Here is a 57,671-nt window from a genome sequence, read left to right on the forward strand (position 1 = left end):
ATGTCGCTATCGCTGCTCAGCAGAAGGGCATGATGACGCAGACAAAGTGCGACAAGCTGATCGGTATTCATCATCCGCTCCTCAGTGGGTGTCGAAGCGGAAAACGTCTTCACAGGCCTGCTTGAGCGCGCTGTCGGTACCGATGTTGCAGTCACGCGTCCACCCCGTCATGCCGTTGCCATCACTCCATTGTGGCGTCATGACCACCTCCAGCCCGTTAAGGCTCTCCTGGCCGGTTAAGGTCACGACGCCTTTCGCCACGTTCATGCCTGAAACGTAGCGGGTAGTGGTGGGGGACGGGATGCCATTACTGCCTCCGTCACAGCTCTCCACGCCGCCGTGATCCAGGGCGCAAAGCTCAATGGCGGTACGGTAGGGAATGAAGGTTTGCAGCATATCGGTCAACGCTGCTTTTCGCAGGTAGTTCTGGTATGCGGGAACGCCGATGGCGCTCAGAATGGCAATAATGCCGATCACCACCATCAGCTCAATGAGTGTGAATCCTTGTTGTCTGTCCATGTCTGCTCCTTACGTTAAGTAGGGCTACTCTGGCAGTGAGACAGCGCAGAAACGAGGGGCAAAAAAAAGAACGTGAAGGGGCTTTCAGGGAATTCGTGGCGTGTTGCAGGGTAGGGCAATGGTTTTGCGAGCGGGAGTGAATTTCCCCTCTCCGCAACGAGAGGGGAGGGACATTATTTGAAGCGCATCGAGAGGTCGAGGGCGCGAACGTGCTTGGTCAGCGCCCCAACGGAGATGAAATCAACGCCGGTCTCGGCGAATTCACGGATCGTATCAAACGTCACGTTGCCGGATACTTCAAGCTGGGCTTTGCCGTTGGTCAGTTTTACCGCCTCGCGCATCTGCCCGGTTTCGAAGTTATCAAGCATGATGATATCGGCGCCGGCCTTGATAGCCTGCTCCAGCTCCTCCAGGTTTTCGACTTCCACTTCGACGGGCACATCCGGATGCAGCCAGAAGGCTTTTTCGACCGCCTGACGCACGGATCCTGAGGCAATGATATGATTCTCTTTAATCAGGAACGCGTCAGACAACCCCAGACGATGGTTTGCACCGCCGCCACAGAGCACCGCGTATTTCAACGCAGTGCGCAGACCCGGTAGCGTTTTGCGGGTATCCAGCAACTGCGTGCGGGTACCCGCCAGCAGGTCAACGTAGCGACGCACTTCGCTTGCCACACCGGACAACGTCTGCACGAAGTTCAGCGCGGTTCGTTCGCCGGTCAGCAGTACACGGGAAGGTCCATCAAGTTCGAACAGCGGCTGATTTGCCGTAATCGCATCACCGTCGTCGACATGCCAGGTGATCTGCACCTCATCGCCTGCCAGTTGGGTAAAGACCTCTTCAACCCAACGCTTACCGCAAAAAATACCCTCTTCGCGCGTAATAATGACCGCATGTGAGCGAGTCTCTTTTGGCAATAATTGTGCGGTAATATCCCTGTCGGCGCTGACGTCACCGCCCAGATCTTCTTTCAGGGCATGGGCAACGCTTGCCGGAATATCCATACTAATACGTTCCAGAAGCGCTTCACGTCGGTTGTCGGGGTTGTAACGGCGAGGCGGCATGATAAAACTCCAAATTGGTAACGAATCATAATATTGAAACATGCTACTCTGAACCGAGTAACAGCACCATACATAAGGAGTTCCAGCATGTTGTTAGAAAACGGATGGCTGGTGGATGCGCGGCATGTGCCCTCGCCGCACCACGACTGCCGCCCGGAGGATGAAAAGCCCACACTGCTGGTTGTTCATAATATCAGTCTCCCGCCGGGTGAGTTTGGCGGCCCGTGGATCGACGCGTTATTCACGGGGACCCTGGATCCTGATGCCCATCCTTTCTTTGCTGAGATTGCGCATCTGCGCGTGTCGGCTCACTGTCTGAACCGTCGCGACGGCGAAGTGGTTCAGTACGTCCCTTTTGATAAGCGCGCCTGGCATGCCGGCGTGTCGATGTACCAGGGACGCGAACGCTGCAATGATTTTTCCATCGGGATTGAGCTGGAAGGCACTGACACCACCCCCTACACCGATTCACAGTATCAACAGTTGGTGGCTGTAACCCAAACGCTGATCGAGCTCTATCCCGCGATAGCCGGGAATATTACGGGACACAGCGATATTGCCCCGGCGAGAAAAACCGATCCCGGCCCGGCTTTTGACTGGCCCCGGTTTCGCGCCATGCTTACCGCGTCGTCAGAATAAGGAGATAACATGACGTTGTTTACCATGCTGCTGGTTATCATCGCTGAACGCCTGTTCAAACTCGGTGAGCACTGGCATCTGGATCACCGGCTGGAGGTGCTTTTCCGCCGGATTAAACATTTTTCCATGCTGCGCACGCTGCTGATGACCGCTGGCGTGATGGTTATAACGTTTTTACTGCTGCGTTCGCTTTACGGCCTCTTTTTCAACGTGCCGCTGCTGGTGGTGTGGATCCTGCTCGGCGTGCTCTGTATTGGCGCGGGCAAGGTGCGTATGCACTACCACGCCTATCTGAAAGCCGCATCCCGTGACGATGCCCATGCGCGGGGCGCCATGGCGAGCGAGCTGACGATGATCCACGGCGTGCCGCCGGATTGCGATGAGCGTGAATTTTTGCGCGAACTGCAAAATGCGCTGCTGTGGATCAACTTCCGTTACTACCTGGCACCGCTGTTCTGGTTTGTAGTGGGCGGTCCGTGGGGGCCGGTACTGCTGATGGGCTATGCGTTTCTGCGCGCCTGGCAGACCTGGCTTGCCCGTTACCTTACCCCGCATGAACGTTTATTGTCGGGAATCGATGCCATTCTGCATGTGCTGGACTGGCTCCCGGTACGTCTGGTGGGCGTCGTTTATGCGTTAATTGGCCACGGTGAAAAAGCGCTGCCAGCATGGTTTGCTTCGCTTGCCGACCGCCACACGTCTCAGTATCAGGTATTAACACGTCTGGCGCAGTTCTCGCTGGCGCGTGAGCCGCATACCGACAAGATTGAAACGCCGAAAGCGGCTGTCTCCATGGCGAAGAAAACGTCGTTTGTGGTGGTCGTGGTCGTGGCGTTGCTGACCATTTACGGCACGCTGGTCTAAGCCAGCGCGCCGTACCGGTCAGAGCGTATCAGCAGGCGGGATGCCAAAGTCAGGCATCCCGTTTTCGTCCCAGCGCACGCATTTAAGACGCGTGTGACGATTCGGGTCATAGAGCGGGTCGCCTTCAATCTCGGTGTAGTTTCGCGCGTGGTAGACCAGCACGTCCTCTCCCTCCGGCGTTTGTGTGAAGCTGTTATGCCCGGGCCCAAACTGACGATTCTCGACGCTGGTTCGGAAAACCGGACGCGACGCTTTATGCCAGTTCGCCGGATTTTGCGGATCGGCGTTCATGTCTATCCACAGTAACCCCATGCAATAGTTCTCATCCGTAGCGCTGGCGGAGTAGCTGATAAACAGCTTATCTTCGTGAAACAGCACTGCCGGACCTTCGTTGACCCAAAATCCGCGGCATTCCCAGTCATACTCCGGTTTACTGAGCATCACCGGCTCGCCTTTGAGCGTCCACGGATTCGCCATTTCGCACAGATAGAGGTTGGAGTTTCCGGAGATATCCGGGGCTTTTTGTGCCCACAAATACCAGCGTTTTCCCTGATGGACGAACGTGGTGGCGTCCAGTGCGAAGGTGTCGAACGGGGTGGTAATCTGGCCTTTCTCGATCCACGTCCCGGTGAGGGGATCGTGGTCCGCACACTCCAGCGCAAACATGCGGTGCTGGAACATACCGAGGCTGTCCAGCGCCTGGGTATGGGTGGCGGCAAAATAGATATACCACTTACCGTCAATGTGGTGCAGTTCCGGTGCCCAGATCAGCTGGCTCATCGGCCCGGTCTCCGGTTTACGCCAGACCACGACCTCTTCGGCATCGCGTAGTCCTTCCAGCGAGTCGGCGCGGCGGATCTCGAGCCTGTCGTACTGCGGCACGGAGGCGATAAAGTAGTACAGCCCCTCGTGGTGCAGAATATAGGGGTCGGCACGTTGTTCAATAAACGGGTTTGGCCAGGTGTGCATTCGGCTTTCCTTATTTCGTCTCAGCGGCTTTGAGTTCCTGATAATTATTCAGCTCGCGATAATTGTTGCGGCGCTTCTCGAGGTCTTCCTGGATCTGCTTCATCGTTTCGCGGTCAACCTTCAGCAGACGTACCACGCCTGCGGTAATGAGATACCCGACGCCCGGAATCACGGTAAACAGCAATACAATGCCGTTGATGGCATCCGGACTTTGCGCTTTCGCCCCCGCGTCATAACCGTACCAGGAGAGCAGGAAACCAACCATCGCACCGGCAATCGCCAGCCCCAGTTTGAGGAAGAAGATGTTACCGGAGAAGCTGATTCCGGTGATGCGCTTACCGGTTTTCCACTCACCGTAGTCATCGACGTCGGCCATCAGCGACCAGTGCAGCGGAGACGGGATCTGGTGCAGGATGTTCAGCAGGAAGTAGAGCACCACAATGGTGACCGTGGCTTTCGGATCGAAGAAATAGAAGGCGCAGGAGAAAATCGCCAGCACGATGTTGGTCCAGAAGAACACTTTCAGCTTACACCAGCGGTCGGTGAGGACTTTCGCCAGCATACTGCCGAGCATCATGCCAACCACGCCCAGGCTGATAAACAGCGTGGCGAAATGGGTACTCTGGCCCATAACCCAGGTCACGTAGTACATCGTGGCCGCCATGCGGATAAAGCCCGGGCACACGTTGCACAGGGTCAGCAGCAGAATGCGCACCCACTGGTCGTTCTTCCACACGTCTTTCAGGTCGTTTTTCAGTTCGTCATGAGTCTGTACCGCCGGGCGTACACGCTCGCGAACGGTATAGAAGCAGAACAGGAACATACCGGTACCTATCAGCGCCAGCACGGTCATTGCCATCTGGTAGCCTTTGGCTTTGTTGTCGCCACCAAACCAGTCGGCCATCGGTAACAGCGTCAGCGACAGCAGCAGCGTGGCGATACCTACCAGCACAAAGCGATAGGACTGGCAGGCAACACGTTCCTGCGGATCGTTGGTAATCACGCCGCCTAACGAGCAGTAAGGAATGTTGATTGCCGTATAGGTTAAAGAGAGCAGGAAATAGGTGACGAAGGCATAGATAACTTTGCTGTTGTAGCTCCACTCTGGTGTGGTGAACATCAGGATGCTGAACAGCGCATAGGGAAAGGCAATCCACAGCAGCCATGGACGAAACCGGCCATATTTACTGCGGGTACGGTCGGCGATGGCCCCCATAATCGGATCCGTTACGGCATCAATTACGCGGACAGACAGCAGCAGTACGCCGACCAGTGCAGGCGCCAGACCAAAAATATCGGTATAAAAATAATTAACAAACAACATGATGGCGCCAAAGATGATGTTGCAACCTGCATCGCCCATCCCATAGCCGATCTTTTCTTTTACTGACAGTTTAGCGTTATCCATAGACTGCTCTCCGGGTTACGGTATGGAGAGAATTATTTGCTGGCAAACGAATATATGCGTTGCAGTATCAGGGCGGTGATATGGATAAATGCGCTGTTGGCGTGAAACTGTGAGGGAGGTAACAACACGCGGTACCTGCAAAACGCAGATACCGCGGGGGAGACTTAGTGAGCTTTCAGGGCGTTGCGGCTTTTCTGGCTAAACAGATAGCCGATACCAAGAACGGCAACCCAGACTGGGATCAGGTACACCGAGATTGCCATACCCGGGGTCAGCAGCATGATGACCAGCACTCCCGCCATAAACAGCAGGCAGATCCAGTTGCCCAGCGGATAGAGCAGGGCAGGGAAGCGAGTCTTCACGCCCTGCTGATGCTTCGCACGGCGAAACTTGATGTGTGCCAGGCTGATCATCGCCCAGTTGATAACCAGGGCAGAGACCACCAGCGCCATCAGCAGGCCAAACGCCGATTCCGGTGCCAGATAGTTAATCAGGACACACAGCGCCGTTACGATCGCCGAAACGATGATGGTGTTCACCGGAACGCCACGCTTATCGACGTTGAGCAGCATCTTCGGCGCGTTACCCTGCTGGGCCAGGCCGAACAGCATGCGGCTGTTGCAGTATACGCAGCTGTTATAGACCGACAGCGCCGCCGTCAGCACCACGATGTTGAGCGCATTCGCCACGACGGTATCGCCCAGCTCGTGGAAAATCAGGACAAACGGGCTGGTGTCTGCAGTAACGCGCGTCCACGGCAGCAGAGAGAGCAGAACGGCCAGTGAGCCCACATAGAAAATCAGAATACGGTAGATAACCTGGTTGGTCGCTTTCGGGATGCTCTGTTCCGGGTTGTCGGCTTCAGCTGCGGTGATGCCGACCAGCTCCAGACCACCAAAGGAGAACATAATGATTGCCATCATCATCACGAGGCCCGTCATGCCGTGAGGCAGGAAGCCGCCCTGTTCCCAGAGGTTGCGTACCGTGGCCTGCGGGCCACCGTTGCCGCTAAACAGCAGCCAGCCGCCAAAGATGATCATCGCCACGACGGCAACCACTTTGATGATGGCAAACCAGAACTCCATCTCACCGAAGACTTTAACGTTGGTGAGGTTGATGGCGTTAATAATGACGAAGAAGGCCGCAGCAGAAGCCCAGGTGGGGATCTCCGGGTACCAGAACTGAATGTATTTCCCGACGGCGGTCAGTTCAGCCATGGCAACCAGAACGTACAACACCCAGTAGTTCCAGCCTGACGCGAAACCGGCGAAACTGCCCCAGTACTTATAGGCAAAGTGGCTGAAAGAGCCCGCAACCGGCTCTTCAACGACCATTTCACCTAACTGGCGCATAATCAGAAAAGCGATAAAACCGGCAATGGCGTAACCCAAAATAATGCCGGGACCGGCAGACTGGATAACGGATGCACTTCCCAGAAACAGTCCAGTGCCAATAGCACCGCCCAGTGCGATTAGCTGTATATGGCGGTTCTTCAGACCGCGCTTTAGCTGATCGCCGTGCTGTTGAGCTTCCATTTGAAACCTCGTGTGTGGTTGTTATGTTCACGCGACGCGTGTGTAATTATGAATATCCGTTTTTTGTATTTATTTCTTTACAGTCAATGAGACCGAAAAAAGCGGAGATGTCTTCCGTAAGCGCCAGAATAGTGGTAAGCGCCACCGATTGCACCTGCTTTATGCCGGGGCGATGACGAGTTGAATAAAAAGAAAGCATTTGTAAATCACCCCGCTAACCCTTCATACCCCAACCTATAGAATAGAAATGCTCCGTAAGTGGGCAAAATTTCATATTTTGCGTTGTTGAATCGCTTCAGATTGCAAAAACCCTCGTTTCATTAAGGTTAAAACTCCCACTAAGGGAGTAACTAACTCATTTGTGCGAAGTTACATTTCTGAAACGTTATTTCTGTAAGGTTGTTAAAATGTGCAGGGTTTACTGATTTCAATCAAAACCAATATGGACAGAAGGTGAATACTTTGTTACTTTAGCGATACGAACTTGAAATTGGTAAGACCAATTGACTCCGGGCAAAAAGGCGTAAGACAGGGAATATGGCCTACAGCAAAATTCGCCAACCAAAACTATCTGATGTGATTGAGCAGCAGCTGGAGTTTTTAATCCTCGAAGGGACACTGCGCCCGGGTGAGAAACTTCCGCCAGAACGCGAGCTGGCAAAACAGTTCGACGTTTCACGTCCCTCTCTGCGTGAGGCGATTCAACGTCTCGAAGCAAAGGGCTTGCTGCTTCGTCGCCAGGGCGGCGGAACCTTTGTGCAAAACAGCCTGTGGCAGAGCTTCAGCGATCCGCTGGTAGAACTTCTCTCTGACCACCCAGAATCCCAGTTTGATCTGCTTGAGACCCGTCACGCGCTAGAAGGTATCGCGGCCTATTACGCCGCACTTCGTAGCACTGATGAAGATCGCGTGCGTATCCGCGAACTTCATCAGGCCATTGAACGGGCACAGCAATCCGGCGATTTAGACGCCGAGTCCAATGCCGTTGTCCAGTATCAAATCGCCGTCACCGAAGCTGCACACAATGTTGTGCTCCTCCATCTGCTACGCTGCATGGAGCCGATGCTGGCCCAGAACGTTCGTCAGAATTTTGAATTGTTGTATGCCCGTCGGGACATGCTCCCATTGGTAAGCAACCATCGCACCCGAGTATTCGAGGCGATAATGGCCGGGGAACCGGAGCAGGCGCGCGAAGCGTCGCACCGACATCTGGCTTTCATTGAGGAAATCTTGCTGGACCGCAGCCGTGAACAATCGCGTCGCGAACGTTCATTACGCCGCATACAGCAACGAAAGGATTAAGCGCCAGGGTTTTTTAGAGCGCGGCAACTAAACGCAGAACCTGTCTTATTGTGTTCTTGCCCAAGAGCACAATGGGACAGGTTCCAGACAAATCAACGTATTAGATAGATAAGGAATACCCCCATGTCAGAACGTCTCCAAAATGACGTGGATCCGATCGAAACTCGCGACTGGCTACAGGCGATCGAATCGGTCATCCGTGAAGAAGGTGTTGAGCGTGCTCAGTATCTGATTGATCAGCTGCTTTCTGAAGCCCGCAAAGGCGGTGTGAAGGTTGCTTCAGGTGCAGGGGCTAGCAACTACGTAAACACGATTGCCGTTGAAGACGAACCGGAATACCCGGGCAATCTGGATCTGGAACGCCGTATCCGTTCTGCAATCCGCTGGAACGCCATCATGACCGTTCTGCGCGCGTCCAAGAAAGACCTGGAGCTGGGTGGCCACATGGCGTCCTTCCAGTCTTCTGCGACCGTTTACGAAGTGTGTTTCAACCACTTCTTCCGTGCAGCTAACGAGAAAGACGGCGGCGATCTGGTGTACTTCCAGGGCCACATCTCTCCGGGCATCTATGCACGTGCATTCCTGGAAGGTCGTCTGACTGAAGAGCAGATGAACAACTTCCGTCAGGAAGTTCACGGTAAAGGTCTGTCTTCTTACCCGCACCCTAAACTGATGCCAGAATTCTGGCAGTTCCCGACAGTATCCATGGGTCTGGGCCCAATCGGTGCTATCTATCAGGCTAAATTCCTGAAATATCTGGAACACCGTGGTCTGAAAGACACCTCTGAACAGACCGTCTACGCCTTCCTGGGCGATGGCGAGATGGATGAGCCAGAATCGAAAGGCGCAATCACCATTGCGACCCGTGAGAAACTGGACAACCTGTGCTTCATCATCAACTGTAACCTGCAGCGTCTGGATGGTCCGGTAACCGGTAACGGCAAGATCATCAACGAACTGGAAGGCATCTTCGCAGGTGCTGGCTGGAACGTGATCAAAGTGATGTGGGGTTCCCGTTGGGACGAACTGCTGCGTAAAGACACCAGCGGTAAACTGATCCAGCTGATGAACGAAACCGTTGACGGTGACTACCAGACCTTCAAATCCAAAGACGGTGCCTACGTTCGTGAGCACTTCTTCGGTAAATATCCTGAAACCGCAGCACTGGTTGCAGACTGGACTGACGAACAGATCTGGGCTCTGAACCGTGGCGGCCACGATCCGAAGAAAATTTACGCTGCACTGAAAAAAGCGCGTGAAACCAAAGGTAAAGCGACTGTAATCCTGGCCCATACCATCAAAGGTTACGGCATGGGTGATACCGCAGAAGGTAAAAACATCGCTCACCAGGTTAAGAAAATGAACATGGACGGCGTGCGTTATATCCGCGACCGTTTCAACGTTCCAGTGACCGATGAGCAGGTAGAAAACCTGTCTTACATCACCTTCCCTGAAGGTTCTGAAGAGCATAAGTACCTGCACGAACGTCGTCAGGCGCTGAAAGGCTACCTGCCAGCTCGTCAGCCTAACTTCACCGAGAAGCTGGAACTGCCAGCGCTGGAAGATTTCTCTCAGCTGCTGGAAGAGCAGAACAAAGAGATCTCTACCACTATCGCTTTCGTTCGTGCCCTGAACGTGATGCTGAAGAACAAGTCGATCAAAGATCGTCTGGTTCCAATCATTGCCGACGAAGCGCGTACTTTCGGTATGGAAGGTCTGTTCCGTCAGATCGGTATTTACAGCCCGAACGGCCAGCAGTACACCCCGCAGGACCGTGAGCAGGTTGCTTACTACAAAGAAGACGAGAAAGGTCAGATCCTGCAGGAAGGTATCAACGAGCTGGGCGCAGGCGCATCCTGGCTGGCTGCTGCGACCTCTTACAGCACCAACAACCTGCCGATGATCCCGTTCTACATTTACTACTCCATGTTCGGGTTCCAGCGTATCGGTGACCTGTGCTGGCAGGCAGGCGACCAGCAGGCTCGTGGCTTCCTGATCGGTGGTACTTCTGGTCGTACGACCCTGAACGGTGAAGGTCTGCAGCACGAAGATGGTCACAGCCATATTCAGTCTCTGACTATCCCTAACTGTATCTCTTACGACCCGTCTTACGCGTACGAAGTGGCAGTCATCATGCATGACGGTCTGCATCGCATGTACGGTGAAGCGCAAGAGAACATTTACTACTACATCACCACGCTGAACGAAAACTACCACATGCCGGCCATGCCAGCAGGTGCCGAGGAAGGTATCCGTAAAGGTATCTACAAACTCGAAACCGTTGCAGGTAGCAAAGGTAAAGTTCAGCTGCTGGGCTCCGGTTCTATCCTGCGTCACGTACGTGAAGCGGCACAGATCCTGGCGAACGACTACGGCGTTGGCTCTGACGTGTACAGCGTAACGTCCTTCACTGAACTGGCGCGTGATGGCCAGGATTGTGAGCGCTGGAACATGCTGCACCCAATGGAAACGCCACGCGTTCCATACATCGCTCAGGTGATGAACGACGCGCCTGCGGTTGCGTCTACTGACTATATGAAACTGTTCGCTGAGCAGGTTCGTACTTACGTACCGGCTGATGATTACCGCGTACTGGGTACTGACGGCTTCGGTCGTTCTGACAGCCGCGAAAACCTGCGTCACCACTTCGAAGTGGATGCATCTTACGTGGTTGTAGCAGCACTGGGCGAACTGGCTAAACGTGGCGAAATCGATAAGAAAGTGGTTGCGGACGCAATCACCAAATTCAACATCGATGCAGATAAAGTTAACCCGCGTCTGGCGTAAGAGGTAAAAGAAGAATGGCTATCGAAATCAAAGTACCGGACATCGGGGCTGATGAAGTTGAAATCACCGAGATCCTGGTCAAAGTGGGCGACAAAGTTGAAGCTGAACAGTCGCTGATCACTGTAGAAGGCGATAAAGCCTCTATGGAAGTTCCGTCTCCTCAGGCTGGCATCGTTAAAGAGATCAAAGTCTCTGTTGGCGATAAAACCGAGACTGGCAAACTGATCATGATTTTCGATTCCGCCGACGGTGCAGCAGCAGCTGCACCTGCGCAGGAAGAGAAGAAAGAAGCTGCTCCTGCGGCTGCTGCACCAGCAGCTGCTGCGGCAAAAGAAGTCAACGTGCCTGACATCGGCGGTGACGAAGTTGAAGTCACTGAAATCCTGGTGAAAGTGGGCGATAGCGTTACGGCTGAGCAGTCCCTGATCACCGTAGAAGGCGACAAAGCCTCTATGGAAGTGCCGGCGCCATTCGCGGGTACGGTTAAAGAGATCAAGATCAACACCGGTGACAAAGTTTCTACCGGCTCTCTGATCATGATCTTCGAAGTGGCAGGTGCTGCACCTGCTGCCGCGCCTGCTCAGGCTGCTGCGCCAGCGCCGGCCGCTGCACCTGCTGCTGGCGGTGCAAAAGATGTCAACGTACCTGACATCGGTGGTGACGAAGTTGAAGTCACCGAAGTGATGGTAAAAGTGGGCGACAAAGTTGCTGCTGAACAGTCACTGATCACCGTTGAAGGCGACAAAGCATCTATGGAAGTACCCGCGCCATTCGCGGGTACCGTTAAAGAGATCAAAATCAGCACCGGCGACAAAGTGTCTACGGGCTCTCTGATCATGGTCTTCGAAGTGGAAGGCGCTGCGCCAGCTGCTGCTCCGGCTGCCGCTGCTGCACCAGCACCTGCCGCTGCACCAGCACCTGCCGCTGCACCGGCTCAGGCGGCTAAACCTGCTGCTGCCCCTGCTGCAAAAGCAGAAGGTAAATCTGAGTTCGCTGAGAACGACGCTTACGTTCACGCTACGCCACTGATACGTCGCCTGGCGCGCGAATTCGGTGTAAACCTGGCGAAAGTGAAAGGGACTGGCCGTAAAGGTCGTATCCTGCGCGAAGACGTTCAGGCCTATGTGAAAGACGCGGTGAAACGCGCTGAAGCTGCCCCTGCGGCTGCCGCTGGCGGCGGTATCCCGGGCATGCTGCCATGGCCGAAAGTGGACTTCAGCAAGTTCGGTGAAATCGAAGAAGTGGAACTGGGTCGTATCCAGAAAATCTCTGGTGCCAACCTGAGCCGTAACTGGGTGATGATCCCGCACGTTACGCACTTCGACAAAACGGATATCACCGATCTGGAAGCGTTCCGTAAACAGCAGAATGCTGAAGCTGAGAAGCGTAAACTGGACGTGAAATTCACCCCAGTCGTCTTCATCATGAAAGCCGTTGCTGCGGCGCTTGAGCAGATGCCACGCTTCAACAGCTCCCTGTCCGAAGATGGCCAGAAGCTGACGCTGAAGAAATATATCAACATCGGTGTTGCGGTTGATACGCCAAATGGTCTGGTTGTTCCGGTCTTCAAAGACGTGAACAAGAAGAGCATCACTGAGCTGTCCCGTGAACTGACCACCATCTCCAAAAAAGCGCGTGATGGTAAGCTGACTGCCGGCGAAATGCAGGGCGGCTGCTTCACTATCTCCAGCATCGGCGGCCTGGGTACTACCCACTTCGCACCGATTGTTAACGCGCCGGAAGTGGCTATCCTCGGTGTGTCCAAGTCCGCGATGGAACCGGTATGGAATGGCAAAGAGTTCGTGCCGCGTCTGATGATGCCAATCTCTCTGTCCTTCGACCACCGCGTGATCGACGGTGCTGATGGTGCGCGTTTCATCACCATCATCAACAACACCCTGAGCGACATTCGCCGCCTGGTGATGTAATCGAAAAGCCGGCCAGTCGGCCGGCTTTTTTCTGTTAATCTCATGTGGTCTGTGAGGTTATTGGCGAAAAGCGACAATTCGTGAGCCGTTTGTTGTTTCAAAATTGTTAACAATTTTGTAAACTGCGGGCGGATAGAACGTCCCGGTGGATGAAGGGCGACAAGTACCTGGACCGCCGGAAATCAATAAGAGGTCATGATGAGTACTGAAATCAAAACTCAGGTCGTGGTACTTGGGGCAGGCCCGGCGGGTTACTCTGCTGCCTTCCGTTGCGCTGATTTAGGTCTGGAAACCGTAATCGTAGAACGCTACAACACCCTCGGTGGTGTTTGCCTGAACGTAGGCTGTATCCCTTCTAAAGCTCTGCTGCACGTTGCGAAAGTTATCGAAGAAGCCAAAGCACTGGCTGAACACGGTATCGTCTTCGGCGAGCCGAAAACCGATATCGACAAGATTCGTACCTGGAAAGAGAAAGTTATCACTCAGCTGACCGGTGGTCTGGCAGGTATGGCCAAAGGCCGTAAAGTGAAAGTGGTAAACGGTCTGGGTAAATTCACCGGCGCGAACACCCTGGAAGTGGAAGGCGAAAACGGCAAAACCGTTATTAACTTCGACAACGCGATCATCGCTGCGGGCTCCCGTCCAATTCAGCTGCCATTCATTCCACATGAAGATCCACGCGTGTGGGATTCCACCGATGCGCTGGAGCTGAAATCCGTACCTAAGCGTATGCTGGTTATGGGTGGCGGTATCATCGGTCTGGAAATGGGTACCGTGTACCATGCGCTGGGTTCAGAGATCGACGTGGTTGAAATGTTCGACCAGGTTATCCCGGCTGCCGATAAAGACATCGTTAAAGTCTTCACCAAACGTATCAGCAAGAAATTCAACCTGATGCTGGAAACCAAAGTGACTGCCGTTGAAGCAAAAGAAGACGGTATTTACGTTTCCATGGAAGGCAAAAAAGCCCCTGCCGAACCACAGCGTTACGACGCCGTGCTGGTGGCTATCGGCCGTGTACCGAACGGTAAAAACCTCGACGCGGGCAAAGCAGGCGTGGAAGTGGACGACCGTGGCTTCATCCGCGTTGACAAACAGCTGCGCACCAACGTGCCGCACATCTTTGCTATCGGCGATATCGTCGGTCAGCCAATGCTGGCGCACAAAGGTGTTCACGAAGGTCACGTTGCCGCTGAAGTTATCGCCGGCATGAAACACTACTTCGATCCGAAAGTGATCCCATCTATCGCTTACACCGAGCCAGAAGTGGCATGGGTGGGTCTGACTGAGAAAGAAGCGAAAGAGAAAGGCATCAGCTACGAAACCGCCACCTTCCCGTGGGCTGCTTCTGGCCGTGCTATCGCTTCCGACTGCGCAGACGGTATGACCAAACTGATCTTCGACAAAGAGACTCACCGTGTGATCGGTGGTGCGATTGTCGGTACCAACGGCGGCGAGCTGCTGGGTGAAATCGGTCTGGCTATCGAAATGGGTTGTGACGCTGAAGACATCGCGCTGACTATCCACGCTCACCCGACTCTGCACGAGTCTGTTGGCCTGGCGGCAGAAGTGTTCGAAGGTAGCATCACCGACCTGCCTAACGCGAAAGCGAAGAAGAAATAAGTTTCTTCATGATTGCGAAACGCCTCCTCCGGAGGCGTTTTTTTTTGCCTGCGTTATGGGGCGACTGGTTGCCAGGTGTGATCCAGGTGGTAAGCAGGTAACGCCTGCGCTTTCTTCTCTGACTCGCTGCCGAGGTCCGACTGGTACACCTTGTCGGTCTGGTTTATTACAAAGCTCATCACGCCCGTCTGACCGTAGCTGACTGGCCAGGCCACCATGGCAAAACCGTTTTTATCCGGCAGGATGCGAAAACGGTAGCCGTGATAGCCAGTGCCGGGTTCTTTCGGGCTGAAGGCCGGACCGAGTGGGCTGGGGGCTTCGCCGGGCGAAGCCGGCCAGTATAAGCCGTCTTTTTTGCCGGCTGAGCTGACAATCTTCTGTGCATATTTCTGGTTCAGCGCAAAATAGCTTTGCTGTGCATCCACATACGCGTGTAGCGCCTCGATGGCGGCGAGCTCGTTGCGGCCAATCTCGCGGGTCAGGATCTCTTCCGCCCCTTCTTTGATATCAAATTGCCAGCCAGAGGCGGTTTTGATCACCGGAATCGGTAGCTGCCAGTCGCTGTCACCGACCACAAGATGTGCCTTATTCCCGTCAACGACCGTATTGTGCCGCACTTTCCAGTCGCGCAGGAAGCGATCCACGGCATCAGGATCCACCCCTTCCGGCGGCAGGAAATCACGCCAGTTCTCACCGAGCAGGGTGTTCATCGCGCTTTCATTTTGCTCACTGATGGCGCTGGCCAGCGCATCGGTTGCCTGGTCTGGCGTGCTGAAAGATTGCTGCGCCATTGCGGCGGCCGACAGCATGAATAACGCGATCCCACTGAGTAATTTGCTTTTCATGTCGGCTTCCTTAACGGTGACGGAATTCACGGTGTTCAGCACGCCCGGTAGACGTCTGGCGCGGTTGCTGATGGCGGGCAGCCTGTTGCCGGCTCTGGGCGCCTCGCTGCTGCTGGGCTTGCCAGTTGGCGGAACGACTGTCGTTACCGCTGAGCGCATTGGCGCGCGGCTGGCTACTCCGCGCAGGCTGCGAAACCCGTTTCTCTTGCCTTTGGGTGGTGGTCGGGCGGCTGTCTCGCGTCTTAGCGGCTGTCCGCTGTGCCGTTTGCGGTTTGGTGTCGTAGCCCCGGTAGTTGTTGCGCTGAGAAATTTGCTTCAGCTGGGCGGTTGACGCCTGACGCTGTGCATCTTTGGTGCCCGGACGCGCGGTCTGCGGGAAGGTTTTTCCCGTTGATTTCTCCATCTGGCTCAGTGCAGCCTGTCGTTGGCTGTCCCGGTTGACCGGTTTTTGCTGCGTCGCGCTTAGCCCCGTTGCCGTGTTCGTTGAGTGGAAACGATTGTTGAGCGTGTTAGTGGGATAGGGCACTCCTTCACGATAGGCCGGGTTATGCTGCCAGGTGCGGTTGGCGTCCGTCAGGCGCTGGCCGCTGATTTTATTAAAGTTCTCGACGTTGATATTGATGTTGTTATCACCGTTGCGGTTATAGCCGCCGTGGTGATCCCAGTCGTCATCATGGTGGTGATCCCAGTCATCGTCATCATCCCAGTCGATGTTGCTGAAAATAGCGTAGGTGGTCGCCACGCCCAGGCTGAACCCTAAGCCTTTGACCAGACTGTCCGTAAACTGCTCTCCCGGAGAGGGCGGTAAATAGACGGGCGGATAAGCGGTGTTCGGCCAGGTGCCATACACGGTATTCGGGTTGTAGGTGGGAACGTAAACCACCTGCGGGTCGGCAGACTCAATTTTAATGACCGTCGGGGCTGACGTCGTGGCGGTGTTTGTTGTCTGGCCGGTGGCCGTTTTCGCCGGGGCCGGTTTTGTCTCGGTGGTGACCGTTTGCTGCGGTGTTGATTGCAATGCACCGGTTTGCTGCGCCAGCAAACGCAGACGTTGCACGGAATCCATCACATCTTTCGGCTGCGCGAGAAACGCGTCGCCCAGGCTCTGCACCCAGGGTGGATTTTCGCCCATCAGGGACATCAGCTGAGGAAACGCCACCAGTGATTTTACGCTCGGATCCCAGGGTTGATTCGCCACGGCCTGAATGGCGGCATCGCCCTGCAGTTTAGGGTTGTCTTTTGACCACTGTGCCGCCTGGATGACGTTGGCCGGGTAAGTCGAAGCCATCAAAATTTGCGATAGCAGGGCATCCGGGTAGAGCGCGATGGGGGCAACCCACTGATCAATTTGCGCGGCCGTGTAGGCTGGCGCGACGACCGGTGCTGGCTGAGCGGCAGGCGGCGCAGCCGGTTGTTGTGCGACGGGGGCAGGGGCAGGAGCCACAGGCTCCGTTGCGCGGCTTTTAACGAACATGACGCCTGAGGCGGCAAACAGCCCGGCACTGCACAGAAGGACAAGCAGTTGTGGCTTAAAGGGCAACTTCATAAAATGACTCCAACGAGACAAGCGCTGTGCCGTGAGGCGTTACGGTTGGCGTGAGTATCAATCACCCGTCTTTTACTGTTTTGACTTTTGTGGGGAATCATCCGGTACGTCCGGATAAAGAGTGTGAGTATTTATTACACAATTATATCGGATGGCTGAAATGCCGCCGGAATATTCAGAAGGTCGCACTCACGGTTTTTTGCAGTCAGAATTCGTTGCACCTGCCCGCTACACCATGCTTAACGATTCAGCAAATTTTTTAATGTTGCTTTTTTGTAAACGGATTAACACTGTGCAGAAATCCTGCTATGCTGCCCGACGCGGTATCGGGCATTTACCCTACAAACTGCTGTCTCACAGGAGCGTGAAGAGAACGCCCGCCGCATATGACAATGAGAGCGAGGAGAACCGTCGTGCTAGAAGAATACCGTAAGCACGTAGCAGAACGTGCCGCCGAGGGAATTGTACCCAAACCTTTAGATGCAACCCAAATGGCCGCGCTCGTCGAGCTGCTGAAGAACCCGCCTAAGGGCGAAGAAGAATTCCTGTTAGATCTGTTGATCAACCGTGTACCGCCTGGCGTAGATGAAGCTGCCTACGTAAAAGCCGGATTCCTTGCCGCCGTCGCCAAAGGCGAAGCAACCTCCCCACTGGTTACTCCTGAAAAAGCTATTGAACTGCTCGGTACCATGCAGGGTGGCTACAACATTCATCCGCTGATTGACGCACTGGATAACGACACGCTGGCACCGATTGCCGCCAAAGCGCTCTCCTCAACGCTGCTGATGTTCGATAACTTCTACGATGTGGAAGAAAAAGCCAAAGCCGGCAACGCCTACGCGAAACAGGTTATGCAATCCTGGGCCGATGCCGAATGGTTCCTGAACCGTCCTGCACTGGCTGAAAAAATCACCGTTACCGTCTTCAAAGTGACCGGTGAAACTAACACCGATGACCTCTCTCCGGCACCGGATGCGTGGTCTCGTCCTGATATTCCTCTGCACGCGCTGGCGATGCTGAAAAACGCCCGTGAAGGTATTGAGCCGGATCAGCCGGGCAGCGTTGGCCCGATCAAACAGATCGAAGCCCTGCAGGAAAAAGGTTTCCCGCTGGCATACGTCGGTGACGTAGTGGGTACCGGTTCGTCCCGTAAGTCCGCGACCAACTCCGTACTGTGGTTTATGGGCGATGACATCCCTCATGTGCCTAACAAACGTGGCGGCGGCCTGGTGCTGGGCGGCAAAATTGCGCCAATCTTCTTTAACACCATGGAAGATGCGGGCGCACTGCCGATCGAAGTGGATGTCTCTAACCTGAATATGGGCGACGTGATTGACGTTTACCCGTTCAAAGGTGAAGTGCGCAACCACGAAACCAACGAACTGCTGGCGAGTTTTGAGCTGAAAACCGACGTGCTGATTGACGAAGTGCGTGCCGGTGGCCGTATTCCGCTGATCATCGGTCGTGGCCTGACGACCAAAGCGCGTGAAGCGCTGGGTCTGCCGCACAGCGACGTGTTCCGTCATGCGAAAGATGTGGCGGAAAGCAATCGTGGTTACTCCCTGGCGCAGAAAATGGTGGGTCGCGCCTGCGGCGTCGCCGGTGTCCGTCCTGGCGCGTACTGCGAACCGAAGATGACCTCCGTGGGGTCTCAGGACACCACTGGCCCAATGACCCGTGATGAACTGAAAGACCTGGCGTGCCTGGGCTTCTCTTCTGACCTGGTGATGCAGAGCTTCTGTCACACTGCCGCGTATCCGAAGCCGGTTGACGTGACCACGCACCACACGCTGCCTGACTTCATCATGAACCGTGGCGGTGTGTCGCTGCGTCCGGGTGACGGTGTTATTCACTCCTGGCTGAACCGTATGCTGCTGCCTGATACCGTCGGTACCGGTGGTGATTCCCACACCCGTTTCCCAATCGGTATCTCGTTCCCGGCGGGCTCGGGGCTGGTGGCGTTTGCTGCTGCGACCGGCGTGATGCCGCTGGATATGCCAGAATCGGTTCTGGTGCGCTTCAAGGGCAAAATGCAGCCGGGTATCACCCTGCGTGACCTCGTGCATGCTATCCCTCTGTATGCCATCAAACAGGGTCTGCTGACCGTTGAGAAGAAAGGGAAGAAAAACATCTTCTCTGGCCGTATTCTGGAAATTGAAGGTCTGCCGGATCTGAAAGTCGAGCAGGCATTCGAACTGACCGATGCGTCCGCGGAGCGTTCTGCTGCTGGCTGTACCATCAAGCTGAACAAAGAGCCGATTATTGAGTATCTGACCTCTAACATCGTGCTGCTGAAGTGGATGATTGCAGAAGGCTACGGCGACCGTCGTACGCTGGAGCGCCGTATCCAGGGCATGGAAAAATGGCTGGCGGATCCACAGCTGCTGGAAGCCGATGCTGACGCAGAATACGCGGCAGTGATCGACATCGATCTGGCGGATATCAAAGAGCCGATCCTGTGTGCACCAAACGATCCGGACGACGCGCGTCTGCTTTCCGACGTTCAGGGCGACAAGATCGACGAAGTGTTCATCGGATCCTGTATGACCAACATCGGCCACTTCCGTGCTGCCGGTAAGCTGCTGGATACCCACAAAGGCCAGCTGCCAACGCGTCTGTGGGTGGCTCCGCCAACCCGTATGGATGCGGCTCAGCTGACCGAAGAGGGCTACTACAGCGTGTTCGGTAAGAGCGGTGCGCGTATCGAAATTCCTGGCTGTTCCCTGTGTATGGGTAACCAGGCACGCGTGGCTGACGGTGCGACGGTGGTTTCCACCTCTACCCGTAACTTCCCGAACCGTTTAGGTACCGGTGCTAACGTCTACCTGGCCTCTGCGGAGCTGGCGGCGGTTGCGGCACTGATTGGTAAACTGCCAACGCCGGAAGAGTACCAGACCTTTGTGGCTCAGGTGGATAAGACGGCGGTAGATACCTATCGCTATCTGAACTTCGACCAGCTCTCTCAGTACACCGAGAAGGCTGACGGGGTTATCTTCCAGACGGCAGTATAAACAGCTAAACCGTCTCCGCGGAGGCGGTTTTGTGTTTGCACCCTCTCCCCTGGAGAGGGACAGGGTGAGGGCATCAGACCGCAAGGTCTTGCCCTCACCTTTTTATTTTCATTCCTCCTGCCTCCCACGCTTTTTTTCTTCCTCTCTGCTGCGATAATTAGCGTAATGGCTTTGCAGAGGAAAATACTATGGATTACGAATTTCTGCGCGACATCACCGGAGTGGTGAAAGTGCGTATGTCGATGGGCCACGAAGCTGTTGGACACTGGTTCAACGAAGAGGTGAAAGAGAATCTCGCCCTTCTGGACGAAGTTGAACAGGCGGCAAATACGGTGAAAGGCAGTGAACGCTCCTGGCAACGTGCCGGGCACGAATACACGCTGTGGATGGATGGCGAAGAGGTGATGGTGCGTGCCAACCAGCTTGAATTCTCCGGTGATGAGATGGAAGAGGGGATGAGCTACTACGATGAAGAGAGTCTGTCGCTGTGCGGCGTAGAAGACTTTTTGCAAGTCGTGACGGCGTACCGGGCGTTCATGAAACAGAAATAGCACACCGGAGCGTCCTTGCTCCCAGCGCGGCTTACACGGTCGGAATATTGCGGCCGTAGTAGATTTCGCGCATCTCTTTCCAGAGCAGGTCAGTAATGGCCTTGCGCTCTTCTTCGCTTAAATCTTCTGGTCGGGTATGGAACATGTAGTGCTTAAGGTCGAACTCCTTAAGTAACATCTTGGTATGGAAGATATTTTCCTGATACACGTTCACATCCATCATGTCATAAAGCGACTTCATGTCGTCGGACATAAAGTTCTGAATGGAATTGATCTCGTGATCGATAAAGTGCTTCATGCCGTTAATGTCACGGGTAAAGCCTCGCACGCGATAATCAATCGTCACGATATCGGATTCCAGCTGGTGGATTAAATAGTTCAGCGCGTTCAGCGGGGAGATCACGCCGCAGGTCGACACTTCGATATCGGCACGGAAGGTACACAGCCCGCCTTCAGGATGGCTTTCCGGGTAGGTGTGCACGCAGATGTGGCTTTTATCAAGATGGGCGACGACCACTTCCGGCAGCGGGCCCGGATGTTCTGTTTTATCGATAAGTTGAGGGTCGACCGGCTCTTCGCTGACCAGAATCGTGACACTGGCACCCTGAGGTTCATAATCCTGACGGGCGATATTCAGGATATTCGCGCCGATAATCGAACAGGTTTCTGACAGGATCTCGGTCAGACGGTTGGCATTGTAGAGTTCATCGATATAGGCGATGTAACCATCGCGTTCTTCCGCTGTTTTGGCATAGCAGATATCGTAAATACAAAAACTCAGGCTTTTGGTCAGGTTGTTAAAGCCATGCAGTTTAAGCTTTTTCAATTAGCTCACCCCCTTAGTGGATAATGCGTCTTGCAGGTACTGCGGTAAGGCAAACGCTGCGGTATGAACTGCCGGATTGTAGTAACGGCACGTAAGACCGGCCTGGTGGAAGCGGGCCTGAATAATTTCGGTGGAAAGATGGCGCAGTACGTCGTTATCCGTTGCCCAGGCAAAGGTCATGATCCCGCCGTAGTACGTCGGAATAGCGGCCTGATAGAAGCTGACATCGCCAAAATAGGTGCTCAGCTTGCGGTGGCTGTCGAGGGCTTCATCCTGCTGCAGGAAGCAGACGCCGTTTTGTGCCACGAAAATCCCGCCCGGCTTCAGGCAGCGCTTGCAGCCTTCGTAGAAATCGGAGGTAAACAGCGATGCGCCGGGACCGATTGGGTCGGTACAGTCGGAGATAATAACGTCGAAGGTCTGGGTCGTCTGATTAACGAAGTTAACCCCATCATCAATGACCAGACTGAAGCGCGGATCGTCATAGCTACCGGCGTTATGGTTCGGCAGGTACTGACGACAGAAAGAGACCACGCCGGCATCAATTTCCACCATCGTAATGGTTTCGATGGATTGATGGCGGGAGACTTCACGCAGCATTGCGCCATCACCACCACCGATAATCAGAACATGCTTCGCATGCCCGTGTGCCAGCAGTGGGACGTGGGTCATCATCTCATGATAGATAAACTCGTCACGCTCGGTCGTTTGCACGACACCATCCAGCGCCATCACGCGGCCAAAGGCGGCATTCTCGAAGATGATCAGATCCTGGTGATCGGTTTTCTCATGATAGAGCACGTTATCAACGGCAAAGTACTGACCAAACTGGTCATGCAGTGTTTCATGCCACAACGTGTGGTCGGCCATACGCGGACTCCTCCTTTGTTAACATCCGTTACGCTCACAAAAAATGAGCGAAACATGATAGCTAACTATAACCGTGGTTGCACGGCTATAGGCTCAACAAGGGGGCGTCGGGAAGGTTATTTCACGTAGGCGAGCAGGCTGAGTGAATCGCGAGCCAGCGCTTTGCATTTTTTGGCGGTAGGGATACCAATACCGCTTAAATCGCGGTAGCTGTCTTCGCCGAGCGCCTTCATGTCGAAGCTATCGTAGTTGCTGAGATCCCATTGGTTTTGCTGGGCAAAAAAGACCAGTGCGCGACGAATCTGCCCGTTGGGCAAATTCTGGTAACCACAATCGTTTTTCAGAAAGACAAAAACTGCCGTCAGATCGGCCATATCTTCCGCTTCATTTTCACTCAGCGCGTAACTGTTCGCACACATCGCCATCAGGCTACCGAACAAAATTGTTCTGAAAAACGTCTTCATTGCTTCTACCACTGCATCACGGAAAATTAACGTTAGCATACTTGATGCCAGGCCGACGATCTTTATTATTACCGCTTCACTTGACCTTCCGGTAAGGGGAGGGTTTATGCTCAAAAGATCGCCTGCTGGAAATAAGGAAATGAACATGCAACGCCGTGATTTTTTAAAATATTCCGTTGCGCTTGGCGTAGCCAGCGCTTTACCGCTGTGGAGCCGCGCGGCTTTTGCGGCCGACAGACCTGCCTTACCGATCCCTGATTTACTCACCGCGGATGCCCGTAGCCGCATCCAGCTTGTTGTCCAGTCCGGTAAAACGACCTTTGGCGCACACAGCGCGACAACGTGGGGTTATAACGGCAATCTTCTCGGCCCGGCACTTCAGTTACGTAAAGGGAAAGCGGTGACGGTGGATATCCATAACACGCTGGCTGAGGAGACCACGTTGCACTGGCACGGACTGGAAGTGCCGGGCGAGGTGGATGGGGGGCCGCAGGGCATCATAAAACCGGGCGGTAAGCGAAGCGTGACCTTTACCCCGGACCAGCGCGCCGCGACCTGCTGGTTCCACCCCCATCAGCATGGCAAAACGGGCCATCAGGTGGCGATGGGGCTGGCGGGGCTGGTGCTGATCGAAGATGACGAAAGCCGTTTGCTGCGCCTGCCCAAACAGTGGGGCATCGACGATGTGCCGGTCATTGTGCAGGACAAAAAATTCACCGCTGACGGGCAAATTGATTACCAGCTGGACGTCATGAGCGCGGCGGTAGGCTGGTTTGGCGATACCCTGCTGACCAACGGTGCCATTTACCCGCAGCATGCGGCACCGAAAGGCTGGCTGCGCTTACGCCTGCTCAACGGCTGCAACGCCCGCTCACTGAATTTCGCCACCAGCGATAAACGCCCTCTGTACGTGGTCGCAAGCGACGGGGGGCTGCTGCCTGAACCGGTGAAGGTGGATGCGCTACCGATGCTGATGGGGGAGCGTTTTGAGGTGCTGGTGGATATCAGCGACGGCAAACCGTTTGACCTGGTCACGCTTCCGGTCAGTCAGATGGGAATGGCGGTTGCACCCTTTGACAAGCCACACCCGGTGCTGCAGATTCAGCCGCTGCAGGTCACGGCTTCGGGCATGTTGCCGGATACCCTGACCACGCTGCCGGCGCTACCTTCTCTCGAGGGCCTGACCCAACGCAAGCTGCAACTGTCCATGAACCCGATGCTCGATATGATGGGCATGCAGGCACTGATGGCGAAATATGGCAATCAGGCGATGGCGGGTATGCACCACGGAGAGATGATGGGCCATATGAATATGGACCACGGTAAAATGGGCGGCATGGGGCACGGTGGCCATGATTTCGATTTCCACAATGCCAACATGATCAATGGCAAAGCGTTCGACATGAACACGCCAATGTTTGCTGCCACAAAAGGGCAGTTTGAACGCTGGGTGATTTCAGGCGAAGGCGACATGATGCTGCATCCGTTCCATATTCACGGCACCCAGTTCCGCATCCTTTCTGAAAACGGTAACGTGCCACAGGCGCATCGCGCGGGATGGAAAGACACCGTCAGGGTTGAAGGTGGCGTCAGTGAGGTGCTGGTGAAATTTGACCACGAGGCACCGAAGGCGTTTGCCTATATGGCGCACTGCCATCTGCTGGAGCATGAAGATACGGGCATGATGCTGGGGTTCACGGTTTAATATCGTGTGGGCTGATGCCCAGACCTTGGTCCAGAGGGGATAAGCAATAAAAACGGCAACCGAAGTTGCCGTTTTTTTTACCGTTGGCGGTGTTAGTTATTTAGCGTCGTCGGGTAAAGCATAAGCCACAATGTAGTCGCCCATCTTCGTACCAAACGAACCGTGACCACCCGCAGAGATGACAACGTACTGCTTGCCATTCACTTCATAGGTCATCGGCGTTGCCTGTCCACCTGCTGGCAGACGGCCTTGCCACAGTTTTTCACCGTTGGTCATGTTGTACGCGCGCAGGTAGTTATCGGCGGTTGCCGCGATGAACAGCACGTTACCGGCGGTAGAAATTGGACCACCCAGCATTGGCATACCCATATTGAACGGGACAGGAACCGGCATCGGGAACGGCATGCTGTCCTGAGGCGTACCAATACGTTTTTTCCAGACGATCTGGTTAGTTTTCAGATCCAGGCCGGAGATATAACCCCAGGCAGGCTGTTTACACGGCAGACCAAACGGCGACAGGAACGGGTTCAGCGTGACACCGTATGGCACGCCATACTGCGGCTGAATACCCGCTTCAGTACCGCTGCCTTTAGCATCTTTAGGCTGCTCCATTGGGTTGCCTGGACCGCGTGGAATGAGCTTAGAAACAAACGGCAGGGCCATCGGGTTGGCAATCGCCACCTGACGGTTAGGGTCAACGGAGATCCCACCCCATTCGAACATGCCCAGGTTACCCGGGAAGACCAGCGTGCCCTGCTCAGAAGGTGGCGTGAAGATACCTTCATAGCGCAGCTGATGGAACATCACGCGGCACACCAGCTGGTCAAACATTGTGGCACCCCACATGTCTGCACCGCTGAGATCTTTCTTCGGACGGAAGCTCAGGTCAGAGAACGGCTGTGTTTTGGTGACATAGTCGCCTTTAGCAGCGCCCTGCGGAACGGGTTTTTCTGGTGCCGGGACAACCAGCTTACCGTTGCTGCGATCCAGCACAAAGATGTTGCCCGTTTTCGCGGGTGCATAAATCACCGGAACGGTTTTGCCGTTAACGGTAATGTCAGCCAGCGTCGGCTGGGACGGCATGTCCATATCCCACAGGTCGTGGTGAACAGTCTGGTAGCTCCAGGCCAGTTTACCGGTGGTCGCGTTCAGCGCCACGATAGAGCTGGCATAACGCTCTTGCTCAGGCGTACGGTTACCCCCCCAGATATCTGGCGTGGTGACGCCCATCGGCAGGTAGACCAGGTCCAGCTTCGCGTCATACGCCGCCGGTGCCCAGGAGTTAGGTGAGTTAAAGGTAAAGGTGTGTTCGTCCGATGGGATCGCATTTGGATCTTTCGCGCCCGGGTCGAAGGCCCACAGCAGTTTACCGGTATTCACGTCAAAACCACGGATAACGCCAGAGGTTTCGCGGGTGGAGAAGTTATCGGTTACCGAGCCGGCAATCACGATAGTTTTATCGGTGATAATCGGCGGTGAGGTTGGCTCATACAGACCCGGCGTGGTGTCCGGCATGTTGGTCTGCAGATTCAGGATACCTTTGTTGGCAAAGGTCTCACACAGCTTACCGGTTTCGGCATTGATCGCGAACAGGCGGCCATCGTTTACCGGCAGCATGATGCGGCGAGGACAGTCGGCAATGACTTCAGGGCTCGCATTATCAGCACGCGCTTCGTGGTAAGAGACGCCACGGCAGGTGATGTGCTGGAACGACGGGTTGGAGTTCAGCTGTGGATCGAAGTGCCATTTCTCTTTACCGGTGGCCGCGTCAAGCGCGAACAGACGCTGGTGCGCGGTGCACAGATAAAGCATGTTACCGACTTTAATCGGCGTCACTTCGTTGGTCAGTTCACCCGGATCGTTTGGCATCTTCAGGTCGCCGGTACGGAATACCCAGGCTTCCTTCAGGTTCTTAACGTTGTCCGCGTTGATCTGCTTGAGCGGGGAGTAGCGCTGACCTTCCTGATTACGGCCATAAGCTGGCCAGTCGCCATCCGCGACCTGCGAGATAGCCGCAGCTGGGGTGGATTCGGCATTCAGCGTACCGTTAATCTCCTGCGGATCGTTAAAACCGGCCCAGGTGAGAATGCCGCCGCTGATCAGCAGGGCAACCACCAGCGCCGCAACGGCACCGCTTGAAGGAACAATCAGGCGACGCCACACGAACGGCAGGATCAGCCAGATACCAAAGAAGACCAGGATGTCACTGCGCGGCGTCAGTGCCCAGAAGTCGAAACCGACTTCCCAGACGCCCCAGATCATGGTTGCGAGGAGTAAAGCAGCATAAAGCCATAGCGCGGATTGTTTTCTACGCCACAACAGGACGGTTACGCCAAGCATAACCAGACCCGCAATAGGGTAGTACCAGGAGCCGCCAATTGCGGCCAGCCAGACGCCACCGATTAACAGATACAGGCCGCAGAAGGCGGCGAATAGCGCTGTTAATGTCACCAGTAGACGTGGCTGTTGAGTTTTTATTTCAGCCATAGAAAGTGTACTCGTCAGTTTTGTTAATTATTTGCTAGCAACTAATTATAGGTATTAACAAGTGTGATCGGAATCACAATATTTGCTTTTTATAACTCATGCGCCAGGTGTATCCATTTACTGATATAATGGCTGGCTTGCGTATCGATGCCGGAGTAACATTCATCCGCATTGAGAGATTTTCATTAAAATCATATGGTTAGTAATATGAAACATACTGTTGAAGTGATGATCCCGGAAGCCGAGATCAAAGCGCGTATCGCCGAACTGGGTCGTCAAATCACCGAACATTACAAGGACAGCGGCAGCGAAATGGTGCTGGTCGGTCTTTTACGTGGCTCTTTCATGTTCATGGCAGACCTGTGCCGTGAAGTGCAGGTGTCCCATGAGGTCGATTTTATGACCGCCTCCAGCTACGGCAGCGGCATGTCCACAACCCGTGATGTGAAAATCCTGAAAGATCTGGATGAAGATATTCGTGGCAAAGATGTGTTGATCGTTGAGGACATCATCGACTCCGGCAACACGCTCTCTAAAGTGCGCGAGATCCTGAGCCTGCGTGAGCCAAAGTCCCTGGCGATCTGCACCCTGCTGGATAAACCCAGCCGCCGTGAAGTGCAGGTGCCGGTAGAGTTTGTCGGCTTCTCTATCCCTGACGAGTTCGTCGTGGGCTATGGCATTGACTACGCGCAGCGTTACCGCCATCTGCCGTATGTGGGTAAAGTGATCCTGCTCGACGAGTAAGGTTTGTGACGTGCGGTCTGTTGCCCTCTGACGAGGGGACACACAGTAAAAACGGCAACCCGGGTTGCCGTTTTGTTTTTATCTGAACCGCTTACAGGCAGCTATTTATGGTTGACGTGCTTAAGCTTCAGGTTGGCGATCCCGGAACGATAGCGCTGCTCCAGCGTTTCACGGTTGGTGGCGGTCACTTCCAGGTTACGAAGCAGACCATCGTGAATACCGTAGGCCCAGCCGTGGATCGAGACTTTTTGCCCGCGTTTCCACGCCGATTGCATGATGGTGGAATGACCAAGGTTATAAACCTGCTCCATCACGTTCAGTTCGCAAAGGGTATCGAGACGACGCTCCTGCGGCATTTCACCCAACAGTGAGCTATGTTTGAACCAGATATCGCGGATATGCAGCAGCCAGTTATCGATTAACCCGAGTTCGGTATTTTCAATCGCGGCCTGCACACCGCCGCAGCCATAGTGGCCACAAATAATGATGTGCTCGACCTCCAGAACGTCAACGGCGTACTGAACAACCGAAAGGCAGTTGAGGTCGGTATGGATCACCAGGTTGGCAACATTACGGTGCACAAACAGTTCGCCAGGCTCGAGACCTGTCAGGCGCTCTGCCGGAACGCGGCTGTCGGAACATCCAATCCAGAGAAAGCGTGGGTTTTGCGCCTGCGCGAGCTTTCCAAAAAATCCGGGGTCTTCCTCCACCAGCATTTTTGACCATAGTGCATTGTTGCTGATGAGTGTATCTATGTCGTTCATGGAGGTTAGCGACCTGTAACCGAGTGATTGCGTTGCGCTAATATAGGGTAACTCGACTTTTAATGAAACCACACAACGTGTGTCAGAACCTAAGGTAAGTTTAATTCATGGCGATTGCACTGGAGCTTGAGCAGCTCAAAAAAACCTATCCAGGCGGCGTTCAGGCGCTGCGTGGGATAGATCTCAAAGTGGAAGCGGGGGATTTCTACGCGCTTCTGGGGCCGAATGGGGCGGGGAAATCCACCACCATTGGCATTATCAGTTCGCTGGTCAACAAAACGTCCGGCCGGGTGAGCGTGTTTGGTTACGACCTGCAAAAAGATGTGGTGAATGCCAAGCGCCAGCTCGGACTGGTACCGCAGGAGTTCAACTTCAACCCGTTCGAGACAGTGCAGCAAATCGTGGTTAATCAGGCGGGTTACTACGGTGTTGAGCGCAAAGAAGCGGTGGAGCGCAGCGAAAAGTACCTCAAACAGCTCGATCTGTGGGAAAAACGCAATGAACGTGCGCGCATGTTGTCAGGCGGGATGAAGCGCCGTCTGATGATTGCCCGTGCGCTGATGCATGAGCCAAAGCTGCTGATCCTTGATGAGCCCACCGCGGGCGTGGATATCGAACTGCGTCGTTCAATGTGGGGCTTCCTGAAGGACCTCAACGACAAAGGCACGACCATTATTTTGACCACGCACTACCTCGAAGAGGCGGAGATGCTGTGTCGCAATATCGGCATCATTCAGAACGGTGAGCTGGTGGAAAACACCTCAATGAAGAGCCTGCTCGCCAAGCTAAAATCCGAAACCTTCATTCTCGACCTGGCGGCGAAAAGCCCGCTGCCGACGCTGGAAGGCTATAACTATCGTCTGGTGGATACCTCAACGCTGGAAGTGGAAGTGCTGCGCGAGCAGGGCATCAACAGCGTGTTCTCACAGCTGAGCGCGCAGGGTGTTCAGGTATTAAGTATGCGTAACAAAGCGAACCGACTGGAAGAGCTGTTTGTCTCTCTGGTGCAGGATAAACAAGGAGACAAGGCATGACGCATCTTTACTGGGTCGCGCTGAAAAGCATCTGGGCGAAAGAGATTAACCGCTTTATGCGTATCTGGGTGCAAACTCTGGTACCGCCGGTGATCACCATGACGCTCTACTTCATCATCTTCGGTAACCTCATCGGTTCCCGCATTGGTGAAATGCACGGCTTTACCTATATGCAGTTTATTGTGCCGGGCCTGATCATGATGGCGGTGATCACCAACGCCTATGCTAACGTGGCATCATCATTCTTTAGCGCCAAGTTCCAGCGTAACATTGAAGAGCTGCTGGTCGCGCCGGTACCAACGCATGTGATCATTGCGGGTTATGTGGGCGGCGGCGTGGCGCGCGGTCTCTGCGTGGGGATTCTGGTGACGGCGATCTCCCTGTTCTTTGTGCCGTTCCAGGTGCATTCATGGCTGTTCGTGGCGCTCACGTTACTGTTGACGGCCATCTTGTTCTCGCTGGCCGGTCTGCTGAACGCGGTGTTTGCTAAAACGTTCGATGATATCAGCCTGATCCCGACCTTTGTGCTGACGCCACTGACCTATCTTGGCGGGGTGTTCTACTCCCTGACGCTGCTGCCGCCGTTCTGGCAGGCGCTGTCACACCTGAACCCGATTGTTTATATGATCAGCGGCTTCCGCTTTGGTTTCCTCGGCATTACGGATGTGCCACTGATTACCACGGTTGCGGTGCTGGTGGTGTTTATTATCGCCTTCTACCTGCTGTGCTGGTCTCTGATTCAGCGTGGACGCGGTCTGCGCAGCTAATCTTCCGCCCGGCGACATTCTGTTTGCCGGGTGCTTTTCTTTGATTGTTATCACCGTACGCTAACCTTCACTCCGCTAAACTACTTGCCTGCTAAGGAGAGAGTGATGCTGGGATGGGTGATCGCCTGCCATGATGAACAGGCGCAGGATATGCTGGATAAACTGGAGGCCAGATTTGGTCCGCTGGCGCAATGCCGTGCGGTTAACTACTGGCGTGGATTGAGCACCAACATGCTCAGCCGAATGATGTGCGATGCCCTGCATGAAACCGACACCGGTGACGGCGTCATCTTCCTGACCGATAAATCCGGCGCGGCACCTTATCGCTCTGCGGCATTGTTGAGCCACAAGCACGACAACTGTGAAGTGATATCAGGCATTAACTCTTTGCTGCTGGAATCCATGTATCCCTTCCGGGAAACCTTAAGCAGCGCTGAATTCCGTCATGCGATCGTCGACAAAAAAGTGGCCGGCGTCAGCAGCCTGTGGCATCAGCAGCAAAAAAATCCTCCCTTTGTCTTGCTCCATGATTTGTATAAGAATTAAACATTGGTATTGATGCTGCTTTTGTTACAATGGTGGCTGATTTTCCGTGTCGATTAATATTCCATGTTCATGCGCGTTGTGTTCCTTCTGTTGCTGCTGGTTTCCGGCGGCGCATCTGCCAGCCTGATCGCTCAGCAAGGGCTTCCCGCCCGATATATGCAAACCACCGAAGATGCGGCTATCTGGGCGCAAGTAGGTAACAATGTGGTCAATGTCGGCAATATCCGTGCCGGGCAAATCCTGGCCGTCGTCCCCACATCCGCTGATTACTACGAGTTTCGTTTTGGCTTCGGCACGGGCTTTATTGATAAAGAGCACCTGGAAGATGTGCAGGGCAAACAGCGCGTGGAAGACAGCCTTGGTGATTTGAATAAACCGCTGAGTAACCAGAACCTGATAACCTGGAAAGACACGCCTGTCTTTAACGCCCCCAGCAGCGGAAGCGCCCCATTCGGCACGATGAGTGCTAACCTTCGCTACCCCATTCTGAATAAACTTAAAGACCGTCTGAACCAGACCTGGTATCAGATCCGCATCGGCAATCGTCTGGCGTGGATCAGCAGCCTGGATGCGCAGGAAGATAACGGCATCCCGGTCCTGACCTATCACCATATCCTGCGTGATGAGGAGAACACCCGTTTCCGGCATACCTCCACGACCACCAGCGTGCGTGCGTTCAGCAACCAGATGACCTGGCTTCGCGATCAGGGCTATACCACGCTGACGATGGCTCAGCTTGAAGGGTATGTGCGTAACAAAATGAACCTGCCGGCGAAGTCTGTGGTGATCACCTTTGATGACGGGCTGAAGTCGGTGAGCCGCTATGCGTATCCCGTCCTCAAAGCGTATGGATTCAAGGCGACGGCGTTTATCATCTCGTCGCGTATAAAACGTCATCCGCAGAAGTGGGCGCCGAAATACCTGCAGTTTATGAGTGTCTCTGAGCTTGAGCAGATCCAGGATGTGTTTGATATCCAGTCTCATACCCACTTCTTGCATCGGGTGGACGGCAATAAACACCCGATCTTACTGAGCCGTAGCCATCACGTGATTTTGTTCGATTTCGCGCGTTCACGCCGGGCGCTGGCGCAATTTAACCCGCACGTGCTCTATCTCTCTTATCCGTTTGGCGCCTATGACGACAAAGCGGTAAAAGCAGCGAATGACGCAGGGTTCCACCTGGCGGTGACAACGGTAAAAGGCAAAGTGAAGCCCGGGGACAATCCGTTCCTGCTTAAGCGACTGTATATTTTAAGGACGGATTCGCTGGAGACGATGTCGCGGCTTATCAGTAATCAGCCGCAGGGATGAGGTGAGAGAAGGCTGTGAACGGTTCACAGCCTTCAGGATATCAGGCAACCTGGACCGGAATGGCTTTCGCGGTGCGTTTCATTTCGTTGTCGCCTTCGAAGTACGCCACTTTTGGCTGCCAGCGACGGGCTTCTTCGTCAGACATCATCACGAAGCTGGCAATGATAACGATATCACCGACGTCAGCACAGTGAGCGGCAGCGCCATTCACGGAGATAATTCTGGAGCCGCGTTCCGCCGCGATCGCATAGGTAGAGAAGCGCTTACCGTTATTCACGTTCCAGATATCAATGGCTTCGTTTTCAAGGATGCCCGCTGCATCAAGAAAATCCTGATCAATGGCGCAGGAGCCCTCATAGTGCAGGTCGGCCTGAGTGACTTTCACACGGTGAAGCTTACCTTGCAGCATTTTGCGAATCATTACGTTTACCTTTAATCATCATGCGTTAACCCCCCCGCGAACGAGGGGAGGTAGAGAGTTATGCCAGCTCAACCACTTTATTGTCGATAAGGCGTGCCTGACCGAGCCATGCAGCCACCAGAAGCACCGCGCGCTTGCTGGTATCGGTCAGCTCAAGCAGCGTATCGGCATCACGGATTTGGATATCGTCAGCGCGGAAGCCTTTGTCGTTCAGCGCCTGTTCGGCGAGGGCAACGATCTCTTCTGCACTCAGCTCTTTAGCCACAAGCTGTTCCGCCATGGTATTCATGACCTTGCTCAATCCCGGCGCGATTTTACGCTCATCCGCGGTAAGGTACCCGTTACGGGAACTGAGCGCCAGACCGTCTTTGGCACGCACAATCGGCACGCCCACGATCTCAATATCATAACCCATGTCGGCGACCATCTTACGGATCAACGCCAGCTGCTGGAAGTCCTTCTCACCGAAGCAGGCAACGTCGGGCTGCACCAGGTTAAACAGCTTGCTGACGATGGTTGAAACGCCGCGGAAATGGCCCGGACGGCTGGCGCCTTCCAGCATGGTTGAAATGCCCGGCACGTCCACGTAGGTCGCGTCCTCGGTCCCCTGCGGGTAGACGTCTGCAGGTGCCGGAGAGAAGACAATGTCGGCGTGGCGTTTTTTGAGTTTTTCGCAATCTTCCTGCAGGGTGCGCGGATAGCGCGCCAGGTCGTCGGCACGGTCAAACTGCATGGGGTTCACGAAAATACTGACCACCACGATATCTGCACGCGCTCTGGCTTCATCAACAAGCTTCATATGGCCGTCATGCAGGTTACCCATCGTGGGAACCAGTGCGATACGTTTACCTTCCTGACGTGCACGACGGATATGCTGGCGAAGCAGCGGCAGGGTTTCAATGATTAGCACAACAAGACTCCTTAATGGAAACTGTGTTCTTCACCCGGGTAAACACCGGATTCAACGTCGGCAATATACTGCCGCACAGCAGCACGCATGTCGCCTGCTTCTGCCAGGAAATTTTTGGCGAATTTAGGGATATGACCGCCGGTAATACCAAAGGCGTCGTGCATCACTAAAATCTGACCGTCGGTAACGTTGCCTGCGCCAATACCAATCACCGGAATCGACAGCGCCTCGGTGATGCGTTTCGCCAGTTCAACCGGCACACACTCCAGCACCAGCAGCTGTGCGCCAGCGGCTTCCAGCGCCAGGGCATCCTCAAACAGTGTCTGTGCTGCATCACCGCGGCCCTGCACCTTATAGCCGCCAAAAATATTGACGGATTGCGGCGTCAGACCCAGGTGGCCGCAGACCGGCACGGCACGTTCGGTGAGCATTTTCACGGTCTCTGCAAGCCAGGCTCCGCCTTCGATTTTGACCATATTGGCCCCGGCACGCATGACGGTTGCCGCATTCTCGAACGCTTGCTCTGGCGTCGCGTAGGCCATAAAAGGCAGATCGGAAAGCAGCAGACAGGCAGGTGCTCCGCGGCGCACGGCACGGGTATGGTAGGCAATATCTTCGACCGTCACCGGCAGGGTGGAATCATGGCCTTGTACCGTCATCCCTAACGAATCTCCGACCAGCATGACAGTGATACCCTCTTCGGCAAAAAGCTTAGCGAAGCTGTAGTCATACGCAGTAATGGTGGCGAAGCGTCTCTTTTCCTGTTTGCATTTCTGCAGTAAGGAGATGGTGGTTGGTTTCATACTGTTTCCTGATAGCCCAAAAGCGAATCTTTGCGCATTCTAACAGTAACATTTGAGGGAACAATGATTTTAGGCAACCGATTAACCACAATTCCGTGAGGGTTAACCGGTAAAAACGCGGATCACCAGCGGGCCGGTTTTTCTGCGTCGAGGCTATCCAGCACTGCCTTCAGCGAGAGGCCGTCAGGGAAGGTGAGGTCAGGGGCAACGTCGAACAGCGGCCAGAGCATAAAGCCGCGATTTTTCATGTCGTAGTGCGGAACGGTGAGACGGGGGGTGTTAATCACCTCGTGGCCAAACAGCATAATGTCGAGATCGAGGGTGCGCGGCCCCCAGCGTTCGGCTTTGCGTACGCGGCCCTGCTGCAGTTCGATTCGCTGAGTATTATCCAGCAGCGTGTCGGCATTCAGCGCAGTGTCCAGCACCACGGCGGCATTCAGGTAATCAGGCTGATCCTGTGGCCCCAGCGGCGGTGTCCGGTAGAAAGAAGAGACCGCCACAATACGGCTTTGTGGGATTTCACCCAGCGCCTGAACGGCAGCATTAACCTGCTCCAGCGGAGAGGCCAGATTGCTGCCGATGGCAATGTACGCCAGGGTCATGCCGTACCTTCACGGCGCGGCGCACGTTTGCGCGGACGACGGTGGCGACGACGCGGCGTCGGTTCGTCATCGAGGTCGACGAGCATATCTTTCTGCTCTGGCGGTGCTGAAACCTGGAATTCTCCCCACCACTGCGCCAGACGCTGCAGTTCCTGGTTCCGTTCAATTTCAGCACGCAGCGACAGTAAATCGAACGCAGCGCGGAATTTAGGATGTTCCATCAGCTTCCAGGCGCGTTTACCCTGACGACGAGACATGCGCAGCTGAAGCTGCCAGATATCACGCACCAGCGTCGTAATACGTTTTGGAATGGCGAGCGTGCGGCAGGCTTCATCCAGCACGTCATTTGCGGCCAGCGCAAACGCATCGTAGTAGGCCAGACCGCTTTCCTGCGCAATTCTCTGCGCCGCTTCCAGCAACGGATACCAGAACATCGCGGCAAACAGGAACGCCGGGTTCACTCGCATATCGTTGTGAATGCGGGTATCGGTATTCTTCAGCACCTGCGCAATCATGCGTTCCATTGGGCTGTCACCGTTTTCGGTAAAGCAGCGCGTAATGGTCGGGAACAGGGGCTGGAAAAGGCTGTATTCGCGTAGCAGCTTGTAGGTTTCGTAGCCGTAACCGGCCTGCAGCAGCTTCAGCGCCTCTTCAAACAGACGGGCTGGCGGCACGTCGTTAATCAGCGTCGCCAGACGCGGTATCGGCTCTGCGGTTTCCGGGCTGATGCGCATTGAGAGTTTGGCGGCGAAACGTACGGCGCGCAGCATACGCACCGGGTCTTCACGATAACGCGTTTCCGGCGTGCCGATCAGGCGAATCAGACCGTCTTTCAGGTCCTGCATGCCACCGACGTAATCACGGACGGTGAAATCTGCCACGCTGTAGTAAAGGCTGTTGATCGTGAAATCGCGACGCTGGGCATCTTCTTCGATAGAGCCGAAGATATTGTCCCGCAGCAGCATGCCGTTCTGGCCGCGCTGGGAGGTGGTGCGATCGGATTCGCCCGCCTCGTGGTGACCGCGGAAGGTCGCCACTTCAATAATTTCCGGCCCAAACATGACGTGAGCAAGACGAAAACGACGGCCAACAAGGCGACAGTTACGGAATAATTTGCGCACCTGCTCTGGCGTGGCGCTGGTCGTCACGTCGAAATCTTTTGGTTTTTTTCCCAGCAGTAAATCACGCACCCCACCGCCAACGAGATAGGCCTCGTAGCCTGCTTTATTCAGACGATAGAGCACCTTGAGGGCATTTTCACTGATATCTTTGCGGGAAATATTGTGCTGCTCACGTGGAATAACCGACATGCGGTTTTGCGCAATAGCGTCGTTCGCCATGCTCTCTTCGCGGCTTAGCACTTTACGGCAAAAATTAGCGACTCGGGTAAAAATAGTACACCTCGTAGTGTGTTTTGTTATGAAAAAAGCGGCTAATCATAGCTCAGCGCAACGCATTTGAGAATGCTGGATTTTTGGCACGGTCGTCAGCGTCCAGTTGGCGATCGCCATTTTCAGCAGTTCGTCAATTCGCAAATCCTGCCATTCGTTGGTTACATTCTGGTTGAGAAATCGCAGCGCGTCGATCAAAACAGGGCGCGGATCGCCGTCTGGCAGGGCGGGCGCATGATTTTGTTTTGACAGCTTAAAGCCCTGTTCATTGACCGCCAGCGGCAGATGAATGTAATCCGGCGCGTTCCAGCCAAACTGGTGATAGAGCGATATTTGTCGCACGGTAGGTTCCACCAGGTCAGCCCCGCGCACAATTTCCGTCACGCCCTGGAAATGGTCATCAACCACTACCGCCAGGTTATAGGCGAACAGGCCGTCACGGCGGTGGATAATAAAATCTTCGCGTGCAAGACGTTCATCCGCATGGATCTCGCCGGAGAGTAAATCAGTAAAGTGCGTCACCGGGGCATGCTGCTTTATGCGCACGGCGGCCAGTTCTGGGCCGTTATTGCGCGTGCGGCAGTGGCCGTCATAGACGCCACCCACGCTCTGAATACGCGCGCGGGTGCAGGTGCAGTAGTAGGAGAGCCCTTGTGCGTGGAGCCACGCCAGGCGTTCCCGGTAGGCATCATGTCGCCTTGACTGCCAGAGGACGTCGCCGTCCCAGTGAAGACCGTAATGTTCCAGCTGACGCAGAATGGTATCTGCTGCACCGGGAACTTCACGCGGAGGATCAATATCTTCAATGCGGACCAGCCATTTACCGTGACGGGCGCGAGCGTGCAGGTAGCTGCCGAGGGCGGCAATTAATGAGCCGAAGTGTAATTCACCAGAAGGGGATGGCGCGAAGCGCCCAATATAGTGTGATTCAGACATATCAACAGTAACAAGGCGGGAGAAACTCCCGCCTTTAGAGTGTGTAAACAGCGCTGGTATTAACCGGCCATCTGTTTTTCGCGGATTTCTGCCAGCGTTTTACAGTCGATGCACAGATCGGCGGTTGGACGCGCTTCCAGGCGACGAATTCCGATTTCAACACCGCAGGATTCGCAGTAGCCAAAATCTTCGTCTTCGACTTTTTTCAGCGTTTTTTCGATCTTTTTGATCAGTTTGCGTTCGCGGTCACGGTTACGCAGTTCGAGGCTGAACTCTTCTTCCTGAGCGGCACGGTCTACCGGGTCCGGGAAGTTAGCAGCTTCATCCTGCATATGAGTAACGGTGCGATCGACTTCATCCCTGAGTTGATTACGCCATGCTTCAAGAATACGCTTGAAGTGCGACAGCTGGGCTTCGTTCATATACTCTTCGCCCGGCTTCTCTTGATACGGCTCCACCCCAGCGATGGCGAGAATACTCAGGGACGATGTTTTACGGTTTTGCCCTTCTTGCATGTTGCTTCTCCTTAACACGCACTATCGATCCCCGTGTTGGGGGAAAAATCAGGTCGCTATAAATAGCAGATGCTTTTCCGTATGGCAATTATCTAAACGTAACACTTGACAAGCCTGTGAGGAAAAGCGTATTTGCGCACGCGGCCAGAACACTTAATAGTCAATCGTCTAATCCCTTATAAGACAATGGGAAGAGAGGATCTCAGAGTCATATTATCGGCAGAAAGTTCCGCTTTATAAGCCAAAACCTCCACCCCCTGCTTTTGTGCCTCATTCAACAATTGCGCGTATTTGAGATCAATATGGCGGGCTGGAGAAAATCGTTCAATGGCTGAATGTAAAACCGCAAACAGCAATACGGCGCGTTTGCCCGCCGCCGCAACACTCATCAGCTCCCGCAGATGCTTCTGCCCCCGTAGCGTGACCGCATCCGGGAAGTAGCCGTTTTCCTGTTCCGCTAACGTCACTGATTTTACTTCAATATAGCACTCGGGCCGGTCTTCCGCCTGTAACATGAAGTCAATTCTGCTGCTTTCATCGCCATATTTAACTTCACTTTTATGCGTGCCATACCCCACCAGTTCGGGCAGGGTGCCAAGGGTCAATGCTTCCTTAACTAATTGATTGGCGCGCAGGGTATTCACGCAAATAAATGCCCCGTTTTGCGTCTCGGTCATTTCCCAGGTATGGGCATATTTGCGTTTAGTATTTTCTGAAGTGGAATACCAGACCGTGTCACCCGGCGTCGCACAGCCGGTCATGGCACCGGTGTTCGGGCAGTGCAGCGTGAGCTGTTCACCTTCGGGGGTGATCACGTCAGCGAGAAAGCGTTTGTAGCGTTGAACCAGCGTGGCGTGCTGCAGGGCAGGACTAAACTTCATCAGAATTCCTTAGGGTATCGCCCAGCGACCAGCGCTGTAGCGGCGTATAACGGGTGCGTCCTTGGGTAAAGACCGATTCGTAAAGCGCGAAGGTATTGACCTCAACGTCCCAGTGAAAGCCGGGTGGCGGAATGGCAACGGCCTGACCGGCATCGCGCAGCAGGGTGATATGCGGATGAAACGGCTGCGGACTCTGGTAACACCCGCTGCGAGCCGCCTGGGCGCGCAACATACTCGCAAGCTGTAAAAGCCCGCGGGGCGGCTGGCGCGTGCCCAGCCAGACCACGCGTGAGCGCAGCCACTGGCCCGCGTCGTCGAGGTGCAGCGTAAACGCCGGCTGAGAAATGCGGCCAGCCATTGCTGCCAGCGCGCGCTGTTTTTCGGCGCTGACATCGCCCAGAAAGGCCAGCGTCAGGTGCAGGTTTGCCGCCGCGATCGGACGGCCTGCGTCCTGGGGAAAATGGCTGGCTCGCCAGCGAACGATTTTTCGCTGCAGCGTGGAGGGCAATTCTATGGCAAAAAACAGCCGTTTCGACTCAGACATACAGGGGACTCGGTAATGGTATGCGCCGATGCTACAATGTACGCCGACTAATGTTAACCCTCTGGAGCTGTTAGTGTCCTCATTGCCGGTCGCCGTCGTCCTTCCTGAGCTTCTTGCTGCCTTACACCATGCCCCGCAGGTTTTACTTAACGCCCCGACGGGCGCAGGTAAATCCACCTGGCTGCCGCTGCAGATCCTCAAAGAGGGCACTGTCCGCGGGAAAATTATCCTGCTGGAGCCGCGCAGGCTGGCCGCACGGAACGTGGCGCAGCGCCTGGCGGAACTGCTTGGTGAAAAGCCGGGCGAGACGGTGGGTTACCGTATGCGCGCCGAAACCTGCGTTGGCCCGTCCACGCGCCTTGAGGTGGTGACCGAAGGGATCCTGACCCGCATGCTGCAAAACGATCCGGAGTTAAACGGCGTCGGATTGGTGATTCTGGATGAATTCCACGAGCGTAGCCTGCAGGCAGATCTGGCACTGGCGCTGTTACTTGATGTTCAGCAAGGGCTACGCGACGACCTCCGGTTGCTTATCATGTCCGCTACGCTGGATAACGAGCGACTGCAGCAGACGTTGCCCGACGCGCCGGTTATCGCCTCCGAAGGCAGAGCATTTCCCGTTGAGCGTCGCTATCAACCATTGCCTGCCCATCAGCGTTTTGACGACGCGGTAGCCATCGCAACCGCCGAATTGCTCCGCCAGGAATCGGGATCGCTACTGCTGTTTTTGCCCGGCGTAGGCGAGATCCAGCGCGTGCAGGACCAACTGGCTTCCCGGGTGGGAAGTGACGTGCTGCTTTGCCCGCTCTACGGCGCGCTGTCACTGGCGGATCAGCGTAAAGCAATCCTGCCCGCGCCCGCGGGGCAGCGTAAGGTGGTGCTGGCAACCAATATTGCCGAAACCAGTTTAACCATAGAAGGCATTCGCCTGGTGGTGGACAGTGCGCAGGAGAGGGTGGCGAGCTTTGACGCGCGTACCGGGCTGACTAAACTGCTGACGCAGCGCATAAGCCAGGCGTCAATTGTCCAGCGAGCAGGCCGTGCGGGACGTCTTGAGCCCGGTATCTGCCTGCATTTAACCAGCGCGGAGCAGGCTGAACGCGCTGCACAGCAAAGCACGCCGGAAATTTTACACAGCGATCTAGCGGGGCTGGTGATGGATCTTTTGCAGTGGGGATGCCCGGATCCGGCACAGCTGACCTGGCTTAATCCTCCACCCGCCGCGAACCTTGCTGCTGCCCGGATCTTACTGAACCGCCTGGGGGCGCTTGATGGTGAGCGATTGTCATCCCGCGGGCAAAAAATGGCCGCGCTGGGCAATGACCCTCGCCTGGCGGCGATGCTGGTGGCCGCGCAGGGGGAGGATGAAATTGCTACGGCGGCGAAACTGGCGGCTATTCTTGAGGAGCCACCGCGCGGTGGCAGCAGCGATCTGGCGCAGGCCTTTTCCCGCAATCAGGGGAACTGGCAGCAGCGGGCGCAGCAGCTTTGCCGGCGACTCAACGGTAAAGCCGGATCGCCAGACAGCGCGGCTATCGCGCCTCTGTTAGCGCAGGCGTTTCCCGACAGGATCGCGCGTCGTCGCGGTCTGGACGGGCGATATCAACTGGCCAATGGCATGGGAGCCATGCTGGACAGCGATGACGCCATGACGCGTCACGAATGGCTGATTGCGCCGTTACTGTTACAGGGTAGCCACTCCCCGGACGCGCGTATTTTACAGGCTATCGCGGTGGATATAGATGCCCTGACGCGTGCCTGTCCGCAGTTGATCCAGCAATCCGATACCGTGGAATGGGATGAGGCTCAGGGCACGCTGAAGGCGTTTCGTCGCAGCCAGACAGGTAAACTGATCCTCGGCACCACGCCGCTGGCAAAACCGTCGGAAGAGGTGCTGCATCTGGCCATGCTGAACGGCATCCGGGACAAAGGGTTAGGGGTGTTGAACTGGACGCCAGAGGCGGAACAGTACCGTATTCGTCTGCACTGTGCCGCGCGCTGGCTACCGGAGTATGACTGGCCCGCGGTCGATGATGAGACATTGCTGGGCTCGCTGGAACGCTGGCTGCTGCCGCAAATGCACGGTGTACACTCGCTGCGTGCGCTAAAAGCGCTTGATGTTAAGGTCGCGTTACAGAATTTACTGGACTGGTCATTACGTCAACGTCTGGATAGTGAACTGCCAGGGCATTACACTGTGCCGACCGGAAGCTGGATTGCCATTCGTTATCACGAGGATAATCCTCCGGCGCTGGCGGTACGTATGCAGGAAATGTTTGGAGAGGCCACCACGCCTTCTGTGGCGCAAGGGCGCGTCTCTCTGGTGCTGGAGCTGTTGTCGCCAGCCCATCGCCCGTTACAGATTACCCGCGACCTGGGGGCATTCTGGGCGGGGAGCTACCGTGACGTGCAAAAAGAGATGAAGGGGCGGTATCCCAAACATGTCTGGCCGGACGATCCGGCAAATACGGCACCGACACGACGGACGAAGAAATATTCGTGACGGGTGTGGCTGGGAACGTGCGGCTTGATGCCCTCACCCGCAGGGTGCGGGAGAAAATACTAAAGACGTTCCTGTCTGGAAGGTCTTGCTGTTTACTTTGAGAGATTTCTTCTTTCACAGGCCAGTGGAAGAAAAGAGAATCGGGCCCTTGCGCCTGAAAGTTGCGGAGAAAAAGCATGGCGGGGAATGACCGCGAGCCAATAGGACGTAAGGGAAAACCAACGCGTCCGGCGAAAGAAAAGGTAAGCCGTCGTCGCCTCAGAGATGAGGACTATGACGATGACTATGAAGACGATTATGAGGATGAAGAACCGATGCCGCGTAAAGGGAAAGGCAAAGGGCGTAAGCCTCGGGGCAAGCGCGGCTGGTTCTGGCTGCTGCTGAAGCTGTTCATTGTATTTGTTGTGCTGATGGCGATTTACGGCGTCTATCTGGATCAGAAGATCCGTAGCCGTATCGACGGAAAAGTCTGGCAACTGCCTGCGGCGGTGTATGGCCGCATGGTGAACCTTGAGCCAGATATGTCCATCAGCAAGAACGAGATGGTGAAACTGCTGGAAGCCACCCAGTATCGTCAGGTGTCGAAAATGACGCGTCCTGGCGAATTTACCGTGCAGGCGAAAAGCATTGAGATGATCCGCCGTCCGTTTGATTTCCCGGACAGCAAAGAGGGCCAGGTGCGTGCGCGTCTGACCTTTGACGGCGATCGTCTGGATACCATCGAGAACATGGATAACAACCGTCAGTTCGGTTTCTTCCGTCTCGATCCGCGTCTGATCACCATGCTCTCGTCGGCGAACGGCGAACAACGTCTGTTCGTTGCCCGTAACGGCTTCCCGGACCTGCTGGTTGATACCCTGCTGGCAACCGAAGACCGTCACTTCTATGAGCATGATGGCATCAGCCTTTACTCGATTGGCCGTGCGGTGCTGGCTAACCTGACCGCCGGACGGACGGTGCAGGGGGCGAGTACGCTGACCCAGCAGCTGGTGAAGAACCTGTTCCTCTCCAGTGAACGCTCTTACTGGCGTAAAGCCAACGAAGCGTACATGGCCGTACTGATGGATGCGCGTTACAGCAAGGATCGTATCCTTGAGCTGTACATGAATGAGGTGTACCTCGGTCAGAGCGGGGATAACGAAATCCGCGGCTTCCCGCTGGCAAGTCTGTACTACTTTGGTCGTCCGGTGGAAGAGCTGAGCCTTGACCAGCAGGCGCTGCTGGTGGGCATGGTGAAAGGGGCGTCCATTTATAACCCGTGGCGTAACCCGAAACTGGCGCTGGAACGTCGTAACCTGGTGCTGCGTCTGCTGCAACAACAGCAGGTGATTGACCAGGAGCTGTACGACATGCTGAGCGCACGTCCACTCGGCGTTCAGCCGCGCGGTGGCGTGATCTCGCCTCAGCCTGCGTTTATGCAGCTGGTGCGTCAGGAGCTGCAAAGCAAGCTCGGTGATAAGGTGAAAGATCTCTCCGGCGTGAAGATCTTTACCACCTTCGATTCCGTGGCGCAGGAAGCCGCTGAAAAAGCTGCGGTGGAAGGCATCCCGGCGCTGAAGAAACAGCGTAAGCTGAGCGATCTTGAAACCGCGATGGTGGTGGTTGACCGTAACACCGGCGAAGTTCGCGCCATGGTGGGCGGTGCTGAGCCGCAGTTCGCAGGCTACAACCGTGCAATGCAGGCGCGACGTTCGATTGGTTCACTGGCAAAACCGGCAACCTATCTTACCGCCCTGAGTCAGCCTAACCAGTATCGCCTGAATACCTGGATTGCCGATGCGCCGATTTCCCTGCGCCAGCCTAACGGCCAGGTATGGTCTCCGCAGAACGACGATAAACAGTTCAGCGGCCAGGTCATGCTGGTGGATGCGTTGACCCGCTCGATGAACGTGCCAACGGTGAACCTGGGTATGGCGCTCGGTCTGCCGGCGATTGTCGACACCTGGCAGAAACTGGGTGTGCCGAAAGATCAGCTCCATCCTGTTCCGGCGATGATCCTGGGGGCGCTTAACCTGACGCCGATCGAAGTGGCTCAGGCGTTCCAGACCATTGCCAGCGGGGGTAACCGTGCACCGCTTTCTGCTCTGCGTTCGGTGATTGCCGAGGATGGCTCCGTGCTGTATCAGAGCTTCCCGCAAGCGGAACGTGCCGTGCCAGCGCAGGCGGCCTATATGACGTTGTGGACGATGCAGCAGGTTGTGCAGCGGGGGACCGGACGTCAACTGGGCGCGAAGTATCCGGGCCTGCATCTGGCAGGTAAAACCGGGACCACCAACAACAACGTGGATACCTGGTTCGCCGGTATCGATGGCCGTGAAGTGGTGATCACTTGGGTAGGTCGCGATAACAACCAGCCAACCAAACTGTATGGTGCAAGCGGGGCGATGTCGATTTACCAGCGCTATCTGGCGAATCAGTCTCCGGTACCGCTGAATCTGGTGGCGCCGGAAGATATCGTCGATATGGGCGTGGACGGTTCCGGTAACTTTGTCTGTGGCGGTGGTATGCGTACCTTGCCTGTCTGGACCACCAACCCGGATTCGCTGTGCCAGCAAAGCCAGCCAGAGCAACCGACGGGTAACCCGTTCGAGCAGTCTTCTCAGCCCCAGCAGCAGCCGCAACAACAGCCGCAGCAGCAGAATGAGAAAAAAGACAGCGACGGTGTCGCGGGCTGGATTAAAGATATGTTCGGCGGTAACTAACGCTTCACATCCCCCCGAAAGGGGGGATTTTTTTTACCTGTACTTTCCATTTCCTTAACCCTCGTTTTCATTCTGATTAACCCTTCGTTTTCTCTTGTTTATTTCTTAAACCCTTAATTCTCGTAGGGCCGCTTACTGCTTGCTATGCAGCCAGCGTTTCGCATATTATTCTGCGGTCATAATAATAATTCTCGTTTACGTTATCATTCACTTTTCCATCAGAGATAAACATGGCGCTTTCCAATACTGCTCAGCCAATTCACACGTCGCTGCGAAAAATCGCGGTCGTCGTAGCCACAGCGGTTGCCGGCATGTCTACGTATGCACATGCGGCTGAAACCCAGAAAAAAGAAGAAACCATCACCGTCACTGCCGCGCCTGCCGCCCAGGAAAGTCCGTGGGGGCCTGCGCCAACGATCGCAGCAAAACGCACGGCAACGGCGACCAAAACCGATACCGCGATTGAAAAGACCCCGCAGTCTATTTCCGTGGTAACGCGTGATGAAATGGAACGCCGCCAGCCAGCGACCGTAAAAGAGGCGCTGGGCTATACGCCGAGCGTGTTTGCGACCCGCGGCAGCTCCACCACCTATGATGTGGTCTCAATTCGTGGTTTTACCGCGCCTTCGACGGTAAACACCAACCAGTATCTCGATGGCATGAAGCTGATGGGGAATAACTACTCCGAAGCTTCCATGGATCCGTACTTCCTTGAGCGCGTAGAAGTGATGCGCGGACCTACGTCTGTGCTCTACGGCAACAGCAATCCAGGCGGTATCGTCAGTATGGTGAGCAAACGCCCACTGACCGAGCCGCTGAAAGAAGTCCAGTTTAAAATGGGGACCAATAACCTGTGGCAAACGGGCTTCGATTTCAGTGATGCAATCGATGAAGATGGCGTGTGGTCGTACCGCCTGACCGGTCTTGGCAGTAGTCAGAACGCACAGCAGGAGATGTCAAAATCAACCCGCTATGCGATTGCGCCCTCCTTTAGCTGGCGTCCGGATGACAAAACCGATTTCACCTTCCTGAGCAATTTCCAGAACGATCCGGAAGCGGGCTACTACGGCTGGTTGCCACGGGAAGGGACGGTAGTGCCATACCGTGACGCAAACGGCAATGAGCATAAGATCCCAACCGATTTCAACGAAGGTGAAGCGGATAATAAGATGGCTCGTCGCCAGCAGTTGATTGGTTACAGCTTCTCGCATCAGTTTGATGACACGTTCACCGTGCGTCAGAATCTGCGTTACGCAAAAGTTCATACGCTCTACCGCTCTGTTTACGGCAATGGCTACGCTGAGCCTGGCAAGATTAACCGCGCTTACGTGCGTTCAGATGAAGATCTGAATATGTTCACCGTGGATACTCAACTGCAGTCGACATTCGCGACGGGCGCCGTAGACCACACGCTGCTGACGGGTGTTGATTACTCGCGTATGCGTAATGATATCAATGCGCTGTACGGTTCCGCCGACCCGATTGATATCCAGAACCCGGATTACGGCAACGCGAACATCAACACTAACCTGCCATGGTCTAACTATTCCGTCGTTAACCGTAATGAACAGACCGGGCTCTATGCTCAGGATCAGGCGGAGTGGGATAAGTGGGTGCTGACGCTGGGCGGACGCTACGACTACGTGATGGCCTCAACGCTGACGCGCGGTACGGCCGATTCGCTGGCTGAAAACCACGACCAGGCTTTCACCTGGCGCGGGGGAATTAACTATCTCTTTGATAACGGTATTTCACCTTACTTCAGCTACAGCGAGTCGTTTGAGCCGGTATCGGGCGCCGATCGTAACGGCACACCGTTCGACCCTTCCCGCGGTAAGCAGTATGAAACGGGTGTGAAATACGCGCCGAAAGACCTGCCGGTTGTGGTCACCGCGTCGCTGTTCCAGCTGACGAAAGATAAGAACCTGACGGCGGATCCGAACGATCCAACGAATACTCACAGTATCCAGACCGGTGAGATCCGTTCTCGTGGTTTCGAACTGGAAGCGAAGGCAGCGGTTAACGCCAATATTAACGTGACCGCGGCGTATAGCTTTATTGATGCTGAGTACACCCATGACAGCACCTTTGAAGGTAAACGTCCGGCGGAAGTGCCGCGTAATCAGGCGTCATTGTGGGCAGATTACACCTTCACCGACACGGCCTTAAGCGGCCTGACGATTGGTGCCGGTACCCGTTACATCGGTAACACGGTGAGCTACTACTCAAGCGGCGACAAAAAAGATCAGCCGTTTAACGTCGCGAGCTACACCCTTGCCGATGCGATGGTGAAATACGATCTGGCCCGTCTGGGTCTGCCGGGGTCATCTGTGGCGGTGAACGTGAATAACCTGTTCGATCGGGAATATGTCTCCAGCTGCTATAAGGATTATGCATGCTACTGGGGTGCTGAACGTCAGGTTGTCGCCACCGCGACCTTCCGCTTCTAATCTCTCTTCGGGCACGGTTCGCCGTGCCCTTTTTATTTAAGTTGGCCGATATGCAGGATAATCAAACGCAATCCGACACCACCTTCACGCTCAATAATCTCTCCTTTCGCGTGCCCGGACGCACCCTGCTGCATCCGCTCTCTTTGACCTTCCCGGCAGGTAAAGTGACAGGCCTGATTGGTCACAACGGCTCTGGTAAATCAACGCTGCTCAAAATGCTTGGCCGCCATCAGCCGCCGTCAGAAGGCGATATCCTGCTGGACGGTCAGCCGCTGGAGAGCTGGAGCAGTAAAGCCTTTGCCCGCAAAGTGGCGTATCTGCCGCAGCAGTTGCCGCAGGCGGAGGGGATGACCGTGCGTGAACTGGTGGCGATTGGGCGTTATCCGTGGCACGGCGCGCTTGGCCGTTTCGGCGTGGCCGACAGAGAGAAAGTGGAAGAGGCGATTGCGCTGGTGGGGCTAAAACCGCTGGCCCACCGTCTGGTAGACAGCCTGTCAGGAGGGGAACGTCAGCGCGCGTGGATAGCAATGCTGGTGGCCCAGGACAGCCGCTGCCTGCTGCTCGACGAACCGACCTCTGCGCTGGACATTGCCCATCAGGTCGACGTGCTTGCGCTGGTGCATCGTTTAAGCCAGCAGCGCGGTCTGACGGTTATCGCGGTCCTGCATGATATCAACATGGCCGCGCGTTACTGCGATTACCTCGTTGCCCTGCGCGGCGGTGAAATGATCGCCCAGGGGACGCCGTCTGAACTGATGCGCAGTGAAACGCTGGAACACATTTACGGTATTCCAATGGGGATTTTGCCTCACCCTGCCGGGGCTGCACCGGTGAGCTTTGTGTACTGATGCTGGATTCTATGTTGATGAGTCGCCGTCGTCTGCTGACGGCAATGGCGCTTTCACCGCTGCTGTTAAAAATGAATACCGCGCGTGCGGCTGCGGTCGATCCACACCGCATTGTGGCGCTGGAATGGTTGCCGGTAGAGCTGATGATGGCGCTGGGCGTTACGCCCTATGGCGTGGCGGATATTCCCAACTACAGGCTATGGGTAAATGAGCCGAGGCTACCGGACTCGGTAATCGACATCGGCCTGCGCACCGAGCCAAACCTCGAACTGCTCACCCAGATGAAGCCGTCATTCCTGTTCTGGTCTGCAGGTTACGGCCCGTCAGAAGAGACAATGGCACGGATTGCGCCCGGCCGTGGTTTCTCCTTCAGCGACGGTAAAAATCCGCTGGCGATGGCGAAAAACTCCCTCCACGAGATGGCACAGTTCCTTAACCGTGAGGTTGAGGCCAAAAAACATCTCGACGATTTTGATGCCCTGATTAACACCCTGAAGCCGCGTTTTGCTCACCGGGGCGATCGCCCGCTGCTGATGGTGACGCTGCTGGATGCCCGCCATATGCTGGTCTTTGGGAAAAACTGCCTGTTCCAGGACGTGCTCGACAGTTTTGGTATTCGTAATGCCTGGGAAGGGGAGATGACCTTCTGGGGCAGTACAGCCGTGGGGATTGATCGTCTTGCGGCATTTCGCGATGTGGATGTGTTGTGCTTTGACCACGGCAACGAGCGGGAGATGCAAACCCTGATGGCGACGCCGCTCTGGCAGGCAATGCCGTTTGTGCGCGAAAAACGGTTCCTGCGCGCACCTGCGGTATGGTTCTACGGCGCGACCCTTTCTGCCATGCACTTTGCCCGCGTGCTGGACAACGCGCTGGGAGGCCAGGCATGAGTAAGCGTATTGCCCGTTTCCCGGCATTGTTGCTTTGCCTCATTTTCCTGTGCGCGCTGGCATTGACCTGGTTTAATCTGTCGACGGCCTTACCGCGCGACCAGTGGCGTGGGGCGCTGGTGGCGCCAGATATCGATAATATTCAGCAAATGCTGTTCCACTACAGTCTGTTGCCGCGCCTTGCGATTGCGCTGCTGGTCGGTGCGGGATTAGGGCTGGTGGGCGTTTTATTCCAGCAGGTACTGCGTAACCCTCTGGCCGAGCCGACGACGCTTGGCGTGGCGACCGGGGCACAGCTTGGGATCACGATTACCACACTCTGGGCGTTGCCTGGGGCATTGACCTCGCAGTTTGCTGCCCTCGCCGGTGCGTGTGTGGTGGGCGCGCTGGTATTCGGCGTCGCCTGGGGCAAACGTCTCTCCCCCGTTACGCTTATTCTTGCGGGGCTGGTGGTGAGCCTGTACTGCGGCGCGATTAATCAGCTGCTGGTGCTGTTCCATCACGATCAGCTGCAAAGCATGTTCCTCTGGAGCACCGGTACGCTCACCCAGACCGACTGGAGCGTCGTGCAGCGTCTGTGGCCGCAGCTCGTCGGTGGCGTCGTGTTGACGCTGCTGCTCTTGCGCCCGCTGATGTTGATGGGTCTTGACGATGGCGTGGCGCGTAATCTGGGGCTGGCGCTGTCGCTGGCCCGTCTGGGGGCGCTGACGCTGGCGATTGTGCTCAGTGCCCTGCTGGTTAATGCGGTAGGCATCATCGGGTTTATCGGGCTATTTGCGCCGCTGCTGGCAAAAATGCTCGGTGCGCGCCGCCTGCTGGCGCGCCTGATGTTAGCCCCGCTGATTGGCGCGTTGATCCTCTGGCTTTCCGATCAAATCATTCTCTGGCTGGCACGCGTCTGGATGGAAGTGTCTACCGGTTCGATGACGGCGCTTATCGGTGCACCGCTGCTGCTGTGGCTGCTGCCGCGTCTGCGCAGTATCAGCGCGCCAGCGATGGATGCTGGCGATAAGGTCTATGCTGAGCGCCAGTCAGTGCTGGGGTTCAGCCTTGCCGGGCTGGCAGTGCTGATTGTTATCTCATTTGCCGCGCTCGCTTTCGGACGCGATGCGGTGGGCTGGCACTGGGCGTCTGGGGATCTGCTTAACGAACTCATGCAGTGGCGCTGGCCGCGCATTCTCTCGGCGTTAATCGCCGGGGTCATGCTGGCGGTGGCGGGCTGTATTATCCAGCGTCTGACCGGTAATCCGATGGCCAGCCCGGAGGTTCTGGGTATCAGTTCTGGTGCCGCCTTTGGCGTGGTCCTGATGCTGTTCCTGGTGCCGGGAAATGCCTTCGGCTGGTTGATGCCTGCCGGGAGCGTTGGCGCGGCGGTGACGCTGCTGATCATCCTCATTGCCTCCGGGCGTGGCGGGTTTTCCCCTCACCGGATGCTGCTTGCCGGGATGGCGCTCAGCACGGCATTTACCATGCTGCTGATGATGCTGCAGGCGAGTGGCGATCCGCGTATGGCCAAGATCCTGACCTGGATCTCCGGTTCAACGTACAGCGCCACCGGCAGCCAGGTCGTGCATTCCGGGATTGCAATGATCGTATTGCTGGCGATGGTGCCGCTGTGCCGTCGCTGGATGACCATTCTGCCGCTGGGCGGCGAGACCGCGCGTGCGGTGGGGATGGCCCTGGCGCCGTCCCGTATCGGGTTACTGCTGCTGGCCGCATGCCTCACGGCAACGGCCACCATGACCATCGGCCCGCTGAGTTTTGTCGGCTTAATGGCGCCGCACATTGCCAGAATGATGGGCTTTCGTCGCACGATGCCGCACATTGTGATGTCGGCGCTGACGGGGGGCGTAATACTGGTGGTGGCTGACTGGCTGGGGCGGATGGCGCTGTTCCCGTACCAGACACCTGCCGGGTTGCTGTCGACGTTTATCGGTGCGCCGTACTTTATCTATTTGTTGAGAAAGCAAAGCAGGTAGAAGGGCGGTGGGGTATTGCCCTCTCCCGGTGGAGAGGGCAGCAGTTCGTTTCTGTCTTACAACTTCGCAAAGACCCGGCGCGCAGCATCGATAGTCTTATTGATATCGTCTTCGCTGTGCGCGACGGACATAAAGCCTGCTTCAAACGCGGATGGTGCCAGGTAGACGCCTTCTTCCAGCATCAGATGGAAGAAGCGCTTGAAGCGTTCAACGTCACACTTCACCACATCCTGATAGCAGGTCACGGTTTTCGCATCGGTGAAGAAAATCCCGAACATCCCACCAACGTGGTTTACCACCAGAGGAATACCGGTTTCTTGCGCGGCCTCCAGCAGGCCGTTGGCAAGTTGAGTTGTCAGGTCGGTCAGGGTTTCGTGAATACCCGGCTGCGCGACTTCGGTCAGACAGGCGAAACCTGCGGCCATCGCAATGGGGTTGCCGGAAAGGGTACCCGCCTGGTAGACCGGGCCAGTCGGCGCCAGCGCTTCCATCACCTCTTTACGTCCCCCGAATGCACCGACAGGCATGCCGCCGCCGATGATTTTGCCAAGGCACGTCAGGTCCGGCTCTACGTCGTAGTAAGACTGTGCCCCCGCCAGCGCGACGCGGAAGCCGGTCATCACTTCGTCGATGATCAGCAGAGCGCCAAACTCATCGCACAGGGCGCGCAGACCCGGCAGGAACTCCGGCTGCGGTGGAATGCAGTTCATGTTGCCTGCGACAGGTTCAACGATGATGCAGGCAATCTCCTGCGGATACTGCTCGAAGGCTGCCCGAACAGTGTTCAGATCGTTATAGGTGCAGGTCAGGGTATGCTTCGCAAAGTCAGCCGGTACGCCCGGTGAGTTCGGCTGACCGAGGGTCAGCGCGCCGGAGCCGGCTTTTACCAGCAGGCAGTCCGCATGACCGTGGTAGCAGCCTTCAAATTTGATGATCTTGTCACGGCCGGTAAAGCCACGTGCCAGGCGGATCGCGCTCATGGTGGCCTCGGTACCGGAGTTCACCATACGCACCATGTCCATTGTCGGGACCAGTTCGGTGACCAGTTCCGCCATTTTCACTTCCATCTCGGTTGGCGCGCCGAAGCTCAGGCCGCGCTGGGCGGCTTCGATCACCGCATTGCGGATAGCAGGATGGTTGTGACCCAGCACCATCGGACCCCAGGAGCCGACATAATCGATATAGGCTTTGCCATCGACATCATACAGATACGCGCCGTCAGCACGTTCGATAAACAGCGGCGTACCGCCTACGCCGGTAAAGGCGCGAACAGGCGAATTCACGCCACCTGGGATAAGCTCGCGGGCTGCACTGTAGAGGTTTTCAGACTTGCTCATGGCGTCGTTCCTGGTTCGTATAAAATGATTAAGCACACTATTCTAAGTGATCCTCGGAAGGTAATGAAATTTTTGCCCCCTTTCATGCCTAAACAATTGTTAAGTATTTTTCACGGGATGATATTACGCACTCTGGTAAAATCCCTGCGGTTATTTGTATGACGAAAAGAAACGGTAATGAAAGCAGACACTCATTCTTATACTGAACAGCAGTTCAGACGTGCGCAGCACCGTATCAGCATCCGGCGCTTGCTTAATCGTGATAAAACGCCGCTGGCTATCCTGCTGGCTGCTGCCGTGGTCGGCGCAGTTGCCGGGCTGGTGGGTATCGCCTTCGAAAAAGCGGTTAACGCGATAATGAACTGGCGAATTGGAACCGTGGCGGGTTTTGCCTATAGCGGTGGATGGGTATGGGTGTGGGCCTTTGGCTTATCTGCGCTGTTTGCCATGGTGGGCTATTTCCTGGTTCGTAAATTTGCGCCGGAAGCGGGCGGTTCCGGGATCCCTGAAATAGAAGGCGCACTGGAAGAGCTGAGGCCGGTTCGCTGGTGGCGCGTCATCCCGGTAAAATTTATCGGTGGCATGGGAACGCTCGGGGCAGGCATGGTGCTCGGGCGCGAAGGACCAACGGTGCAGCTGGGCGGAAACGTTGGGCGCATGGTCGGCGATCTGTTTCGCATGCGCAGCGCGGAGGCGCGACATACGCTACTGGCAACGGGGGCGGCGGCCGGCCTTTCGGCGGCGTTCAACGCACCGCTCGCGGGGATCCTGTTCATTATTGAAGAGATGCGGGCACAGTTTCGCTACAACCTGATCTCGATAAAAGCGGTATTCACTGGCGTCATTATGTCGAGCATTGTCTTTCGCATTTTTAATGGCGAAGGGGCGGTGATTGAGGTGGGGGAACTGACCAATGCGCCGGTGAATACGCTGTGGCTGTACCTGATTCTCGGCATGATTTTTGGCGTGGTCGGCCCGCTGTTTAACACGCTTATCTTACGCGCTCAGGATATGTTCCAGCGCATTCACGGTGGGAATACTACCCGCTGGGTATTGATCGGCGGACTGCTGGGCGGCGGCTGCGGCGTGCTCGGCTTCATTGAGCCCAATGCCGCAGGCGGTGGCTTCGGGCTGATACCGATTGCCGCGGCGGGTAATTTCAGCATTGGTCTGTTGCTGTTCATGTTTATTTCGCGGGTGATTACCACCGTATTGTGCTTCTCCTCCGGTGCGCCTGGCGGTATTTTTGCCCCGATGCTGGCGCTGGGTACGCTTCTGGGAACCGCGTTTGGCATGGTCGCTGCTGCCGGATTCCCGGCCTATCATCTGGACGCCGGGACCTTTGCTATTGCCGGAATGGGCGCGCTGCTGGCGGCGTCCCTGCGCGCGCCGTTGACCGGCATCGTGCTGGTTCTGGAGATGACGGATAATTACCAGCTCATTTTGCCAATGATCATTACCTGTCTCGGCGCGACACTATTAGCCCAATTCCTGGGTGGAAAACCGCTATACTCCACCATTCTTGCTCGTACCCTGGCAAAACAAGAGGCCGAGCGGGCCCCGACGCAGAATACTTGAATGAATTACCAGGGTATTAGATAATGACATAAAGAATTGGGTGAATTTTACCCAATAGCAGTAGCAGTATTCATGGGAGCATAAGATGAGTGATGACGTAGCGTTGCCGCTGGAATTTACCGAAGCAGCAGCCAATAAAGTGAAAACCCTGATTGCCGACGAGGACAATCCGGATCTGAAACTGCGTGTCTATATTACCGGTGGCGGCTGCAGCGGCTTCCAGTATGGTTTTACCTTTGACGATCAGGTCAACGACGGCGATATGACTATCGAGAAGCAGGGCGTTGCGCTGGTGGTTGACCCGATGAGCCTGCAGTACCTGGTGGGTGGTTCGGTGGATTACACTGAAGGCCTGGAAGGTTCGCGCTTCGTTGTGACTAACCCGAACGCGACAAGTACCTGTGGATGTGGCTCTTCGTTCAGCATCTGACAGGGATGCAGTCGTAAGCCCGGTAAGCGTAGCGCCACCGGGCTTATAAACAACGCTTATCGTACATTATCATCCAGCGCAAACGTCGGCAGCTTCAGATGCCAGCGTATCGCCGCTAAGCGTATCCCCAGCGTGACCACCATACCCAGCATAGCTGCATTTTCTAGCGGCATCGCAAAGGTGTAATACGCCGTCGCGTGAACAATCCCACCAATAATACACGCCGTGGCATAGATTTCGGTACGCAGGATCATGGGAACTTCACGCGCCAGAATGTCGCGAATAATCCCGCCGCCGACCCCGGTTAACACGCCCATGCAGATGGCCACCATCGGGCCCGTTCCCGCATTGAAGGCTTTATTGACCCCGATGCCCACAAAGACGGCCAGACCGACGGCATCCAGCACCGGGAGTATCCATTTCGGTAACCGGCGGGGTTGGCGAACCAATACGATGGTCAACAGACAGGTGACCATCGCCACCACCAGATCGGTTGGATCTTTCACCCAAAATACCGGGCCATTCGCCAGGGCCATATCACGTATCGTCCCGCCACCCACGGCGGTGACCACGCCCAGCACCAGCACGCCAAACGGATCCATGCGCAGTTTTCCGGCGAGTAAAACGCCGGAGATAGCAAAAACGGCTGTGCCAAGAATATCCAGCCAATAAACGAGCATCGTTAAATCCTCGAGCGGGGTATGTTGTTAGTGACTCTCTGCCAGCGCGGCACAGAGCTGTTTTGCGGCGAGGATAATACGCGGGCTGGCGCGTTCAAACCAGTCACTGGTGAGGGGGATCACCGGTATTTTTAGCTGACGTTGCCAGAATTGTTCAATTTTAGGAATCTCGCTCGCATTTCCGACCACCACGATGGCTTGGGGTTGGCGTGCGAGCACCTGTTCCCGGCTGACCTGAGGCCACGGCACCCGGCTGGCTGCAAAGATGTTTTCACCGCCGCAGATTTCCAGCACCTGATTCTGAATGGATCCTTTCCCGGTGGTGAACAGCGGCTGGCTGCCAAACTGCAGGAAGATGCGTTTTTTGACGGGGGTATCGTAGCGGGATTTCAGCGCGGCATAGTCGCTGAGCATCTGTTTCGCGGCATTCTCGGCTTTTGCTGGGGTAGGGCTGTAGGGGGCCATAGAACGCAGCGCCTGAGCGACCTGCTCAATGCTCACCGCATCAATCCACATCACCTTGATCCCAAGCGAGGAGAGCTGGTTGACCTGCCGCTCGGCGTTACCGCCGCGCCAGGCAAGCACGAGATCGGGTTTAAGCGCCACGATGCGCTCAATGTTCATCCCTTGCCAGGTTGCCACCTGTTCAATATGGGCCGCTTGCGGAGGGTAATCCGAAAAGCTGCTCACGCCGACAGGCGTGATCCCGGCGGCAAAGGCCAGTTCGGTGTTTGCCGGAGAGAGCGTAATCACACGCGGCGCGGCAAATAGCCATGCCGGTGCGAGAAAAAGCAGGGCGACCAGCGCCCTGATGTATGGATTACCCACGAGCCAGTTTCTGCACCAGGCGCTCCACCATCACGGTGGACTGTTTTGCCGCAACGGTCAGGAACTCGTCGAAGCTGATATGAGACTGCTGGTCAGCCACGTCGGAGATGGCGCGAACCACCACGAACGGAACGTTGAAGTTATGGCAAACGTGAGCAATGGCGGTCGCTTCCATCTCAACGGCAACGGCCTGAGGGAAGTTATGACGAATTTTCGCCAGGCCGACGGAGCCATTGATGAACGCATCACCGCTGACGATCAGGCCGCGTACCGCGTTGAGGTTCAGCTCAGCGATGCAGCTTTCAGCCGCCGCAATCAGTTTGTCATCGGCTTTAAACCCGGCCGGGCAACCCGGAAGCTGACCGTATTCGTAGCCGAATGCGGTAACGTCTGCATCGTGGTAACGCGCTTCATCGGAAACAACGATATCACCCACTTTCAGCGTCGACGCCAGGCCGCCTGCAGAACCGGTGTTAATGATAACGTCCGGCTTGCAGCGTTCGAGCAGCAGGGTCGCGCCCAGCGCAGCAGCAACCTTACCGATGCCTGATTTCAGCAGAGCGACGTCAACGCCATTCAACTGGCCGGTGTAGATCTCACAGCCACCGAGGGAGAGAGTCTGACGGTTCTCAATTTTGTCACGCAGCAGCGTAACTTCTTCTTCCATTGCACCAATAATGCCGATTTTCATAGATTTACTCGCGATGTGCCTTGTTAAGATGCATAGTCTATCATGCGGTTAAGAGGAAACGCATTCTCACGCGGGGGAGCACATGTCACCAATCGATTTTCGCACCAAAATTAACTGGCACCGACGTTTCCGTTCGCCGCAGGGCGACAAGAGCGAGCATGAGATCCTGCGTATCTTCGAAAGCGATCGTGGGCGGATCATAAACTCGCCGGCAATCCGTCGTTTACAGCAAAAAACCCAGGTGTTTCCGCTTGAACGTAACGCTGCGGTGCGCACGCGCTTAACGCATTCTATGGAAGTTCAGCAGGTTGGCCGCTACATTGCCAAAGAGATCTTAAGCCGTCTCAAAGAGCAGCAGCTTCTCGAAACCTATGGGTTGAATGAGCTGACCGGGCCGTTTGAGAGCATCGTTGAGATGGCCTGCCTGATGCATGACATCGGCAACCCGCCCTTTGGTCATTTTGGCGAAGCCGCCATAAATGACTGGTTTAAACAGCGGCTTTATCCTGTTGATGCGGTAAGCCAGCCTCTGAGCGATGACCGCTGCCTGGTGCGGGATTTACGCCTGCGCGAAGGTGAAGACGCGCTAAACGACCTGCGGCGTAAAGTCCGTCACGACCTCTGTCACTTCGAAGGCAATGCGCAGGGGATCCGGCTGGTACACTCCCTGATGCGTATGAACCTGACCTGGGCCCAGGTGGGGTGCATCCTGAAATATACGCGACCGGCATGGTGGATGGGCGAGACGCCCGCGTCGCACAGTTATTTGATGAAAAAGCCGGGCTATTATCTTTCTGAAGAAGCCTATATTGAGCGCCTGCGTAAAGAACTTTCTCTGACACCAAACGGCCGTTTCCCCTTAACCTGGATTATGGAAGCTGCCGACGACATTTCATATTGTGTTGCCGACCTGGAAGACGCCGTTGAGAAAAGAATATTCAGCGTCGAAGAACTTTATCAGCATCTTTATGAGGCCTGGGGAACGCATGAAAAAGGCTCGCTGTTTGCTCAGGTTGTCGAAAATGCCTGGGAGAAATCGCGTTCAAATACATTAAGCCGCAGCACGGAAGATCAGTTCTTTATGTATTTACGGGTCAATACATTAAATAAACTGGTGCCGTATGCCGCCTCGCGCTTTATTGACAACCTGCCGTTAATTTATAGCGGCGAATTCAACCATGCGTTGCTGGAAGATGACAGCAGCTTTAGCCAGCTTCTTGAGCTCTATAAAAATGTGGCCGTGCGTCATGTTTTCAGCCATCCGGATGTCGAACAACTTGAGCTGCAGGGATACAGGGTTATCAGTGGGTTACTCGAAATCTATCGGCCTCTGCTGCAATTATCCGTCGACGAGTTCAGCGAGCTGGTGGAAAAAGAGCGCGTGCGGCGAATACCGATCGAATCCCGGCTTTATCAGAAACTCTCAACCCGCCACCGTCTGGCTTATGTCGAAGCCATTGGCAAACTGGATCGTCAGTCGCCCCAGTGGCCGGTGCTGGAATATTATTATCGCTGCCGTCTTATCCAGGACTATATCAGCGGGATGACAGATTTGTATGCCTGGGATGAATACCGCAAGCTCATGGCGGTGGAATAAGCACGGAGTTTTGTAAAGACGGCCAATAAATTTTTACCTTTTC

General features: G+C 55.4%; 49 protein-coding genes (1 of these 49 running past the window's edge). 23 read left to right on the forward strand and 26 right to left on the reverse strand.

All coding sequences use genetic code 11. The annotated features are described in order from the left end of the window. From gspE to nadC, 3 genes are all read right to left on the reverse strand, one after another. Positions 1-71 carry the 5' portion of a type II secretion system protein GspE gene (gene gspE, locus ACMVME_RS11910; RefSeq protein WP_041162424.1) on the reverse strand. Its footprint begins 1,312 nt before the window's first position, so 71 of the gene's 1,383 nt are visible here — the first part of the coding sequence; the start codon lies at positions 69-71; its stop codon lies off the left edge, out of view. 10 nt (positions 72-81) lie between these two features. Beyond that, positions 82-519 carry a prepilin peptidase-dependent pilin gene (gene ppdD, locus ACMVME_RS11915; RefSeq protein WP_014168644.1) on the reverse strand — a complete coding sequence of 146 codons (438 nt, stop codon included), beginning with the start codon at positions 517-519 and terminating at the stop codon, positions 82-84. A gap of 173 nt (positions 520-692) precedes the next feature. Further along, positions 693-1,586, reverse strand: coding sequence for a carboxylating nicotinate-nucleotide diphosphorylase (nadC, locus tag ACMVME_RS11920; protein ID WP_032681658.1), 894 nt, complete (start codon positions 1,584-1,586; stop codon positions 693-695). Positions 1,587-1,673: 87 nt separating this feature from the next. On the opposite strand from nadC, the gene ampD reads away from it, so the two are divergent. Both ampD and ampE read left to right on the forward strand, forming a co-directional pair. Beyond that, a complete protein-coding gene (gene ampD, locus ACMVME_RS11925) occupies positions 1,674-2,225 on the forward strand; it encodes a 1,6-anhydro-N-acetylmuramyl-L-alanine amidase AmpD (RefSeq protein ID WP_410383274.1) in 552 nt (183 codons plus the stop codon). A 9-nt stretch (positions 2,226-2,234) separates the two neighbouring features. Then, positions 2,235-3,089 (forward strand): beta-lactamase regulator AmpE, encoded by an 855-nt coding sequence (gene ampE, locus ACMVME_RS11930; protein WP_025205391.1) that lies wholly within the window; start codon positions 2,235-2,237, stop codon positions 3,087-3,089. 18 nt (positions 3,090-3,107) lie between these two features. On the opposite strand, the gene ACMVME_RS11935 is transcribed toward ampE, so the two are convergent. From ACMVME_RS11935 to aroP, 3 genes are all read right to left on the reverse strand, one after another. Continuing rightward, complete coding sequence (locus ACMVME_RS11935) at positions 3,108-4,058, reverse strand: family 43 glycosylhydrolase (RefSeq protein WP_050737498.1); 951 nt, start codon at positions 4,056-4,058, stop codon at positions 3,108-3,110. Positions 4,059-4,068: 10 nt separating this feature from the next. Beyond that, positions 4,069-5,466, reverse strand: coding sequence for a glycoside-pentoside-hexuronide (GPH):cation symporter (locus tag ACMVME_RS11940; protein WP_014168649.1), 1,398 nt, complete (start codon positions 5,464-5,466; stop codon positions 4,069-4,071). 164 nt (positions 5,467-5,630) lie between these two features. Further along, positions 5,631-7,001 (reverse strand): aromatic amino acid transporter AroP, encoded by a 1,371-nt coding sequence (gene aroP / locus ACMVME_RS11945; RefSeq protein ID WP_014168651.1) that lies wholly within the window; start codon positions 6,999-7,001, stop codon positions 5,631-5,633. Positions 7,002-7,538: 537 nt separating this feature from the next. On the opposite strand from aroP, the gene pdhR reads away from it, so the two are divergent. From pdhR to lpdA, 4 genes are all read left to right on the forward strand, one after another. After that, positions 7,539-8,303 carry a pyruvate dehydrogenase complex transcriptional repressor PdhR gene (gene pdhR / locus ACMVME_RS11950; RefSeq protein ID WP_013095596.1) on the forward strand — a complete coding sequence of 255 codons (765 nt, stop codon included), beginning with the start codon at positions 7,539-7,541 and terminating at the stop codon, positions 8,301-8,303. 123 nt (positions 8,304-8,426) lie between these two features. Beyond that, positions 8,427-11,090 carry a pyruvate dehydrogenase (acetyl-transferring), homodimeric type gene (gene aceE, locus ACMVME_RS11955; RefSeq protein ID WP_086463029.1) on the forward strand — a complete coding sequence of 888 codons (2,664 nt, stop codon included), beginning with the start codon at positions 8,427-8,429 and terminating at the stop codon, positions 11,088-11,090. 14 nt (positions 11,091-11,104) lie between these two features. Next, positions 11,105-13,018, forward strand: coding sequence for a pyruvate dehydrogenase complex dihydrolipoyllysine-residue acetyltransferase (gene aceF, locus ACMVME_RS11960; RefSeq protein ID WP_414743440.1), 1,914 nt, complete (start codon positions 11,105-11,107; stop codon positions 13,016-13,018). 198 nt (positions 13,019-13,216) lie between these two features. Then, a complete protein-coding gene (lpdA, locus tag ACMVME_RS11965) occupies positions 13,217-14,641 on the forward strand; it encodes a dihydrolipoyl dehydrogenase (protein ID WP_020882589.1) in 1,425 nt (474 codons plus the stop codon). A 53-nt stretch (positions 14,642-14,694) separates the two neighbouring features. Here the strand turns inward: lpdA and ACMVME_RS11970 are convergent, their stop codons facing one another. Further along, positions 14,695-15,486 (reverse strand): DUF2950 family protein, encoded by a 792-nt coding sequence (locus tag ACMVME_RS11970; RefSeq protein WP_020882590.1) that lies wholly within the window; start codon positions 15,484-15,486, stop codon positions 14,695-14,697. Between the two features lie 10 nt (positions 15,487-15,496). Continuing rightward, entirely contained in the window at positions 15,497-17,032 is a 1,536-nt protein-coding gene (locus ACMVME_RS11975) for a DUF3300 domain-containing protein (protein WP_068795205.1), read from the reverse strand. 413 nt (positions 17,033-17,445) lie between these two features. Here ACMVME_RS11975 and acnB point away from each other — a divergent pair, with 413 nt between their 5' ends. Both acnB and yacL read left to right on the forward strand, forming a co-directional pair. Further along, positions 17,446-20,043, forward strand: coding sequence for a bifunctional aconitate hydratase 2/2-methylisocitrate dehydratase (gene acnB / locus ACMVME_RS11980; RefSeq protein ID WP_020882592.1), 2,598 nt, complete (start codon positions 17,446-17,448; stop codon positions 20,041-20,043). 188 nt (positions 20,044-20,231) lie between these two features. After that, positions 20,232-20,594 (forward strand): protein YacL, encoded by a 363-nt coding sequence (gene yacL, locus ACMVME_RS11985; RefSeq protein WP_014168659.1) that lies wholly within the window; start codon positions 20,232-20,234, stop codon positions 20,592-20,594. 31 nt (positions 20,595-20,625) lie between these two features. On the opposite strand, the gene speD is transcribed toward yacL, so the two are convergent. The 3 genes from speD to ACMVME_RS12000 form a co-directional block, all read right to left on the reverse strand. Beyond that, positions 20,626-21,420: an adenosylmethionine decarboxylase gene (gene speD, locus ACMVME_RS11990; RefSeq protein WP_014168660.1), complete on the reverse strand. Its 795-nt coding sequence runs from the start codon at positions 21,418-21,420 to the stop codon at positions 20,626-20,628. After that, on the reverse strand, positions 21,421-22,290 hold the full coding sequence (gene speE / locus ACMVME_RS11995; RefSeq protein ID WP_014168661.1) for a polyamine aminopropyltransferase: 870 nt from the start codon (positions 22,288-22,290) through the stop codon (positions 21,421-21,423). Positions 22,291-22,406: 116 nt separating this feature from the next. Then, complete coding sequence (locus ACMVME_RS12000; protein WP_014882582.1) at positions 22,407-22,754, reverse strand: YacC family pilotin-like protein; 348 nt, start codon at positions 22,752-22,754, stop codon at positions 22,407-22,409. 145 nt (positions 22,755-22,899) lie between these two features. On the opposite strand from ACMVME_RS12000, the gene cueO reads away from it, so the two are divergent. Next, positions 22,900-24,459 carry a multicopper oxidase CueO gene (gene cueO / locus ACMVME_RS12005; RefSeq protein ID WP_078774280.1) on the forward strand — a complete coding sequence of 520 codons (1,560 nt, stop codon included), beginning with the start codon at positions 22,900-22,902 and terminating at the stop codon, positions 24,457-24,459. 96 nt (positions 24,460-24,555) lie between these two features. On the opposite strand, the gene ACMVME_RS12010 is transcribed toward cueO, so the two are convergent. After that, positions 24,556-26,946, reverse strand: coding sequence for a glucose/quinate/shikimate family membrane-bound PQQ-dependent dehydrogenase (locus ACMVME_RS12010; protein WP_020882595.1), 2,391 nt, complete (start codon positions 26,944-26,946; stop codon positions 24,556-24,558). A gap of 207 nt (positions 26,947-27,153) precedes the next feature. Here ACMVME_RS12010 and hpt point away from each other — a divergent pair, with 207 nt between their 5' ends. Continuing rightward, positions 27,154-27,690 (forward strand): hypoxanthine phosphoribosyltransferase, encoded by a 537-nt coding sequence (gene hpt, locus ACMVME_RS12015; RefSeq protein ID WP_025205381.1) that lies wholly within the window; start codon positions 27,154-27,156, stop codon positions 27,688-27,690. Positions 27,691-27,791: 101 nt separating this feature from the next. Here hpt and can read toward each other — a convergent pair whose 3' ends face one another. Continuing rightward, positions 27,792-28,454 (reverse strand): carbonate dehydratase, encoded by a 663-nt coding sequence (can, locus tag ACMVME_RS12020; RefSeq protein WP_020882596.1) that lies wholly within the window; start codon positions 28,452-28,454, stop codon positions 27,792-27,794. Between the two features lie 107 nt (positions 28,455-28,561). Between can and ACMVME_RS12025 the strand changes: the two genes are divergently transcribed. The 4 genes from ACMVME_RS12025 to ACMVME_RS12040 all read left to right on the forward strand — a co-directional run bounded on the left by ACMVME_RS12025 (position 28,562) and on the right by ACMVME_RS12040 (position 32,112). Continuing rightward, entirely contained in the window at positions 28,562-29,488 is a 927-nt protein-coding gene (locus ACMVME_RS12025) for an ABC transporter ATP-binding protein (RefSeq protein ID WP_014168668.1), read from the forward strand. After that, positions 29,485-30,255: an ABC transporter permease gene (locus ACMVME_RS12030; protein WP_014168669.1), complete on the forward strand. Its 771-nt coding sequence runs from the start codon at positions 29,485-29,487 to the stop codon at positions 30,253-30,255. The genes ACMVME_RS12025 and ACMVME_RS12030 overlap by 4 nt, the downstream gene beginning before the upstream one ends. A 105-nt stretch (positions 30,256-30,360) precedes the next feature. Further along, positions 30,361-30,801, forward strand: coding sequence for a PTS sugar transporter subunit IIA (locus ACMVME_RS12035; protein ID WP_020882597.1), 441 nt, complete (start codon positions 30,361-30,363; stop codon positions 30,799-30,801). Between the two features lie 63 nt (positions 30,802-30,864). After that, on the forward strand, positions 30,865-32,112 hold the full coding sequence (locus ACMVME_RS12040; protein ID WP_014168671.1) for a polysaccharide deacetylase family protein: 1,248 nt from the start codon (positions 30,865-30,867) through the stop codon (positions 32,110-32,112). A gap of 40 nt (positions 32,113-32,152) precedes the next feature. Here the strand turns inward: ACMVME_RS12040 and panD are convergent, their stop codons facing one another. The 9 genes from panD to thpR form a co-directional block, all read right to left on the reverse strand. After that, positions 32,153-32,533, reverse strand: a complete 381-nt coding sequence (gene panD / locus ACMVME_RS12045; RefSeq protein ID WP_014168672.1) for an aspartate 1-decarboxylase — start codon at positions 32,531-32,533, stop codon at positions 32,153-32,155. 58 nt (positions 32,534-32,591) lie between these two features. Next, complete coding sequence (gene panC / locus ACMVME_RS12050; RefSeq protein ID WP_025205376.1) at positions 32,592-33,443, reverse strand: pantoate--beta-alanine ligase; 852 nt, start codon at positions 33,441-33,443, stop codon at positions 32,592-32,594. Positions 33,444-33,454: 11 nt separating this feature from the next. Then, positions 33,455-34,246: a 3-methyl-2-oxobutanoate hydroxymethyltransferase gene (gene panB / locus ACMVME_RS12055; protein WP_014168674.1), complete on the reverse strand. Its 792-nt coding sequence runs from the start codon at positions 34,244-34,246 to the stop codon at positions 33,455-33,457. 122 nt (positions 34,247-34,368) lie between these two features. Beyond that, positions 34,369-34,848 carry a 2-amino-4-hydroxy-6-hydroxymethyldihydropteridine diphosphokinase gene (folK, locus tag ACMVME_RS12060; RefSeq protein ID WP_020882600.1) on the reverse strand — a complete coding sequence of 160 codons (480 nt, stop codon included), beginning with the start codon at positions 34,846-34,848 and terminating at the stop codon, positions 34,369-34,371. After that, a complete protein-coding gene (gene pcnB / locus ACMVME_RS12065) occupies positions 34,845-36,242 on the reverse strand; it encodes a polynucleotide adenylyltransferase PcnB (RefSeq protein WP_071605427.1) in 1,398 nt (465 codons plus the stop codon). Before pcnB ends, folK begins: the two co-directional genes overlap by 4 nt. A 42-nt stretch (positions 36,243-36,284) precedes the next feature. Next, positions 36,285-37,175, reverse strand: coding sequence for a tRNA glutamyl-Q(34) synthetase GluQRS (gene gluQRS / locus ACMVME_RS12070; RefSeq protein ID WP_068795203.1), 891 nt, complete (start codon positions 37,173-37,175; stop codon positions 36,285-36,287). Between the two features lie 59 nt (positions 37,176-37,234). Beyond that, a complete protein-coding gene (gene dksA, locus ACMVME_RS12075) occupies positions 37,235-37,690 on the reverse strand; it encodes an RNA polymerase-binding protein DksA (protein ID WP_001155232.1) in 456 nt (151 codons plus the stop codon). A 176-nt stretch (positions 37,691-37,866) separates the two neighbouring features. Beyond that, positions 37,867-38,571 carry a DNA/RNA nuclease SfsA gene (gene sfsA, locus ACMVME_RS12080; RefSeq protein ID WP_014168679.1) on the reverse strand — a complete coding sequence of 235 codons (705 nt, stop codon included), beginning with the start codon at positions 38,569-38,571 and terminating at the stop codon, positions 37,867-37,869. Further along, positions 38,561-39,115, reverse strand: coding sequence for an RNA 2',3'-cyclic phosphodiesterase (gene thpR / locus ACMVME_RS12085; protein WP_014168680.1), 555 nt, complete (start codon positions 39,113-39,115; stop codon positions 38,561-38,563). The genes sfsA and thpR overlap by 11 nt, the downstream gene beginning before the upstream one ends. 73 nt (positions 39,116-39,188) lie before the next feature. Between thpR and hrpB the strand changes: the two genes are divergently transcribed. The 6 genes from hrpB (at position 39,189) to fhuB (ending at position 50,487) form a co-directional block, all read left to right on the forward strand. Beyond that, positions 39,189-41,618 (forward strand): ATP-dependent helicase HrpB, encoded by a 2,430-nt coding sequence (gene hrpB, locus ACMVME_RS12090; RefSeq protein WP_414743441.1) that lies wholly within the window; start codon positions 39,189-39,191, stop codon positions 41,616-41,618. 176 nt (positions 41,619-41,794) lie between these two features. Continuing rightward, positions 41,795-44,320: a bifunctional glycosyl transferase/transpeptidase gene (gene mrcB, locus ACMVME_RS12095; RefSeq protein ID WP_025205202.1), complete on the forward strand. Its 2,526-nt coding sequence runs from the start codon at positions 41,795-41,797 to the stop codon at positions 44,318-44,320. A 230-nt stretch (positions 44,321-44,550) separates the two neighbouring features. Next, positions 44,551-46,770 carry a ferrichrome porin FhuA gene (fhuA, locus tag ACMVME_RS12100; RefSeq protein WP_014168684.1) on the forward strand — a complete coding sequence of 740 codons (2,220 nt, stop codon included), beginning with the start codon at positions 44,551-44,553 and terminating at the stop codon, positions 46,768-46,770. A gap of 50 nt (positions 46,771-46,820) precedes the next feature. Beyond that, entirely contained in the window at positions 46,821-47,618 is a 798-nt protein-coding gene (fhuC, locus tag ACMVME_RS12105; RefSeq protein WP_020882606.1) for a Fe3+-hydroxamate ABC transporter ATP-binding protein FhuC, read from the forward strand. Then, positions 47,618-48,508 carry a Fe(3+)-hydroxamate ABC transporter substrate-binding protein FhuD gene (fhuD, locus tag ACMVME_RS12110; protein ID WP_050737489.1) on the forward strand — a complete coding sequence of 297 codons (891 nt, stop codon included), beginning with the start codon at positions 47,618-47,620 and terminating at the stop codon, positions 48,506-48,508. The genes fhuC and fhuD overlap by 1 nt, the downstream gene beginning before the upstream one ends. Then, complete coding sequence (gene fhuB, locus ACMVME_RS12115) at positions 48,505-50,487, forward strand: Fe(3+)-hydroxamate ABC transporter permease FhuB (RefSeq protein WP_068795201.1); 1,983 nt, start codon at positions 48,505-48,507, stop codon at positions 50,485-50,487. Before fhuD ends, fhuB begins: the two co-directional genes overlap by 4 nt. Before the next feature lie 56 nt (positions 50,488-50,543). Here the strand turns inward: fhuB and hemL are convergent, their stop codons facing one another. Beyond that, complete coding sequence (gene hemL, locus ACMVME_RS12120; RefSeq protein WP_032681635.1) at positions 50,544-51,824, reverse strand: glutamate-1-semialdehyde 2,1-aminomutase; 1,281 nt, start codon at positions 51,822-51,824, stop codon at positions 50,544-50,546. 177 nt (positions 51,825-52,001) lie between these two features. Here hemL and clcA point away from each other — a divergent pair, with 177 nt between their 5' ends. Both clcA and erpA read left to right on the forward strand, forming a co-directional pair. Beyond that, a complete protein-coding gene (gene clcA, locus ACMVME_RS12125; RefSeq protein WP_068795200.1) occupies positions 52,002-53,402 on the forward strand; it encodes a H(+)/Cl(-) exchange transporter ClcA in 1,401 nt (466 codons plus the stop codon). Between the two features lie 85 nt (positions 53,403-53,487). Beyond that, complete coding sequence (erpA, locus tag ACMVME_RS12130) at positions 53,488-53,832, forward strand: iron-sulfur cluster insertion protein ErpA (RefSeq protein WP_013095643.1); 345 nt, start codon at positions 53,488-53,490, stop codon at positions 53,830-53,832. 56 nt (positions 53,833-53,888) lie between these two features. Here erpA and ACMVME_RS12135 read toward each other — a convergent pair whose 3' ends face one another. The 3 genes from ACMVME_RS12135 to mtnN are packed head-to-tail and all read right to left on the reverse strand — an operon-like array spanning position 53,889 to position 56,031. Further along, positions 53,889-54,512: a TRIC cation channel family protein gene (locus ACMVME_RS12135; RefSeq protein ID WP_410376586.1), complete on the reverse strand. Its 624-nt coding sequence runs from the start codon at positions 54,510-54,512 to the stop codon at positions 53,889-53,891. Between the two features lie 27 nt (positions 54,513-54,539). Continuing rightward, positions 54,540-55,340 (reverse strand): vitamin B12 ABC transporter substrate-binding protein BtuF, encoded by an 801-nt coding sequence (gene btuF, locus ACMVME_RS12140; protein WP_414743442.1) that lies wholly within the window; start codon positions 55,338-55,340, stop codon positions 54,540-54,542. Then, complete coding sequence (mtnN, locus tag ACMVME_RS12145) at positions 55,333-56,031, reverse strand: 5'-methylthioadenosine/S-adenosylhomocysteine nucleosidase (RefSeq protein ID WP_014168692.1); 699 nt, start codon at positions 56,029-56,031, stop codon at positions 55,333-55,335. The genes btuF and mtnN overlap by 8 nt, the downstream gene beginning before the upstream one ends. Before the next feature lie 82 nt (positions 56,032-56,113). Here mtnN and dgt point away from each other — a divergent pair, with 82 nt between their 5' ends. After that, a complete protein-coding gene (gene dgt / locus ACMVME_RS12150; RefSeq protein ID WP_270292827.1) occupies positions 56,114-57,628 on the forward strand; it encodes a dGTPase in 1,515 nt (504 codons plus the stop codon). Positions 57,629-57,671: the final 43 nt, after the last annotated feature.

Origin of the sequence: Enterobacter cloacae complex sp. 2024EL-00711 (assembly GCF_047529885.1) — a bacterium.
Taxonomy (GTDB): Bacteria; Pseudomonadota; Gammaproteobacteria; order Enterobacterales; family Enterobacteriaceae; genus Enterobacter; species Enterobacter ludwigii.

Coding starts and splice junctions, on each gene's coding strand:
- pdhR (WP_013095596.1), top strand. CDS start 7,539: ATGGCCTACAGCAAAATTCGCCAACCAAAACTATCTGATGTGATTGAG.
- ACMVME_RS12040 (WP_014168671.1), top strand. CDS start 30,865: ATGTTCATGCGCGTTGTGTTCCTTCTGTTGCTGCTGGTTTCCGGCGGC.
- aroP (WP_014168651.1), bottom strand. CDS start 7,001: ATGGAAGCTCAACAGCACGGCGATCAGCTAAAGCGCGGTCTGAAGAAC.
- dgt (WP_270292827.1), top strand. CDS start 56,114: ATGTCACCAATCGATTTTCGCACCAAAATTAACTGGCACCGACGTTTC.
- ACMVME_RS12000 (WP_014882582.1), bottom strand. CDS start 22,754: ATGAAGACGTTTTTCAGAACAATTTTGTTCGGTAGCCTGATGGCGATG.
- ACMVME_RS11970 (WP_020882590.1), bottom strand. CDS start 15,486: ATGAAAAGCAAATTACTCAGTGGGATCGCGTTATTCATGCTGTCGGCC.
- can (WP_020882596.1), bottom strand. CDS start 28,454: ATGAACGACATAGATACACTCATCAGCAACAATGCACTATGGTCAAAA.
- fhuD (WP_050737489.1), top strand. CDS start 47,618: ATGCTGGATTCTATGTTGATGAGTCGCCGTCGTCTGCTGACGGCAATG.
- aceF (WP_414743440.1), top strand. CDS start 11,105: ATGGCTATCGAAATCAAAGTACCGGACATCGGGGCTGATGAAGTTGAA.
- hemL (WP_032681635.1), bottom strand. CDS start 51,824: ATGAGCAAGTCTGAAAACCTCTACAGTGCAGCCCGCGAGCTTATCCCA.
- aceE (WP_086463029.1), top strand. CDS start 8,427: ATGTCAGAACGTCTCCAAAATGACGTGGATCCGATCGAAACTCGCGAC.
- erpA (WP_013095643.1), top strand. CDS start 53,488: ATGAGTGATGACGTAGCGTTGCCGCTGGAATTTACCGAAGCAGCAGCC.
- ACMVME_RS11975 (WP_068795205.1), bottom strand. CDS start 17,032: ATGAAGTTGCCCTTTAAGCCACAACTGCTTGTCCTTCTGTGCAGTGCC.
- ppdD (WP_014168644.1), bottom strand. CDS start 519: ATGGACAGACAACAAGGATTCACACTCATTGAGCTGATGGTGGTGATC.
- ampD (WP_410383274.1), top strand. CDS start 1,674: ATGTTGTTAGAAAACGGATGGCTGGTGGATGCGCGGCATGTGCCCTCG.
- ACMVME_RS12035 (WP_020882597.1), top strand. CDS start 30,361: ATGCTGGGATGGGTGATCGCCTGCCATGATGAACAGGCGCAGGATATG.
- ACMVME_RS11940 (WP_014168649.1), bottom strand. CDS start 5,466: ATGGATAACGCTAAACTGTCAGTAAAAGAAAAGATCGGCTATGGGATG.
- folK (WP_020882600.1), bottom strand. CDS start 34,848: ATGACCCTGGCGTACATTGCCATCGGCAGCAATCTGGCCTCTCCGCTG.
- ACMVME_RS12025 (WP_014168668.1), top strand. CDS start 28,562: ATGGCGATTGCACTGGAGCTTGAGCAGCTCAAAAAAACCTATCCAGGC.
- clcA (WP_068795200.1), top strand. CDS start 52,002: ATGAAAGCAGACACTCATTCTTATACTGAACAGCAGTTCAGACGTGCG.
- fhuB (WP_068795201.1), top strand. CDS start 48,505: ATGAGTAAGCGTATTGCCCGTTTCCCGGCATTGTTGCTTTGCCTCATT.
- lpdA (WP_020882589.1), top strand. CDS start 13,217: ATGAGTACTGAAATCAAAACTCAGGTCGTGGTACTTGGGGCAGGCCCG.
- ACMVME_RS12135 (WP_410376586.1), bottom strand. CDS start 54,512: ATGCTCGTTTATTGGCTGGATATTCTTGGCACAGCCGTTTTTGCTATC.
- mtnN (WP_014168692.1), bottom strand. CDS start 56,031: ATGAAAATCGGCATTATTGGTGCAATGGAAGAAGAAGTTACGCTGCTG.
- yacL (WP_014168659.1), top strand. CDS start 20,232: ATGGATTACGAATTTCTGCGCGACATCACCGGAGTGGTGAAAGTGCGT.
- ACMVME_RS12030 (WP_014168669.1), top strand. CDS start 29,485: ATGACGCATCTTTACTGGGTCGCGCTGAAAAGCATCTGGGCGAAAGAG.
- nadC (WP_032681658.1), bottom strand. CDS start 1,586: ATGCCGCCTCGCCGTTACAACCCCGACAACCGACGTGAAGCGCTTCTG.
- sfsA (WP_014168679.1), bottom strand. CDS start 38,571: ATGAAGTTTAGTCCTGCCCTGCAGCACGCCACGCTGGTTCAACGCTAC.
- mrcB (WP_025205202.1), top strand. CDS start 41,795: ATGGCGGGGAATGACCGCGAGCCAATAGGACGTAAGGGAAAACCAACG.
- fhuC (WP_020882606.1), top strand. CDS start 46,821: ATGCAGGATAATCAAACGCAATCCGACACCACCTTCACGCTCAATAAT.
- fhuA (WP_014168684.1), top strand. CDS start 44,551: ATGGCGCTTTCCAATACTGCTCAGCCAATTCACACGTCGCTGCGAAAA.
- ACMVME_RS11935 (WP_050737498.1), bottom strand. CDS start 4,058: ATGCACACCTGGCCAAACCCGTTTATTGAACAACGTGCCGACCCCTAT.
- dksA (WP_001155232.1), bottom strand. CDS start 37,690: ATGCAAGAAGGGCAAAACCGTAAAACATCGTCCCTGAGTATTCTCGCC.
- gluQRS (WP_068795203.1), bottom strand. CDS start 37,175: ATGTCTGAATCACACTATATTGGGCGCTTCGCGCCATCCCCTTCTGGT.
- thpR (WP_014168680.1), bottom strand. CDS start 39,115: ATGTCTGAGTCGAAACGGCTGTTTTTTGCCATAGAATTGCCCTCCACG.
- hpt (WP_025205381.1), top strand. CDS start 27,154: ATGAAACATACTGTTGAAGTGATGATCCCGGAAGCCGAGATCAAAGCG.
- panB (WP_014168674.1), bottom strand. CDS start 34,246: ATGAAACCAACCACCATCTCCTTACTGCAGAAATGCAAACAGGAAAAG.
- cueO (WP_078774280.1), top strand. CDS start 22,900: ATGCAACGCCGTGATTTTTTAAAATATTCCGTTGCGCTTGGCGTAGCC.
- ampE (WP_025205391.1), top strand. CDS start 2,235: ATGACGTTGTTTACCATGCTGCTGGTTATCATCGCTGAACGCCTGTTC.
- speE (WP_014168661.1), bottom strand. CDS start 22,290: ATGGCCGACCACACGTTGTGGCATGAAACACTGCATGACCAGTTTGGT.
- panD (WP_014168672.1), bottom strand. CDS start 32,533: ATGATTCGCAAAATGCTGCAAGGTAAGCTTCACCGTGTGAAAGTCACT.
- ACMVME_RS12010 (WP_020882595.1), bottom strand. CDS start 26,946: ATGGCTGAAATAAAAACTCAACAGCCACGTCTACTGGTGACATTAACA.